At 63.1% G+C, this 56,203-nt stretch carries 52 protein-coding genes and 1 other RNA gene (1 of these 53 cut by a window edge); 13 read left to right on the plus strand and 40 right to left on the minus strand.

Going from position 1 to position 56,203, the window contains the following annotated elements; all coding sequences use genetic code 11:
- Together R9B85_RS07915 and R9B85_RS07920 are read left to right on the plus strand one after the other, a co-directional pair.
- Window positions 1–1,826 carry the 3' portion of a sensor histidine kinase gene (locus R9B85_RS07915; protein WP_112250327.1) on the plus strand. It extends 205 nt beyond the left edge of the window, so 1,826 of the gene's 2,031 nt are visible here — the last part of the coding sequence; the start codon falls outside the window, past its left edge; the stop codon is at window positions 1,824–1,826.
- Between the two features lies 1 nt (window position 1,827).
- On the plus strand, window positions 1,828–2,394 hold the full coding sequence (locus R9B85_RS07920) for a cob(I)yrinic acid a,c-diamide adenosyltransferase (RefSeq protein WP_112250326.1): 567 nt from the start codon (window positions 1,828–1,830) through the stop codon (window positions 2,392–2,394).
- 129 nt (window positions 2,395–2,523) lie between these two features.
- Here the strand turns inward: R9B85_RS07920 and R9B85_RS07925 are convergent, their stop codons facing one another.
- The 4 genes from R9B85_RS07925 to secA form a co-directional block, all read right to left on the minus strand.
- Complete coding sequence (locus tag R9B85_RS07925) at window positions 2,524–3,468, minus strand: Nudix family hydrolase (protein WP_423770958.1); 945 nt, start codon at window positions 3,466–3,468, stop codon at window positions 2,524–2,526.
- Window positions 3,465–4,097, minus strand: coding sequence for a glutathione S-transferase family protein (locus R9B85_RS07930; RefSeq protein WP_112250324.1), 633 nt, complete (start codon window positions 4,095–4,097; stop codon window positions 3,465–3,467). The genes R9B85_RS07925 and R9B85_RS07930 overlap by 4 nt, the downstream gene beginning before the upstream one ends.
- A 138-nt stretch (window positions 4,098–4,235) precedes the next feature.
- Window positions 4,236–5,453 (minus strand): bifunctional glutamate N-acetyltransferase/amino-acid acetyltransferase ArgJ, encoded by a 1,218-nt coding sequence (gene argJ, locus R9B85_RS07935; RefSeq protein ID WP_085626521.1) that lies wholly within the window; start codon window positions 5,451–5,453, stop codon window positions 4,236–4,238.
- 172 nt (window positions 5,454–5,625) lie between these two features.
- The gene (gene secA / locus R9B85_RS07940) at window positions 5,626–8,361 is read right to left on the minus strand and encodes a preprotein translocase subunit SecA (RefSeq protein WP_313856397.1); all 2,736 of its coding nucleotides are present in this window, start codon (window positions 8,359–8,361) and stop codon (window positions 5,626–5,628) included.
- A gap of 391 nt (window positions 8,362–8,752) precedes the next feature.
- Between secA and R9B85_RS07945 the strand changes: the two genes are divergently transcribed.
- On the plus strand, window positions 8,753–9,208 hold the full coding sequence (locus R9B85_RS07945) for a DUF721 domain-containing protein (protein WP_112250321.1): 456 nt from the start codon (window positions 8,753–8,755) through the stop codon (window positions 9,206–9,208).
- Window positions 9,209–9,398: 190 nt separating this feature from the next.
- On the opposite strand, the gene lpxC is transcribed toward R9B85_RS07945, so the two are convergent.
- The 18 genes from lpxC to rsmI form a co-directional block, all read right to left on the minus strand.
- Window positions 9,399–10,310 carry a UDP-3-O-acyl-N-acetylglucosamine deacetylase gene (lpxC, locus tag R9B85_RS07950; RefSeq protein WP_112250319.1) on the minus strand — a complete coding sequence of 304 codons (912 nt, stop codon included), beginning with the start codon at window positions 10,308–10,310 and terminating at the stop codon, window positions 9,399–9,401.
- 112 nt (window positions 10,311–10,422) lie between these two features.
- Window positions 10,423–11,619 (minus strand): cell division protein FtsZ, encoded by a 1,197-nt coding sequence (gene ftsZ, locus R9B85_RS07955; RefSeq protein ID WP_003251871.1) that lies wholly within the window; start codon window positions 11,617–11,619, stop codon window positions 10,423–10,425.
- 55 nt (window positions 11,620–11,674) lie between these two features.
- Window positions 11,675–12,931, minus strand: a complete 1,257-nt coding sequence (gene ftsA, locus R9B85_RS07960) for a cell division protein FtsA (RefSeq protein WP_015271706.1) — start codon at window positions 12,929–12,931, stop codon at window positions 11,675–11,677.
- Window positions 12,932–12,945: 14 nt separating this feature from the next.
- Window positions 12,946–13,815, minus strand: coding sequence for a cell division protein FtsQ/DivIB (locus R9B85_RS07965; protein ID WP_012274056.1), 870 nt, complete (start codon window positions 13,813–13,815; stop codon window positions 12,946–12,948).
- A 5-nt stretch (window positions 13,816–13,820) separates the two neighbouring features.
- The gene (locus tag R9B85_RS07970; protein ID WP_112250317.1) at window positions 13,821–14,777 is read right to left on the minus strand and encodes a D-alanine--D-alanine ligase; all 957 of its coding nucleotides are present in this window, start codon (window positions 14,775–14,777) and stop codon (window positions 13,821–13,823) included.
- On the minus strand, window positions 14,774–16,222 hold the full coding sequence (gene murC, locus R9B85_RS07975; protein ID WP_046616527.1) for a UDP-N-acetylmuramate--L-alanine ligase: 1,449 nt from the start codon (window positions 16,220–16,222) through the stop codon (window positions 14,774–14,776). Before murC ends, R9B85_RS07970 begins: the two co-directional genes overlap by 4 nt.
- Window positions 16,215–17,294, minus strand: a complete 1,080-nt coding sequence (gene murG / locus R9B85_RS07980) for an undecaprenyldiphospho-muramoylpentapeptide beta-N-acetylglucosaminyltransferase (RefSeq protein WP_112250315.1) — start codon at window positions 17,292–17,294, stop codon at window positions 16,215–16,217. Before murG ends, murC begins: the two co-directional genes overlap by 8 nt.
- Entirely contained in the window at window positions 17,284–18,498 is a 1,215-nt protein-coding gene (ftsW, locus tag R9B85_RS07985) for a putative lipid II flippase FtsW (protein WP_112250313.1), read from the minus strand. Before ftsW ends, murG begins: the two co-directional genes overlap by 11 nt.
- Window positions 18,495–19,841, minus strand: coding sequence for a UDP-N-acetylmuramoyl-L-alanine--D-glutamate ligase (gene murD / locus R9B85_RS07990; protein WP_112250687.1), 1,347 nt, complete (start codon window positions 19,839–19,841; stop codon window positions 18,495–18,497). Before murD ends, ftsW begins: the two co-directional genes overlap by 4 nt.
- A 6-nt stretch (window positions 19,842–19,847) precedes the next feature.
- Window positions 19,848–20,930 carry a phospho-N-acetylmuramoyl-pentapeptide-transferase gene (mraY, locus tag R9B85_RS07995; RefSeq protein WP_112250311.1) on the minus strand — a complete coding sequence of 361 codons (1,083 nt, stop codon included), beginning with the start codon at window positions 20,928–20,930 and terminating at the stop codon, window positions 19,848–19,850.
- Window positions 20,930–22,297 (minus strand): UDP-N-acetylmuramoyl-tripeptide--D-alanyl-D-alanine ligase, encoded by a 1,368-nt coding sequence (locus R9B85_RS08000; protein WP_207877968.1) that lies wholly within the window; start codon window positions 22,295–22,297, stop codon window positions 20,930–20,932. The genes mraY and R9B85_RS08000 overlap by 1 nt, the downstream gene beginning before the upstream one ends.
- A complete protein-coding gene (locus R9B85_RS08005; protein WP_423771058.1) occupies window positions 22,290–23,777 on the minus strand; it encodes a UDP-N-acetylmuramoyl-L-alanyl-D-glutamate--2,6-diaminopimelate ligase in 1,488 nt (495 codons plus the stop codon). The genes R9B85_RS08000 and R9B85_RS08005 overlap by 8 nt, the downstream gene beginning before the upstream one ends.
- A complete protein-coding gene (locus R9B85_RS08010) occupies window positions 23,777–25,525 on the minus strand; it encodes a peptidoglycan D,D-transpeptidase FtsI family protein (protein WP_181457306.1) in 1,749 nt (582 codons plus the stop codon). The genes R9B85_RS08005 and R9B85_RS08010 overlap by 1 nt, the downstream gene beginning before the upstream one ends.
- On the minus strand, window positions 25,525–25,818 hold the full coding sequence (ftsL, locus tag R9B85_RS08015) for a cell division protein FtsL (protein WP_056801817.1): 294 nt from the start codon (window positions 25,816–25,818) through the stop codon (window positions 25,525–25,527). The genes R9B85_RS08010 and ftsL overlap by 1 nt, the downstream gene beginning before the upstream one ends.
- Window positions 25,815–26,762 (minus strand): 16S rRNA (cytosine(1402)-N(4))-methyltransferase RsmH, encoded by a 948-nt coding sequence (gene rsmH, locus R9B85_RS08020; protein WP_112250305.1) that lies wholly within the window; start codon window positions 26,760–26,762, stop codon window positions 25,815–25,817. Before rsmH ends, ftsL begins: the two co-directional genes overlap by 4 nt.
- Window positions 26,759–27,214: a division/cell wall cluster transcriptional repressor MraZ gene (gene mraZ / locus R9B85_RS08025; RefSeq protein WP_004575120.1), complete on the minus strand. Its 456-nt coding sequence runs from the start codon at window positions 27,212–27,214 to the stop codon at window positions 26,759–26,761. The genes rsmH and mraZ overlap by 4 nt, the downstream gene beginning before the upstream one ends.
- A 307-nt stretch (window positions 27,215–27,521) precedes the next feature.
- An RNA gene (gene rnpB / locus R9B85_RS08030) (RNase P RNA component class A) lies at window positions 27,522–27,881 on the minus strand.
- Window positions 27,882–27,948: 67 nt separating this feature from the next.
- Entirely contained in the window at window positions 27,949–28,824 is an 876-nt protein-coding gene (gene rsmI, locus R9B85_RS08035) for a 16S rRNA (cytidine(1402)-2'-O)-methyltransferase (RefSeq protein ID WP_112250303.1), read from the minus strand.
- A 186-nt stretch (window positions 28,825–29,010) separates the two neighbouring features.
- Between rsmI and R9B85_RS08040 the strand changes: the two genes are divergently transcribed.
- The 5 genes from R9B85_RS08040 (at window position 29,011) to R9B85_RS08060 (ending at window position 32,836) form a co-directional block, all read left to right on the plus strand.
- Window positions 29,011–30,828 carry a penicillin-binding protein activator gene (locus R9B85_RS08040; protein ID WP_215520819.1) on the plus strand — a complete coding sequence of 606 codons (1,818 nt, stop codon included), beginning with the start codon at window positions 29,011–29,013 and terminating at the stop codon, window positions 30,826–30,828.
- Window positions 30,828–31,199 (plus strand): YraN family protein, encoded by a 372-nt coding sequence (locus R9B85_RS08045; RefSeq protein WP_112250299.1) that lies wholly within the window; start codon window positions 30,828–30,830, stop codon window positions 31,197–31,199. Before R9B85_RS08040 ends, R9B85_RS08045 begins: the two co-directional genes overlap by 1 nt.
- Before the next feature lie 86 nt (window positions 31,200–31,285).
- On the plus strand, window positions 31,286–31,879 hold the full coding sequence (locus R9B85_RS08050) for a phosphoheptose isomerase (RefSeq protein ID WP_056801807.1): 594 nt from the start codon (window positions 31,286–31,288) through the stop codon (window positions 31,877–31,879).
- Window positions 31,876–32,454 carry a BON domain-containing protein gene (locus R9B85_RS08055; protein ID WP_112250297.1) on the plus strand — a complete coding sequence of 193 codons (579 nt, stop codon included), beginning with the start codon at window positions 31,876–31,878 and terminating at the stop codon, window positions 32,452–32,454. Before R9B85_RS08050 ends, R9B85_RS08055 begins: the two co-directional genes overlap by 4 nt.
- Window positions 32,455–32,617: 163 nt before the next feature.
- A complete protein-coding gene (locus R9B85_RS08060; protein ID WP_112250295.1) occupies window positions 32,618–32,836 on the plus strand; it encodes a YgdI/YgdR family lipoprotein in 219 nt (72 codons plus the stop codon).
- Window positions 32,837–32,887: 51 nt separating this feature from the next.
- On the opposite strand, the gene R9B85_RS08065 is transcribed toward R9B85_RS08060, so the two are convergent.
- From R9B85_RS08065 to rplM, 7 genes are all read right to left on the minus strand, one after another.
- Entirely contained in the window at window positions 32,888–33,319 is a 432-nt protein-coding gene (locus R9B85_RS08065) for a ClpXP protease specificity-enhancing factor (protein WP_112250293.1), read from the minus strand.
- Window positions 33,320–33,329: 10 nt separating this feature from the next.
- Window positions 33,330–33,953: a glutathione S-transferase N-terminal domain-containing protein gene (locus R9B85_RS08070; protein WP_112250291.1), complete on the minus strand. Its 624-nt coding sequence runs from the start codon at window positions 33,951–33,953 to the stop codon at window positions 33,330–33,332.
- Window positions 33,954–34,071: 118 nt separating this feature from the next.
- Complete coding sequence (locus R9B85_RS08075) at window positions 34,072–34,851, minus strand: cytochrome c1 (protein ID WP_112250289.1); 780 nt, start codon at window positions 34,849–34,851, stop codon at window positions 34,072–34,074.
- A complete protein-coding gene (locus tag R9B85_RS08080; protein WP_024717460.1) occupies window positions 34,851–36,062 on the minus strand; it encodes a cytochrome b in 1,212 nt (403 codons plus the stop codon). Before R9B85_RS08080 ends, R9B85_RS08075 begins: the two co-directional genes overlap by 1 nt.
- On the minus strand, window positions 36,062–36,655 hold the full coding sequence (gene petA / locus R9B85_RS08085; protein ID WP_015271723.1) for a ubiquinol-cytochrome c reductase iron-sulfur subunit: 594 nt from the start codon (window positions 36,653–36,655) through the stop codon (window positions 36,062–36,064). The genes R9B85_RS08080 and petA overlap by 1 nt, the downstream gene beginning before the upstream one ends.
- Before the next feature lie 264 nt (window positions 36,656–36,919).
- Window positions 36,920–37,312 (minus strand): 30S ribosomal protein S9, encoded by a 393-nt coding sequence (rpsI, locus tag R9B85_RS08090; protein ID WP_003260797.1) that lies wholly within the window; start codon window positions 37,310–37,312, stop codon window positions 36,920–36,922.
- 14 nt (window positions 37,313–37,326) lie between these two features.
- Window positions 37,327–37,755: a 50S ribosomal protein L13 gene (rplM, locus tag R9B85_RS08095; protein ID WP_003260798.1), complete on the minus strand. Its 429-nt coding sequence runs from the start codon at window positions 37,753–37,755 to the stop codon at window positions 37,327–37,329.
- A 256-nt stretch (window positions 37,756–38,011) separates the two neighbouring features.
- Here rplM and R9B85_RS08100 point away from each other — a divergent pair, with 256 nt between their 5' ends.
- Both R9B85_RS08100 and R9B85_RS08105 read left to right on the plus strand, forming a co-directional pair.
- Window positions 38,012–39,052 carry an NADP(H)-dependent aldo-keto reductase gene (locus R9B85_RS08100; protein WP_207877964.1) on the plus strand — a complete coding sequence of 347 codons (1,041 nt, stop codon included), beginning with the start codon at window positions 38,012–38,014 and terminating at the stop codon, window positions 39,050–39,052.
- A 279-nt stretch (window positions 39,053–39,331) separates the two neighbouring features.
- Window positions 39,332–40,252 (plus strand): GlxA family transcriptional regulator, encoded by a 921-nt coding sequence (locus tag R9B85_RS08105; protein ID WP_177421376.1) that lies wholly within the window; start codon window positions 39,332–39,334, stop codon window positions 40,250–40,252.
- A gap of 116 nt (window positions 40,253–40,368) precedes the next feature.
- Here R9B85_RS08105 and zapE read toward each other — a convergent pair whose 3' ends face one another.
- From zapE to R9B85_RS08120, 3 genes are all read right to left on the minus strand, one after another.
- Window positions 40,369–41,463: a cell division protein ZapE gene (zapE, locus tag R9B85_RS08110; RefSeq protein WP_112250287.1), complete on the minus strand. Its 1,095-nt coding sequence runs from the start codon at window positions 41,461–41,463 to the stop codon at window positions 40,369–40,371.
- 204 nt (window positions 41,464–41,667) lie between these two features.
- The gene (locus tag R9B85_RS08115) at window positions 41,668–43,017 is read right to left on the minus strand and encodes a tryptophan--tRNA ligase (RefSeq protein WP_112250285.1); all 1,350 of its coding nucleotides are present in this window, start codon (window positions 43,015–43,017) and stop codon (window positions 41,668–41,670) included.
- Between the two features lie 25 nt (window positions 43,018–43,042).
- Complete coding sequence (locus R9B85_RS08120; protein ID WP_423770959.1) at window positions 43,043–43,678, minus strand: alpha/beta hydrolase; 636 nt, start codon at window positions 43,676–43,678, stop codon at window positions 43,043–43,045.
- Between the two features lie 135 nt (window positions 43,679–43,813).
- Between R9B85_RS08120 and R9B85_RS08125 the strand changes: the two genes are divergently transcribed.
- Window positions 43,814–44,251: a YhcB family protein gene (locus R9B85_RS08125; protein ID WP_085626500.1), complete on the plus strand. Its 438-nt coding sequence runs from the start codon at window positions 43,814–43,816 to the stop codon at window positions 44,249–44,251.
- Between the two features lie 162 nt (window positions 44,252–44,413).
- Here the strand turns inward: R9B85_RS08125 and R9B85_RS08130 are convergent, their stop codons facing one another.
- Complete coding sequence (locus R9B85_RS08130) at window positions 44,414–45,610, minus strand: methionine gamma-lyase (protein ID WP_112250281.1); 1,197 nt, start codon at window positions 45,608–45,610, stop codon at window positions 44,414–44,416.
- Between the two features lie 127 nt (window positions 45,611–45,737).
- Between R9B85_RS08130 and R9B85_RS08135 the strand changes: the two genes are divergently transcribed.
- Window positions 45,738–46,217 (plus strand): Lrp/AsnC family transcriptional regulator, encoded by a 480-nt coding sequence (locus R9B85_RS08135; protein WP_016498026.1) that lies wholly within the window; start codon window positions 45,738–45,740, stop codon window positions 46,215–46,217.
- A gap of 241 nt (window positions 46,218–46,458) precedes the next feature.
- Here R9B85_RS08135 and cysN read toward each other — a convergent pair whose 3' ends face one another.
- From cysN to R9B85_RS08150, 3 genes are all read right to left on the minus strand, one after another.
- Window positions 46,459–48,360, minus strand: coding sequence for a sulfate adenylyltransferase subunit CysN (cysN, locus tag R9B85_RS08140; RefSeq protein ID WP_215520820.1), 1,902 nt, complete (start codon window positions 48,358–48,360; stop codon window positions 46,459–46,461).
- 16 nt (window positions 48,361–48,376) lie between these two features.
- The gene (cysD, locus tag R9B85_RS08145) at window positions 48,377–49,294 is read right to left on the minus strand and encodes a sulfate adenylyltransferase subunit CysD (RefSeq protein ID WP_003251799.1); all 918 of its coding nucleotides are present in this window, start codon (window positions 49,292–49,294) and stop codon (window positions 48,377–48,379) included.
- Window positions 49,295–49,541: 247 nt separating this feature from the next.
- A complete protein-coding gene (locus tag R9B85_RS08150) occupies window positions 49,542–50,300 on the minus strand; it encodes a Nif3-like dinuclear metal center hexameric protein (protein ID WP_112250275.1) in 759 nt (252 codons plus the stop codon).
- Between the two features lie 168 nt (window positions 50,301–50,468).
- On the opposite strand from R9B85_RS08150, the gene algW reads away from it, so the two are divergent.
- The gene (algW, locus tag R9B85_RS08155) at window positions 50,469–51,629 is read left to right on the plus strand and encodes a Do family serine endopeptidase AlgW (protein ID WP_112250273.1); all 1,161 of its coding nucleotides are present in this window, start codon (window positions 50,469–50,471) and stop codon (window positions 51,627–51,629) included.
- A gap of 120 nt (window positions 51,630–51,749) precedes the next feature.
- On the opposite strand, the gene R9B85_RS08160 is transcribed toward algW, so the two are convergent.
- The 4 genes from R9B85_RS08160 to R9B85_RS08175 all read right to left on the minus strand — a co-directional run bounded on the left by R9B85_RS08160 (window position 51,750) and on the right by R9B85_RS08175 (window position 55,907).
- Window positions 51,750–52,514 carry an amino acid ABC transporter ATP-binding protein gene (locus tag R9B85_RS08160; protein WP_003251792.1) on the minus strand — a complete coding sequence of 255 codons (765 nt, stop codon included), beginning with the start codon at window positions 52,512–52,514 and terminating at the stop codon, window positions 51,750–51,752.
- Between the two features lie 10 nt (window positions 52,515–52,524).
- Window positions 52,525–53,622, minus strand: coding sequence for an amino acid ABC transporter permease (locus R9B85_RS08165; RefSeq protein WP_046616500.1), 1,098 nt, complete (start codon window positions 53,620–53,622; stop codon window positions 52,525–52,527).
- Between the two features lie 10 nt (window positions 53,623–53,632).
- The gene (locus tag R9B85_RS08170) at window positions 53,633–54,811 is read right to left on the minus strand and encodes an amino acid ABC transporter permease (RefSeq protein ID WP_112250271.1); all 1,179 of its coding nucleotides are present in this window, start codon (window positions 54,809–54,811) and stop codon (window positions 53,633–53,635) included.
- 67 nt (window positions 54,812–54,878) lie between these two features.
- A complete protein-coding gene (locus R9B85_RS08175) occupies window positions 54,879–55,907 on the minus strand; it encodes an amino acid ABC transporter substrate-binding protein (RefSeq protein ID WP_085614304.1) in 1,029 nt (342 codons plus the stop codon).
- Window positions 55,908–56,203: the final 296 nt, after the last annotated feature.

Below are 56,203 nucleotides of genomic sequence, written 5' to 3' on the forward strand. Positions count from 1 at the left end.
GCGATGCACCGGACACCGCCAGCGCCCTGCTCAAGGAACTGGACAGCTACACACCGCTGCGCGCCGCCGCCGTCTACGGTGGCGATGGCCGCATACTGGCGCAGCTTCAGCACGGCGAGCCGCTGGCCCTGCCCAGGCGTTTTCGCGACATCGACGGCTGGCGCCTGATGGAGTTTCGCAGTACCCAGCTGATCCGCATGCCACGTGACGCCAACCCACCGGCGCACCTGCTGCTGGTGGCCAGCAGCGAACTGCCCACGGCCTTCTACACCGGCACCCTCAGCGCCAGCCTGGGCATCCTGGTGTTCAGCATCCTGCTGTGGATCGTTATCGCCCGGCAGATCAAACGCCTGATCACCCAGCCGATCAACCAGCTCGAAGAACTCAGCCGCCAGGTCACCCGCGAAGAGAGCTATGCCCTGCGTGCGCAGCGCGGCAACGACGATGAAATCGGTAGCCTGGCCGAAGCGTTCAACACCATGCTCTCGCGCATCGAGGCCCGCGAACAGCAGCTCAAGCGCACCCGCGACGAGTTCCAGGAGGCCTATGACCAGGCCCAGGGCCTGGCCGAGGAAACCCGCCACACCAACCGCAAGCTGGAGTTGGAAGTCCAGGTGCGCAGCAAGATCGAGAAAAAACTGACCGGTTTCCAGAATTACCTGAACAGCATCATCGACTCGATGCCCTCGGCGCTTATCGCCCTCGATGAACAGCTCTACGTGACCCAGTGGAACCACGAAGCCACGGTGCTTTCCGGCACGCCACTGGACGAAGCGCTGAACCAGCCGATCTTCATTGCCTTCGAACCACTCAAGCCGTTCCTGCCGCAGCTGAAGGAAACCGTGGAAAAGCACCGCGTGGCGAAGATCGAGCGGGTCACCTGGCCCAAGGGCGACGACCTGCGCCACTACGCCCTGACCTTCTACCCACTGACCGGTGGCGGCGGCCGTGGCGTGGTCATCCGTATAGACGACATCACCCAGCGCCTGTCGCTGGAAGAAATGATGGTGCAATCGGAGAAGATGCTTTCGGTCGGCGGCCTGGCCGCCGGCATGGCCCACGAGATCAACAACCCGCTGGGCGCGATCCTGCATAACGTGCAGAACATCCGCCGACGCCTGTCACCAGAGCTGCCGCGCAATCAGGAACAGGCAGAGGAACTGGGCATCGACCTGCCCACGGTCAACCGCTACCTGGAGAGCCGCGAAGTGCCGCAATTGCTCGACGGCATCCAGCAGGCTGGTGCCCGGGCTGCGAAAATCGTCACCCACATGCTCAGCTTCAGCCGCCGCAGCAACCGCCAACTGGCGCCATGCGACCTGCCGGCGCTGATCGACCAGGCGGTGGAGATCGCCGGCAACGACTTCGACCTGGCCATCGGCTTCGACTTCAAGGGCCAGGCCATCGTGCGGCAGTTCGACCCCGAACTGGGGCCGGTGCCATGCACCGCCAACGAATTGGAGCAGGTGCTGCTCAACCTGCTGAAAAACGCCGCCCAGGCCATTCATCAACGGCCGCAGCCAAGCGAGCCCGGGCGCATCACCCTGCGCACCCGCTTGAACCCGCCATGGGCAGAAATCCAGGTCGAGGACAATGGCGTCGGCATGCCCGAGGGGGTGCGCAAGCGCACTTTCGAGCCGTTCTTCACCACCAAGGAAATCGGCCAGGGTACCGGGCTGGGCCTGTCGGTCTCGTACTTCATCATCACCAACAACCACAAGGGGCAGATGGAAGTACAGTCCACGCCCGGCCAGGGCACCTGCTTCACCCTGCGCCTGCCCCTCGGCCAGCCGGCAGCGGTGACGCCGGCCAAAACGGAGAAATGACATGGGCTACCGCCTGTCGAAGATCTACACCCGCACCGGCGACAAAGGCGAAACCGGCCTGGGCGACGGGCGCCGGGTACCCAAGGACCACCCACGGATCGAGGCGATCGGCGAAGTGGACAGCCTGAACAGCCAGCTGGGTCTGCTGCTGGCGGGGCTGGCCGAACAAGGCCTGGATGAAGTGAGCGCGGTATTGGCGCCGTGTCAGCACCGCTTGTTCGACCTGGGCGGTGAGCTGGCGATGCCCAGCTATCAGGCGCTGAACCTGGCAGAGGTGGAACGCCTGGAAGCGACGATCGATGTTTGGAATGAAGAGCTGGGGCCGTTGAAGAACTTCATCTTGCCCAGTGGCTCGGCGTTGGTGGCTCAGGCGCATGTGTGCCGCAGCCTGGCGCGCAGTGCGGAGCGGCGGTGCCAGCAGCTGAATGCGCTGGAGCCGTTGGCGGGGGTTGGGTTGGCGTATATCAACCGGCTTTCCGATCTGCTGTTTGTGGCGGCGCGGATCATCGGGCGGCGGCAGGGGGTGGCTGAGGTTTTGTGGCAGCCTGCTGAGAAACCAAAAGGCTGATATTTCTGGGGCTGCTTTGCAGCCCGTCGCGACACAAGGCCGCTCCTACAGGAGAACCGTGTCGCATACCCCTGTAGGAGCGGCCTTGTGTCGCGATCGGGCCGCAAAGCGGCCCCAATTACAGGCAACTCAGATCTCAGGCCAGAACGCCCGGATCCCGGCCACACCCTGTGCCCCCGCTTCCCAGGCCTGCTCGCGCTCACCCGGGCCTACCCCACCCAGCAGGTAGACCGGCTTGTTGAACCCGGCAATCAACCGCTGTGCCTCGTTCCACCCCAGCGGCACCGCCTCAGGGTGAGTCCGGGTCGCCTGCACCGGCGACAAGGTAACGAAATCCACGCCCATCTGCTCTGCCAGCGCCAGCTCTTCGGCACTGTGGCAGGACGCCGCCAGCCAGCGCTCCCTGGGGAACGGCCGGCCGTTGGCGGCATACTTGCGCAGTTGTGCGGCCGTCAGGTGCCAACCTGCGGCAGGGAAGTCACCCAGCCACTCCAGCGGGCCCTTGAGCATCAGCTGCGCCTTGCCAGCGCACAGGCCGACCGCATCTACCGCCACATCGCGGTACTTGGGGTCGTACATGTCCGGGGCACGCAACTGGATCAGGCGAATGCCGCTGGCCACTGCTTTCTGGATGCCCTTGAGCATCTGCGGCACTTCCAGGCCATCGGGGGTGATCAGGTACTGATCCGGCAGGCGCGCGGCCGCAACGATCGGCTTGTTGGCCTCGGGAAATTCGTACAGGGGCAAATCGCGCAGGGCAACCCATTCCAGCGGCTGGCCTTCGGCGCCATGCGGCTCGCCGGTGAACGCCTCGACTTCGCGCACATCCAGCAGCACCTGCTTGTCCGGGTAATCGTGGCTGACCTTGATCAGCGCGCGCGAACGGATTACCTCGATGCCCAGTTCCTCGCGCAGCTCGCGGGCCAGCGCCGCCTCGACACCCTCACCCTCTTCCACCTTGCCGCCCGGGAATTCCCACAGGCCGCCCTGGTGCTGGGTATCGGCACGCCGTGCGATCAGAACGCGGCCGTCGGTACCGCGAATGACAGCAGCTACAACATGAATCCGTTTCACCCTTCACGCTCCGCCAGGCCAGCCTGCTGCCAGGCCTGGAAGGCCGGCCACTGGTAAATGGTTTCGATATAGGTCGCCGCCTCGGCAGGCACTTCCACGCGATAGGTGCGCAGGCGCACGGCTACCGGGGCGAAGAAGGCATCGGCCAGGCTCGGCTTGCCGAACAGGAACGGGCCACTGTCCTTCGCCGCCAGGCGGCATTCCGACCACAGCGCAACGATACGGTCGATATCGATTTGAACCTCCAGCGGCACGCTGTCCAGCGCCTGGTCACGCGACAGATCGAACGGCATGGCGCCGCGCAGGGCGAAGAAGCCGCTGTGCATCTGCGCGCAGGCCGAACGGGCCTGGGCCCGGGCAGCCACATCGGCCGGCCAAAGCTGGGCGTCGGGGTGGCGTTCGTTGAGGTATTCGGCAATGGCCAGCGAGTCGGCGATCACACCGTGCTCGGTCTTGAGCAGCGGTACCTTGCCGGTTGCGGAGAAAGCGAGGAGGCGCTGACGGGTGTCAGGCTGGTTGAGTTTGATCAGTGTTTCTTCGTAAGGCACGCCAGCCAGTTCGAGGGCCAGGGCGCCACGCAGCGACCAGGAGGAATACAGCTTGTCGCCGATGATCAGGTGATAGCTCATGGTTCGGCTCCATCGGTTTGGGAATTTTGGGGCTGCTCTGCAGCCCATCGCGACACAAGGCCGCTCCTACAGGGGTTCGCGAGCTCTTGTAGGAGCGGCCTTGTGTCGCGAAAGGGCCGCAAAGCGGCCCCATATGAATCAGGTACGGTACTCGGCGTTGATCTTCACGTACTCGTGGGACAGGTCGGTGGTCCAGATGGTTTCGCTGCACTGGCCACGGCCCAGCTCGATACGGATGGTGATCTCTTCCTGGGCCATTACCTTGGCGCCCTGGTCTTCGGTGTAGCTCGGGCTGCGGCCACCTTTGCTGGCAATGCACACGTTGTCCAGGTACACATCGATCAGGCTCACATCCAGCTCCGGTACGCCGGCACGACCAACGGCGGCGAGGATACGGCCCCAGTTGGGGTCGGAGGCGAACAGCGCAGTCTTGATCAGCGGCGAGTGGGCCACGGCGTAGCCGACGTCCAGGCACTCCTGGTGGTTGCCACCGCCGTTGACCTGCACGGTAACGAACTTGGTGGCGCCTTCGCCGTCACGGACGATGGCCTGGGCCACTTCCATGCACACTTCGAACACCGCCTTCTTCAACGCTTCGAACAGCGCGCCGCTGGCTTCGGTGACTTCCGGCAGGTTGGCCTTGCCGGTGGCGATCAGCATGCAGCAGTCATTGGTCGAGGTGTCGCCATCGATGGTAATGCGGTTGAACGACTTGTTGGCGCCATCCAGCATCAGGTCCTTGAGCACCGCCGGGGCAACCTTGGCGTCGGTAGCGATGTAGCCGAGCATGGTGGCCATGTTCGGGCGGATCATGCCTGCACCTTTGCTGATGCCGGTGACGGTAACGGTCACGCCATCATGCTGGAACTGGCGGCTGGCACCCTTGGGCAAGGTGTCGGTGGTCATGATGCCGGTAGCAGCCTCGGCCCAGTGGTTTTCCGACAGGTTGTCGAGGGCGGCCTGCAGCGCGCCTTCGATCTTCTCGACCGGCAGCGGCTCGCCGATCACGCCAGTGGAGAACGGCAGTACCGACTCGGCCGGTACGCCGGCCAGTTCGGCCAGCTTGGCGCAGGTACGCTCGGCGGCGGCCAGGCCTGGCGCGCCGGTGCCGGCGTTGGCGTTACCGGTGTTGGTCAGCAGGTAGCGCACGGTGCCCTGCACGCGCTGCTTGGACAGGATCACCGGCGCTGCGCAGAAGGCGTTGAGGGTGAACACGCCAGCCACGCTGGAGCCTTCGGCGCAGCGCATGACCACCACATCCTTGCGCCCAGGGCGCTTGATGCCGGCAGAAGCGATGCCGAGTTCAAAACCCGGGACCGGGTGCAGGGTGGGCAAAGGACCAAGACCAACAGCCATTAGAGCGCTCCTAGAAAATACGGTTGATATCGAAAAGCGGGGCCGCTTCGCGCCCCATCGCGACACAAGGCCGCTCCCACATAGGACGGCGCAGCGTTGCGGCTGTGCGCTATCCCTGTGGGAGCGGCCTTGTGTCGCGATAGGGCCGCAACGCGGCCCCATTCAGGTCAGATCACTCGATCTGCCCGTGGCAATGCTTGAACTTCTTGCCCGAACCACACCAGCACGGCTCGTTGCGGCCCAGCTTCTGCTCGTTGCGCACCGGTGCCGAGGCGACGGCCACTTCGGCGCCCTCCTCGTTCAGTTGCTCGCTTTCCAGGCCCGGCGCAGCGGCGTGCTGGAACTGCATGCGGCTGGCCAGTTCCTCGGCCTCGCGGCGCAGGCGGGCTTCCTCTTCGACCGGGTCTTCGCGGCGTACCTGAACGTGCGACAGCACGCGGATGGTGTCGCGCTTGATCGACTCGAGCAGCTCCTGGAACAGGCTGAAGGATTCGCGCTTGTACTCCTGCTTCGGGTTCTTTTGCGCATAACCACGCAGGTGAATACCGTGACGCAGGTGGTCCATGGTCGACAGGTGGTCTTTCCACAGGTCGTCCAGCACGCGCAGCAGAATCTGCTTCTCGAAGGTACGCAGGGCTTCGATACCGGCCTGGTCTTCCTTCTCGGTGTACGCGGTGGTGATTTCGTTCAGCAGCTTCTCGCGCAGGGTCTCTTCGTAGAGGTGATCGTCCTCGTCGAGCCACTGCTGGATCGGCAGTTTCATGGCGAAATCGCTGGCCAGCGAAGCCTCCAGGCCGGCCACGTCCCACTGCTCGGGCAGCGACTGCGGCGGAATGTGCTGGCTGATGGTAGCGTCCAGCACTTCCTTGCGGAATTCGACGATGGTGTCGCCGATGTTCTCGGCGGCCAGCAGGCTGTTGCGCATGTGGTAGATCACCTTGCGCTGCTCGTTGGCCACGTCGTCGTATTCCAGCAACTGCTTGCGGATGTCGAAGTTGCGGCCTTCGACCTTGCGCTGGGCCTTCTCGATGGCGTTGGTGACCATGCGGTGCTCGATGGCCTCGCCAGACTGCATGCCCAGCGCCTTCATGAAGTTCTTCACCCGGTCAGAGGCGAAGATACGCATCAGGCTGTCTTCCAGCGACAGGTAGAAGCGGCTGGAGCCCGGGTCGCCCTGACGGCCGGAACGGCCACGCAGCTGGTTGTCGATACGGCGCGATTCGTGGCGCTCGGAGGCGATCACGTGCAGGCCACCCGACTCGATCACTTGCTGGTGACGCTTCTGCCAGTCGGCCTTGATCTGGGCAATCTGCTCGGCAGTCGGGTTTTCCAGGGCGGCCACTTCGGCTTCCCAGTTACCGCCCAGCAGGATGTCGGTACCGCGGCCGGCCATGTTGGTGGCGATGGTAAGGGCACCTGGCGCACCGGCTTGCGCGATGATCTCGGCTTCTTTCTCGTGGTACTTGGCGTTGAGCACCTTGTGGTCGATACCTTCCTTCTTCAGGAGGTTGGACATGTGCTCGGACGTTTCGATGGTCGCCGTACCTACCAGCACCGGGCGGCCATGGGTCATGCTTTCCTTGATGTCGGCGATGATCGCGGCGTACTTCTCGTCGGCAGTCAGGTACACCAGGTCGTTGAAGTCTTTACGCGCCAACGGCTTGTTCGGCGGAATGACCATCACGTTGAGCCCGTAGATCGACTGGAACTCGAACGCTTCGGTGTCGGCGGTACCGGTCATGCCGGACAGCTTGGTGTACAGGCGGAAGTAGTTCTGGAAGGTGGTCGAAGCCAGGGTCTGGCTCTCGGCCTGGATGTTCAGGTTCTCTTTGGCTTCGATGGCCTGGTGCAGGCCTTCGGACAGACGACGGCCTGGCATGGTACGGCCGGTGTGCTCGTCGATCAGCAGGACCTGGCCGTCCTGGACGATGTATTCGATGTTGCGGTGGAACAGCTTGTGCGCGCGCAGGCCGGCATAGACGTGGGTCAGCAGGCTCAGGTTATGCGCCGAGTACAGGCTCTCGCCCTCGGCCAGCAGGCCGGACTGGGTGAGCATCTCTTCGATGAACTGGTGACCGGCTTCGTTCAGCTCGACCTGACGGCTCTTCTCGTCGATGGTGAAGTGGCCTTCCTGGGTGACCTGGCCTTCGACCTCTTCGATGTGCTGGGTAAGGCGCGGAATCAGGCGGTTGATCTCGATGTACAGCTTGGAGCTGTCCTCGGCCTGGCCGGAGATGATCAACGGGGTACGCGCCTCGTCGATGAGAATGGAGTCGACTTCGTCGATCACGGCGAAGTTGAGTTCACGCTGGAACTTCTCTTCCTGGCTGAACGCCATGTTGTCGCGCAGGTAGTCGAAACCGAATTCGTTGTTGGTGCCGTAGGTGATGTCGGACGCGTAGGCGGCGCGCTTTTCTTCCGGCGGCTGGAAGGCCGAGACGATGCCGACCGACAGGCCGAGGAACTCGTACAGCGGGCGCATCCAGTTGGCGTCGCGGCGGGCCAGGTAGTCGTTGACGGTGACCACGTGCACGCCCTTGCCGGACAGTGCGTTGAGGTACACGGCCAGGGTACCGACCAAGGTCTTGCCTTCACCGGTACGCATTTCTGCGATCATGCCCTCGTGCAGGGTCATGCCGCCGATCAGCTGCACGTCGAAGTGGCGCATGCCCATCACGCGCTTGCCGGCCTCACGGGCCACGGCGAAGGCTTCAGGCAGCAACTGGTCCAGTGTCTCGCCTTTGGCCAGGCGCTCCTTGAACTCTGCGGTCTTGCCCCGCAGTTGCTCGTCGGAGAGGGCCACCATCTTCTCTTCGAGAGCATTGACGATGTTCACCGTCTTGAGCATGCGTTTTACTTCACGCTCGTTCTTGCTTCCAAAAAGTTTCTTTAACAAAGGCGCAAACATATCGGCAGGATCTTCCACACGTAGGGATGGAGGGCGGCCCCATGAGTCGCCCGTGCAGCCCTGAGGCCGCATGCGAACGAGCATTCTACCCGGAAACGATGGTGAGGAAAGTGGTGGATTGCCACGATGCTTGTACAGCGTTTTGGCGGGGGCTTGTCTTAGATAGGGGCATTTTCCCTGAGTTCAAGGTTCGGGAAGATGAAACGTATCGAGAATGAGTCTTGTCTTTTGTTATCTGCGCCGGCCTCTTCGCGGGTAAACCCGCTCCCACAGGATCACCTACACATCAAGGGCAGTGCCGTACCCTGTGGGAGCGGGTTCACCCGCGAAGAGGCCAGTGCAGGCTATAGAGATGTTAGACTGCGGACCATGTAACCTCATGCGTACCCCCATGGCCTACAAACCCTCCCCCGCCCAGCCGCCCTCGGCCCTGCTCCGCCAGGTCCGCCCGTTGCGCCTGCTGCTGAACCAGGCCGAACGCCTGGAGCACCTGCAGCGCCTGCTGGAAAGCCAGCTGCAACCGGCCGCCCGCGAGCACTGCCATGTGGCGTCGTGGCGCGATGGCACCTTGTTGCTGGTGGTAACCGACGGCCACTGGGCAACCCGCCTGCGTTATCAGCAGAAACGCTTGCTGGCGGCATTGCAGGGCATGGAAGCCTTTGGCAACCTCAGGCGCATCCTGTACAAGGTCCAACCCCCGCTGGTGCCGGCCAAGCGTGGTGGCCATGCGGCAGAGCTTTCCAGCAACGCAGCCGAGAGCCTGCGCGATACCGCCGGGGGCATCACCGACCCCAAGCTGCGCGCAGCGCTGGAAAGGCTGGCAGCTCACGCCCAGGACAAGCGCTGACACCTTCGGGACTGCTGCGCAGTCCATTCGCGGGCACGCCCGCTCCCACAGGGTGCCCACTGCCTCTGGAGCGGCGCAGGACCTGTGGGAGCGGGCGTGCCCGCGAATGGCCGGACCTGCCGGGCAAAATGTGTCAGCAATAAAAAAGGCCACCCGAAGGTGGCCTCAATGAACTAGAGAGTGTTCGAACTTACACGGCCGCAACAGGGCGCATGTACGAGATCGGTGCCGTGCTGGCATCTTCGAAAGTGACCACTTCCCAGGCATCGGTTTCGGCAATCAGCTTGCGCAACAGCTGGTTGTTCAGCGCGTGGCCGGACTTGAAGCCCTTGAACTCGCCGATCAGGCTGTTGCCCAGCAGGTAGAGGTCGCCGATGGCGTCGAGGATCTTGTGCTTGACGAATTCGTCTTCGTAACGAAGGCCGTCTTCGTTCAGCACGCCGTCCTCATCGACCACGATGGCGTTCTCGACACTGCCACCCAGCGCAAGGTTGTGCTTGCGCAGGTACTCGATGTCACGCATGAAACCAAAGGTGCGCGCGCGGCTGACTTCCTTCACGAACGAGGTGCTGGAAAAGTCGACGCTGGCGCTCTGGGTCCGGTTGCGAAGCACCGGGTGATCGAAGTCGATCTCGAAGCTCACCTTGAAGCCGTCGAAAGGCAGGAAAGTGGCGCGCTTGTCGCCCTCTTCCACGGTTACCTCACGCAGGATGCGGATGAACTTCTTGGCTGCGTCCTGTTCTTCCAGGCCTGCAGACTGAATCAGGAATACAAAGGGTCCGGCGCTGCCATCCATGATCGGCACTTCCGAGGCGGAGAGCTCGACGTAGGCGTTATCGATGCCCAGGCCCGCCATGGCGGAGAGCAGGTGCTCGACCGTATCGACCTTGACGTCACCGTTGACCAGCGTCGTCGACATGGTTGTCTCGCCGACGTTGGCCGCGCGCGCCGGTATTTCGACCACAGGGTCGAGGTCGGCGCGGCGGAAGACGATGCCGGTGTCAACAGGTGCAGGCTTGAGGGTCAGGTAAACCTTCTCCCCGGAGTGCAGACCGACACCTGTGGCACGGATGGTATTCTTCAGGGTGCGTTGTTTAATCATGGCATTGGCCGCTTCAGCGCAAATTGCGAACAGGTATCAACAAAGGCTGGGGATGATAACAGACCCAACCTTTGATGAATACCAATCACCTTTATACCCCTGATAAATTCCATTAATCAGCCTGACGACGCAGGAATGCCGGGATATCGAGGTAGTCCAGGTCATCCTGAGGGTTCAGTTTAGCGGCTGCCGCAGCACCTGCATGGGCCTGGTTGCGCATTACGGTCGGGCGCTCCAGGTCACGGTAGTTGACCGCAGGCTGCTCCTGGCGAACCGGCGCCGGGTTGGAAGCCTCGTACGCCTGCTGGGCAGTCTGCAGGGTGTTGTCGACCACCTTCACAGGCTTCTCGATGCGCGCGCCCAGGCCAGTAGCCACTACGGTCACGTGCAGCTCGTCACGCATGTCCGGGTCGATCACGGTGCCGACCTTGACCATGGCGTGGTCGGAGGCGAAGGCTTCGATGATGCTACCCACGTCGGAGTACTCGCCCAGCGACAGGTCAGGGCCTGCGGTGATGTTCACCAGGATGCCGCGGGCGCCCTGCAGGTTGACGTCTTCCAGCAGCGGGTTGCGGATCGCTGCCTCGGTGGCTTCACGCGCACGGTTCGGGCCGCTGGCGCAGCCAGTACCCATCATGGCCATGCCCATTTCACCCATCACGGTACGCACGTCGGCGAAGTCGACGTTGATCATGCCCGGGCGCTTGATGATATCGGAGATACCGCGCACGGCACCGGCCAGTACGTCGTCGGCCTTGGCGAAGGCAGACAGCAGGCTGGCATCCTTGCCCAGGATGGTCAGCAGCTTCTCGTTGGGGATGGTGATCAATGAGTCGACGCTTTCGGCCAGCATGCGGATGCCTTCATCGGCGATCTGCATGCGCTTGCGGCCTTCGAACGGGAACGGACGGGTCACCACGGCAACGGTGAGAATGCCCATTTCCTTGGCCACTTCGGCGATGATCGGCGCTGCACCGGTACCGGTACCGCCACCCATGCCAGTGGTGATGAACACCATGTTGGTGCCCTGCAGCACTTCAGCGATGCGCTCACGGTCTTCCAGCGCGGCCTGGCGGCCGACTTCCGGATTGGCACCGGCACCCAAGCCCTTGGTCACGCCAGTGCCCAATTGCAGGATGGTGCGCGCGCCGATGTTCTTCAGCGCTTGAGCATCGGTGTTGGCGCAGATGAATTCCACGCCTTCGATGCTGCTCTTGACCATGTGGTTGACGGCGTTGCCGCCACCACCGCCAACACCGATCACTTTGATGACCGGGCTTTGCGGGACGTTGTCTACGAGCTCGAACATTTTCCCTCTCCTTACAGTTCTCTAGTTGTCGCGCCTACCACTACTGCTTTGAAACTTAGAAGTTGCCCTGGACCCAGCGCTTGAAGCGTTCAAGCACTGGAGCCTTCGGTTCATCGCCATAGCTGTTGTTGCTGCTGTTACCGGTCAGGGGCAAGTCTTCGGTCTGCTTCTGCAGGCCGTAGGTGAGCAAGCCCACGCCGGTGGAATAGATCGGGTTGCGCACCACGTCGCTGAGCCCCCGAACGCTGTGCGGCACGCCCAGGCGTACCGGCATGTGGAAGATTTCCTCGGCCAGTTCCACGGCGCCTTCCATCTTCGCGGTGCCGCCGGTGAGTACGATGCCGGCCGGCACCAGGTCCTCGTAGCCGCTGCGGCGCAGTTCGGCCTGGATCAGGGTGAAGAGCTCGTCGTAACGTGGCTCCACCACCTCGGCCAGAGCCTGGCGCGACAGCTCGCGCGGTGGGCGATCACCCACGCTCGGCACCTTGATGGTCTCGCCGGCGCCAGCCAGTTTGGCCAGGGCGCAGGCGTAGCGGATCTTGATTTCTTCGGCGTACTGGGTCGGGGTACGCAGGGCCATGGCGATGTCGTTGGTCACTTGGTCGCCGGCAATCGGGATTACCGCGGTGTGACGGATCGCGCCCTCGGTGAAGATGGCGATGTCGGTGGTGCCACCACCGATGTCGACCAGGCACACGCCCAGCTCCTTTTCATCGTCGGTCAGCACCGAGTAGGCCGAGGCCAGCTGCTCGAGGATGATGTCGTCGATTTCCAGGCCGCAGCGGCGTACGCACTTCTCGATGTTCTGTGCCGCGTTGACGGCGCAGGTGACCACGTGGACCTTGGCTTCCAGACGTACGCCAGACATGCCCAGCGGCTCGCGCACGCCTTCCTGGTTGTCGATCACGTAGTCCTGCGGCAGGGTGTGCAGCACGCGCTGGTCGGCCGGGATGGCCACGGCCTGGGCGGCGTCGAGTACGCGCTCCAGGTCGGCCAGGCTGACTTCGCGGTCGCGGATGGCGACGATGCCGTGGGAGTTCAGGCTGCGGATGTGGTTGCCGGCCACGCCGACGAAGGCCGAGTGGATGCGGCAGCCGGCCATCAGCTGCGCTTCTTCCACCGCGCGCTGGATCGACTGCACGGTGGACTCGATGTTCACCACCACGCCTTTTTTCAGGCCGCGGGACGGATGGGTACCGATCCCGACGATTTCCAGGGTGCCGTCCTCGCCCACTTCACCCACCAGCGCCACCACCTTGGAGGTGCCGATGTCCAGCCCGACGATCATTTTGCCGCTATGCGCGTTTGCCATGGTCCTGCCTCTCTCTAATTCTTCGCAACGGCGGGTTGGGCCGTCGTCGGTGCAATCGGTTCCCGCCAACCAACGGCAAGTCCGTTGGAATAACGCAGATCAATGCGGGCGATAGTGGTGATCTGGTCTTTGAGTGTCTTGTCGTAAATGGCAATGAAACGGCGCATTTTCTCCACCAGATGGTCGCGCCCCAGCAGCAGCTCGATGCCCGGCCCGGCGCTGCTCGCGCCCGTGGTCAGGAACCAGCTGCCTCGCTCGCGCAGCTCCAGGCGAGCGATGGAAAAGCCCAGGGGGCGCAGCATCTGGCTCAATACCTGATACTGCTGCATCACTTGTTGCTGAGCACGCTGCGGCCCGGCCAGCTGTGGCAGGTGCTCGTAGTTGGCCAGTTCGCGCGGGGTAAAGGCCTGGCCCTGGTTGTTGAGCAAGGCTTCGTCACCCCAGCGTGCCACCGGCAACTGTTCTTCCAGGCGGATCACCACTTCGTCGGGCCACACCCGACGCACTTCGGCATGGGCAATCCACGGCATCTGCTCGAGCTCTGCGCGCATCGCCGGCAGGTCGACACTGAAGAAGCTCGCTGCCACGTAGGGCGCGATACGCTGCTGCACCGACTGCTGGCTGATGTAGCTGAGGTCACCCTGAACGTCGATCTTGGTAATCGGCCGGTCAGCGTAAGGCATCAGGCGAATGGCGCCCTCGTAGGCGCCAAACCCGGCCGCCACCAGCAGCACCGGCCACAGCAGGCGCTTGAGCCCTCCCAGGCTTGGCCGCGGCAGGCGCGCCGATACGGGCTCGTCGGCCACCAGCCGGCTGGCACCACGCGGCACCGGCTTGCTGCGGCCGGTAACGGGTTGCTGCTGACGTATCATCGCGCCTTGCATGGTTGTTAACCTCGCGTCGCCACGCTCTCGGCCAGGATTGCCAGCACCAGTTGCTGGAAGTCCAGGCCGGCCGCGCGGGCCGCCATGGGCACCAGGCTATGGTCGGTCATGCCGGGTGCGGTGTTGACTTCGAGCAGCCAGAACCGGCCCTGCTCGTCCTGCATCACGTCCAGCCGCCCCCAGCCTTCGATGCCGATGGCATCGCAGGCACGCGCGGTCAGGTCGATCAGTTCCTGTTCCTTGACGCTGTCCAGGCCGCACGGAATGCGGTACTGGGTATCGTTGGCGATGTACTTGGCGTCGTAGTCGTAGAACACGTGCGGCGTACCCAGGGCGATCGGCGGCAGCACCTGGCCGCGCAATACCGCGACGGTGAACTCCGGCCCGTGGATCCACTGTTCCACCAGTACCTGGGAATCGTATCGGGCGGCATCCTGCCAGGCGGCGACCAGTTCCTGGGCGCTGTTCACCTTGGCCATGCCGATGCTGGAACCTTCATGGGCGGGTTTGACGATAAGCGGGAAGCCCAGTTCCGTGCTGGCCTGCAAACAATCGCTTTCGCTCGCCAGTACCGCATGACGCGGGGTCGGAATGCCCAGGCTCTGCCACACCTGCTTGGTGCGCAGCTTGTCCATGGCCAATGCCGAGGCAAGGATGCCACTGCCGGTGTAGGGGATGCCCAGGCACTCGAGCAGGCCTTGCATACTGCCGTCTTCACCGCCACGGCCGTGGAGGATGATGAAGGCGCGGTCGATCTTCTCGTTTTGCAGGCGGTCGAGCAGGTCGTCACCCACGTCGATGGCGACCACGTCGACACCGGCGGTGGTCAGCGCGTCGATCACCGCGGCGCCGGACTTGAGCGACACTTCGCGCTCGGCGCTCTTGCCGCCGTACAGCACCGCGACGCGGCCGAACGCCTTGGCGTCCAGGGTCGAGTGCAGCTTGTCGTAGGCGCTGGTCATTTCGACTTCTCCTGCTTGGCGCCAGCGAACAGCGGGCTTTTCATCAATTGAGGGGCCAGGCCGCCGACATCACCGGCACCTTGGCAGATCAGGATGTCGCCAGCGCGCAGCAGTGGCTTGACCACCGGCGCCAGGTCGACGCCACGTTCGATGTAGATCGGGTCCAGCTTGCCGCGCTGGCGGATGCTGTGGCACAGCTGGCGGCTGTCGGCGCCGGGGATCGGCTCCTCGCCGGCCGGGTAGACTTCCATCAGCAGCAGCACGTTGGCATCGCCCAGCACCTGGACGAAATCGTCGTACAGGTCGCGGGTACGGCTGTAGCGGTGCGGCTGGTAGACGATCACCAGGCGACGGCTTGGCCAACCGCCGCGCACGGCCTGGATCACTGCGGCCACTTCGGTCGGGTGGTGGCCGTAGTCGTCGACCAGCATCACGCTGCCGCCTTCGACCGGCAGTTCACCGTACACCTGGAAGCGGCGGCCGACGCCCTGGAAGCCGGACAGGCCCTGGACGATGGCTTCGTCAGTGATGCCTTCGTCGGTGGCAATGGCGATGGTGGCCAAGGCATTGAGCACGTTGTGGTTGCCGGGCATGTTCACCGACACCTCCAGCGGCTCGCGGTCGCGACGCAGGACGGTAAAGTGGGTCTGCATGCCCATCTGGCGCACATTGATGGCGCGGATGTCGGCCTCGTCGCTGAAGCCATAGGTCACGGTCGGGCGCTTGACCTGAGGCAGGATCTCGCGCACTACCGGGTCGTCCAGGCACATCACGGCCAGGCCGTAGAACGGCAGGTTGTGCAGGAACTCGACGAAGGTTTTCTTCAGTTTGTTGAAGTCACCTTCGTAGGTCGCCATGTGGTCGGCGTCGATGTTGGTGACCACGGCCACCATCGGCTGCAGGTGCAGGAAGCTGGCATCGCTCTCGTCTGCTTCGGCAATCAGGTAGCGGCTGGTACCCAGCTGGGCATTGGTGCCGGCAGCGGTCAGGCGGCCACCGATGACGAAGGTCGGGTCCAGGCCGCCAGCGGCGAACACCGAGGCCAGCAGGCTGGTGGTGGTGGTCTTGCCGTGGGTGCCGGCAACGGCCACGCCATGGCGATAGCGCATCAGCTCGGCGAGCATTTCGGCACGCGGCACCACCGGAATGCGCCGCTCGAGGGCGGTGGCGACTTCCGGGTTGGCCGGGTTGATGGCGCTGGACACCACCAGCACATCGGCGGTGGCGGCGTTCTCGGCGCGGTGGCCGACGAAGATCTCGGCGCCGAACGACTCCAGGCGCTCGGTGACCGGCGAGGCCTTCAGGTCGGAACCGGACACTTCATAGCCCAGGTTCAGCAACACTTCGGCAATGCCGCACATGCCCACGCCGCCGATACCGACGAAGTGGATACGGCGGATACGGCCCATCTTCGGCTGGGGCATGGCTTTCTGGCTCTCAACCATGGGCCACCTCCAGGCAGATATCGACCACGGTGCTGGTTGCGGCAGGTTTGGCCAGGCGCCGTGCGGTGCCTGCCATGACGTTGAGTTTCTCGGGTTGCATCAGCACCTCGTTCAGGCGTTCAGCGAGCTGCGCTGCGCCAGTTGTCGCTTGTGGCATCAGGAAGGCAGCGCCTTCCCGGGCCAGATATTGGGCGTTGTGGGTCTGGTGGTCGTCGATCGCATGGGGCAATGGCACCAGCATCGAAGGCAGGCCCGCTGCCGCCAGCTCGCTGACAGTCAGGGCGCCGGCCCGGCACACCACAATGTCGGCCCAGCCATAGGCTTGGGCCATGTCCTTGATGAAGGGCTCTACCTGAGCCTCGACGCCCGCCTCGCGATAACGCTCGGCGGTGACCGGCGCGTGTTGCTTGCCGGCCTGGTGGAATACCTCTGGCCGCAGTGCGGCGGGCACTTCGGACAGGGCCTTAGGCAACAATTTGTTCAATGGTTCCGCACCCAGGCTGCCGCCCATCACCAGCAGGCGCGCACGGCGCTCGGCCAGGGGCGCGCGCAGGGCGTCCATGAACAGTTCCGGGCGCACCGGGTTGCCAGTGGTGCGCAATTTGTCGCTGGCGGCGAAGGTGGCCGGGAAGGCTTCGCACACGCGTGCAGCCAGCGGCAGCAGCAGGCGGTTGGTGGTGCCGGCACGGGCGTTCTGCTCGTGGATCACCAGCGGTACGCCGCACAGGCGTGCGGCCACGCCGCCAGGGCCAGTCACGTAGCCACCGAAACCGACCACGCATACCGGCTTGAGCTCACGCACGATACGCCGCGCCTGCAGCACGGCCTTGACCAGGGTGAACGGCGCCTTGAGCAACGACAGCTTGCCCTTGCCGCGCAGCCCGCTGACCTGGATCAGGTGCAACGGCAGGCCGGCCTGGGGCACCAGTTCGTTCTCGATGCCACGCGGGGTGCCCAGCCAGTGCACGCTGTAACCGCGCGTCTGGAATTCACGGGCGCAAGCCAGGGCCGGGAACACGTGGCCCCCGGTGCCGCCCGCCATGATCAGTACGTTCTTGCCGTCAGCGGCCATGATTGGTCTCCTCGGCAAAATCGCTTTCGCTGAATTCGTGTTCCTCACTGCCCAGGTGCGTGCGGCTTTCCCACTCGATACGCAGCAACAGGCCCACGCAGGCACAGCAGATCACCAGCGAGCTGCCCCCGTAGCTGAGGAACGGCAGGGTCAGGCCCTTGGTCGGCAGCAGGCCGACGTTCACTCCAATGTTGATCAGGAACTGGCCGATCCACAGGAAGGCCAGGCCGAACGCAACATAAGCGGCAAAGAACTGCTTGGCTTTTTCCGCCCACAGGCCGATGTACAGGGCACGCACAGTCACGAACACGAACAGCGCGATCGTCAGCAGCGAGCCGACCACGCCAAGTTCTTCGGCCAGTACCGAGAACACGAAGTCGGTGTGCGCTTCAGGCAGGTAGAACTGCTTCTGCACGCTGTTGCCCAGGCCAACGCCCAGCCACTCGCCACGGCCGAAGGCAATCAGCGCCTGGGTCAGCTGGTAGCCCGAGCCGAACTGATCGGACCACGGGTCGGTAAAGGTAATCAGACGCGCCATACGGTAGGGTTGCGCCTGTACCAGGACGAACACCGCAACCACCGCCAACACCACCATCAGGCTGAAGCGGAACAGCCCCACCCCGCCGAGGAACAGCATGGCTGCCGCCGCGCCCATCATCACCACGGTGGCACCGAAGTCCGGCTCCATCAGCAGCAGTGCAGCCATGGGCAGCAGCACGATGAACGGCTTGAAGAAGCCCATCCAGGTTTCGCGGACCTCGGTCTGCCGGCGTACCAGATAGCCGGCCAGGTAGACGACCACGAACACCTTGGCGATTTCCGAAGGCTGGACGTTGAAGAAGCTGAAGCCGATCCAGCGCATGGAACCGTTCACTTCGCGGCCGATACCGGGCACCAGCACCAGCACCAGCAGGCCGAAGGCGCCCAGCAGCATCAGGAAGCCCATGCGCTGCCAGGTGGCGATCGGTATCAGCATGGTGGCGCCACAGGCGACCAGGCCGAGGAACACGTACACCAGGTGGCGGAACATGTGGTAAAGCGGGTTGCCCGACTGCACCGCAGCCACTTCCGAGGACGCCGAGGTGATCATCACCAGGCCCAGGCCCAGCAGTGCCAGGCAGCCGGCGAGCATGGCGAAGTCCAGGTCGATGCCACGACCGCTGATCAGCGGCGACGGATAGGGCTTGAGGATGCCGAAGATCATGCAAGGCCTCCCGCTGCCTGGGCGAACAGGCGCCCGCGTTCTTCGAAGTTCTTGAACATGTCGAGGCTGGCGCACGCTGGCGACAGCAGCACGGCATCACCCGCCTGGGCCAGTTCGGCGCATTGCTGTACGGCGTCGTCGAGCGTCTTGACGCGGACCAGTTGCACGCCATCGCCCAGGGCTTCGGCCAGGCGCTCGGCATCACGGCCAAGCAGCACCACGGCGCGGCAGAAGCGCTGGACCGGCTCGCGCAGCGCGGCGAAGTCGGCGCCCTTGCCATCGCCACCGGCGATCAGCACCAGCTTGCCTTCGATGTCGGCACCCAGGCCTTCGATGGCCGCCAGGGCAGCACCGACGTTGGTGGCCTTGGAATCGTCATACCAGTTCACGCCATTGCGCTCGCGCACCCACTGGCAACGGTGGGCCAGGCCGCCGAACTCGCGCAGCGCCTCGAGCATCGGTTCGAACGGCAGGCCGGCAGCATGCCCCAGGGCCAGCGCCGCCAGGGCGTTGCTCTGGTTGTGGGCGCCGCGAACCTTCAGCTCACGTGCCGGCATCAGCGCCTGGAACTCGAACGCCAGGTATTTTTCGCCGTTCACTTCGCGCAGGCCGAAAGCCTTGAAGTCCGGCTGGTTGAGGCCGAAGGTCCAGCATGCGCGGCCTTCCACCGGCAGCGGCCGGCTCAGGGCGTCCTGGCGGTTGACCACGACCTGGCGGGCGCCACGGAAGATCCGGTGCTTGGCCAGGTGATAGGCCGGCAGGCCGCTGTAGCGGTCCATGTGGTCTTCGCTGATGTTCAGCACGGTGGCCACTTCAGCGTTGAGCTGGTCGGTGGTTTCCAGCTGGAAGCTGGACAGTTCCAGCACGTAGAGCTCGACGTCATCAGCCAGCAGATCCAGCGCCGGGGTACCGAGGTTGCCGCCCACCGCCACGCGCTTGCCCGCCTTGGCGGCCATTTCGCCGACCAGGGTGGTGACGGTGCTCTTGGCGTTGGAACCGCTGATGGCAATGATCGGGGCCTTGGCGTTGCGGGCGAACAGCTCGATGTCGCCGGACAGCTTCACGCCACGCGCGGCCGCCTGCTGCAGGGCCGGGGTGGCCAGGGCCAGGCCGGGGCTCACGTACAGCTCGCTGGCGCGGCACAGGAAGTCCACATCCAGTTCACCACAGCGCACTTCCACCTGCGGATAATCACGGCGCAGGGTGTCCAGTTCCGGCGGTTGCTCGCGGGTGTCGGCGACCGCAAAGGCAATGCCCCGGCTCGCCAGGAAGCGAACCAGGGACATGCCGCTCTTGCCGAGGCCGACAACGATGCGGAATTGGTCGGAAGCGATCAATGACACGCTCATCTACCTCAGTTTCAGGGTTGCAAGGCCGATCAGCACCAGGATCACGGTGATGATCCAGAAGCGGACGATCACCCGTGGCTCTGGCCAGCCCTTGAGTTCAAAGTGGTGGTGGATCGGCGCCATGCGGAACACGCGCTTGCCGGTCAGCTTGAAGGAGGCGACCTGGATCACCACCGACAGGGTTTCCATGACGAACACGCCACCCATGATGAACAGCACGATTTCCTGGCGGACGATCACGGCGATGGTGCCCAGCGCGGCGCCCAGCGCCAGCGCGCCGACGTCACCCATGAATACCTGCGCCGGGTAGGTGTTGAACCACAGGAAGCCCAGGCCGGCACCGATCAGCGCGCCGCAGAACACGATCAGCTCGCCCGAGCCCGGCACGTATGGGATCAGCAGGTATTCGGCGAACTTCACGTTACCCGACAGGTAGCAGAAGATGCCCAGGGCACCGCCGACCATCACCGTCGGCATGATCGCCAGGCCGTCGAGGCCATCGGTGAGGTTGACCGCATTGCTCGAACCGACAATGACGAAGTAGGTCAGCACGACGAAGCCGATGCCCAGCGGAATGGTGACATCCTTGATGAACGGCAGGATCAGCGTGGTTTCGACGCTGGTCGGCGCGGTCTTGTACAGGAAGATGGCGGCAGCCAGGCCGAACACCGACTGCCAGAAGTACTTCCAGCGGCTTGGCAGACCGCGCGAGTTCTTTTCGATCACCTTGCGGTAGTCGTCGACCCAGCCGATGGCACCGAATGCCAGGGTAACGATCAGCACCACCCACACATAGCGGTTGGTCAGGTCGGCCCACAGCAGGGTACTGATGGCGATGGCGGACAGGATCAGCGCCCCGCCCATGGTCGGGGTGCCGGACTTGGACAGGTGCGATTGCGGGCCGTCGTTACGCACGGCCTGGCCGATCTGGCGGATTTGCAGGGTACGAATCATCCACGGCCCCAGCCACAGCGCCAGGGACAACGCGGTCAGCACACCCAGAATCCCGCGCAGGGACAGGTACTGGAAGACCGCGAAGCCTTTGTGGAACTGTTGCAGATACTCGGCCAACAGCAGCAGCATTAATGTTTCTCCCCGCTGGCACCGCACAAAGCCGCCACGACGTTTTCCATCGCAGCGCTGCGCGAGCCCTTGATCAAGATAGTGGTGTCGCTGGCATTCTCGGCGCCAACCGCGTCGATCAGCTCAGCTTGAGTAGCGAAATGGCGGCCATTGGCGCCGAACGCCTTGACCGCATGTGTCATGTTGGAACCCACTGCGTACAGGGCGTCGACCTTGCCACGCGCGTAGTCACCCACCTGACGGTGGCCTTCTTCCGCCCATTGCCCCAGTTCGCCGATATCCCCAAGCACCAGAACGGTGCGCCCGGAAAAGCCGGCGAGTATATCAATGGCCGCGCACATGGAGGTGGGATTTGCGTTGTAACTGTCGTCGATCACCCGCACACCGTTCGGCGCGATCTGCGCCACGGTACGGCCCTTGACCGGTTGCATGGCAGCCAGGCCAGCGGCGATGCCGCTCAGGCTCAGACCAACGGCATGGGCGGCGGCGGCGGCAGCCAGGGCGTTGCTGACGTTGTGCTCACCGAGCACATTGAGCTGCACGTTTACCGCTTCACCGCCGCCATGCAGCTTGAACGATGGGCAACCACGGGCATCGCGACCGATATCGGTGGCGTAGAAGTCGGCACTGGCGTTGCTACGGGCGAAGCTGATGACCTGATGCGCACCGGCACGGGCCTTCCAGACAGCAAAGGCCTTGTCGTCCAGGTTGAGGATGGCGATGCCGCCCTCGCCCAGGCCTTCGAGAATCTCGCCCTTGGCTTCGACGATCTTTTCCGGGCCACCGAACTCGCCAACATGGGCGGTACCGGCATTGTTGATGATGACCACCTGCGGTTGGGTCAGGCCGACGGTGTAGCGGATCTCGCCAATGCGCGAAGCGCCCAGCTCGATCACCGCGGCGCTGTGCTCCGGGGCGATTTCCAGCAGGGTCAGCGGCGCGCCGAGGTCGTTGTTCAGGTTGCCGCGGGTGGCGTGCACCAGGCCACGGGTGCGCAGGATGCTGGCGAGCATTTCCTTGACCGTGGTCTTGCCGCTGGAACCGGTGATGGCCACCACTGGCTTGTCGAAGGCAGCACGGTTCAGCGCGCCAAGCTGGCCGAGGGCCAGGCGGCAATCGGCAACCAGCAGCTGCGGCAGGTCGACATCGGCTACTTCACGCTCGACCAGGGCCGCGACAGCGCCCTTGGCCTTCACATCGGCCAAGTAGTCGTGGCCATCGAAGCGCGGGCCGGCCAGGGCGACGAACAGTTGCCCTGCGCCAACACTGCGGCTGTCGATGCTGACACCAGTAAAGGTGGCGTCGGCACCGATCTGGCGACCACTCAGTGCCGTGGTCAGCTGGCTGAGTGAAAGCGGCTTAAGCATGTGGAGCCTCCCAGGCTGCAAGTGCCTTCTCGGCTTCGATCAGGTCGGAGAAGCCATGGCGCTCGCCATTGATCTCCTGGTAATCCTCGTGCCCCTTGCCGGCCAGCACGACCACATCGTCGGCAGCGGCAGTGGCGATCAGGTGCGCGATGGCTTCGCCACGACCGGCAACGAACTCGACCCCGGCAGGCTTGGCGAAACCCGGGCGGATGTCATCAAAGATGCGCAGCGGGTCTTCAGTACGCGGGTTGTCGTCGGTGACCAGCACGCGGTCGGCCAGGCGCTCGGCAACTTCGGCCATCAGCGGGCGCTTGCCGCGATCACGGTCACCGCCGCAGCCGAACAGGCACAGCAGCTTGCCGTGCGCGTGCGGGCGCAGGGCTTCGAGCACTTTCTCCAGGGCGTCCGGTGTGTGTGCGTAATCGACCACCACCAACGGCTTGTCGCCGCCACCCAGGCGCTGCATGCGGCCGATCGGGCCCTGCAGCTGCGGGGTGACCTCAAGGATTTCGTCCAGCGCATAGTCCAGCGCCAACAGGGTCGCTACGGCGGCGAGCATGTTGCTCAGGTTGAAGCGGCCCAGCAACTGGCTGCGCAAGGTACGTTCGCCCTGGGCGGTGACCAGGGTGGCGCGCACGCCATCATCATTGAACACGGCTTCGCGGCAGAACAGCGAGGCCTCCGGGTTCTCCAGGCTGTAGCTGAGCAACCGGGTTTCGATAAGGTCGACACTCGGGCGACGGGCAAAGTCGGCGGCCAGACGGCGGCCGAAAGCGTCATCCAGGTTGACCACCTGGCAGCGCAGGCTCGGCCAGGCGAACAGCTTGGCCTTGGCGGCCTCGTAGGCCTCCATGCTGCCGTGGTAGTCGAGGTGGTCGCGGGACAGGTTGGTCATGACCGCGATGTCGAATTCCAGCGCGGCGACCCGGCCCTGCTCCAGGGCGTGGGAGGAAACCTCCATGGCCACGGCCCTGGCGCCACCCTTCTTGAGGTCGTTGAGGGTCGACTGCACGGCGATCGGGTCGGGCGTGGTCAGGCGGCCACTCTGCAGCTCGCCATAGAAGCCGGTACCCAGGGTACCGATCAGGCCGCAGCGCTGGCCAAGCAGGTCCAGCGCCTGGGCCACCAACTGGGTGACGCTGGTCTTGCCGTTGGTACCGGTCACGCCCACCAGGTTCAGCTGGCGGCTCGGTTCACCATAGAAGCGCCCGGCGATATCCGATAGCTGCGCGATCAGGCCCTTGACCGGGATGAGCGGCACATCGGTGATTGGCAGGACCGTGGCGCCCTGTTCTTCATAGGCCACGGCAGCGGCGCCGCGAGCCAAGGCATCGGCGATATGCTCGCGGCCATCGACCTTGGCGCCCGGCACAGCCAGGAACAGGTCACCCGGGCGCACGTTGCGGCTGTCCAGGGTCAGTTCACGGATCAGCGGGTCACGGCTGGCGTGGGCGAAAAGCTTGCTCAATGGCATTGTCATCATCCACGCCCTCCCTTGGCGGTTGCTGCTGCATTGACTTGCGACTGTTCGACGGGTGCGGGTGCGGGTGGCGGCAGGTTGTCTGGCGGCACGTTCATCAAACGCAGGGTGCCGGACATGACCTTGCTGAACACCGGCGCCGAAACCAGGCCACCGAAGTAGCCGCCCTTGCCCGGCTCGTCGATGACCACGACGATGGCGTAGCGCGGGTCGCTCATCGGCCCGAAGCCGGCGAACAGCGAGCGGTAGGCGTTTTCGGTGTAGCCCTTGGAGCCCACGGTGGCTTTACGCGCGGTACCGGACTTGCCGGCCACGTGATAGAACGGCACCTGGGCGCGGAACACCCCGCGCGGTGCTTCGATCACCTGTTGCAGCATGCCCTGGACGGTTTCGGCGGTTTCCTTCGGAATGGCCTGCACGGCTTCCGGGGCCTTGTCGACCTTGAGGATCGACAGCGGCACCATCTTGCCGTCGTTGGCCAGCGCCGCGTAGGCATGCACCAGCTGCAGGGCGGTCACCGACACACCATAGCCATAGGACAGGGTCGCGGTCTCGGCCTTGCGCCACTCGCGGTGGTTGGGCAGGTTGCCGACGCGCTCGCCGGGGAAACCAAGGCCGGTGTACTGGCCCAGGCCGACCTGGGACATGACCCGGTAGATAGCCTCGCCGCCGATGTCGAAGGCGATCTTGCTCATGCCGACGTTACTGGAGTTGATCAGGATGCCGGTCAGGTCGAGGACCGGGCCCTCGCTCCTGGATACGTCCTTGATGGTGTAGCGGCCGATCTGCAGGCTGCCCGGGTACACCTCGACCTTGTCGGTGGGCTTCCAGCGGCCACTTTCCAGTGCCGCGCTCATCGAGATCGGCTTGACCGTGGAGCCCGGCTCGAACACGTCGATGATCGCGCGGTTACGCATGGCGGCCGGGAACATGCTGCGGCGGTTGTTGGGGTTGTAGGTCGGCTGGTTGACCATCGCCAGGACCTCACCGGTCTTGACGTCCATGATCACCAGGCTGCCGGCCTTGGCGTCCTGCTCGGCAATTGCGTTGCGCAGCTCGCGGGTGGCCAGGTACTGCAGGCGCAGGTCAATCGACAACGCCAAGGTCTTCCCGGCCTTGGCGTTCTTGGTTACCTGGATGTCCTTGATCAGCCGGCCGCGCCGGTCCTTGATCACCTGCCGCTTGCCGGGTACGCCGGCCAGCCACTCGTCATAGGCCAGTTCCACCCCTTCGCGACCGTGGTCATCGAGGTCGGTGAAGCCGACCATGTGCGCGGTGACATCACCGGCCGGGTAGAAGCGGCGGAATTCTTCCAGGCCATACACGCCCGGCACTTTCAGGTCGAGCACATGCTGGCCCTGCTCCGGGGTCAGGCCACGGACCAGGTAGATGAATTCCTTGTTGGCCTGCTGGGTCAGGCGGTCGATCAGTTGCTGCGGGTTCTGCCCAAGCGCCGCGGCCAGTTGCGGCCAGCGCTCCTTGGAGGCCTGCATTTCCTTGGGGTTGGCCCACAGGGTGGTGACCGGGGTACTGACCGCCAGCGGTTCACCGTTACGGTCGGTGATCAGGCCGCGGTGAGCCGGGATAGGGATGTGACGCAGGCTGCGCGCATCACCCTGCCCCTTGAGGAAGTCACGGTCGACCACCTGCAGGTCGATGATACGCCAGCAGATGGCACCGACCATCAGCGCCAGCAAGCCGATCACCACGCGGAAGCGCCACGGGTAGAGTGCGCCTTCGAGCTTCATCATGGCGCCACCATCCGCACTTCGTCAGCCGAAGGCACGCGCATCTTCAGTTGCTCGGAAGCCAGGCTTTCGATGCGGCTGGCAGCGGTCCAGGTGCTTTGCTCGAGGATCAGCCGGCCCCACTCGGCCTGGGCCTTGTCGCGCTCGTTCAATTCGCCGTACAGGGTGTTGAGCAGCTGGCGGTTCCAGTGCGCGCTGTAGGACACGGCGATGGCCGAAACCAGCACGGCAACGAACAGCAGAAGCATCAGGAAGCTTCCGCCTGGCAAGGGTTTGGCAAACAGCCTGCTCACCGCAGCTTCTCCGCCACACGCATCACGGCGCTGCGCGAACGTGGGTTGGCCTTGAGCTCGGCTTCGGAGGCGAACTGGGCCTTGCCGATGAGCTTGATTTTCGGCTCGAAGACCTTGTGCTGTACCGGCAGGTTGCGCGGCAGGTTGTCCGCCTCACCTTTCACCAGCTTGCGCATGAACAGTTTGACGATGCGGTCTTCCAGCGAATGGAAGCTGATGACCGCCAGGCGACCGCCGACTTCGAGCGCATCGAGTGCAGCCTCAAGACCGGTTTCAAGGTCGCCCAGCTCATTGTTGACGTGGATGCGCAGGCCCTGGAAGGCGCGGGTAGCCGGGTTCTTGCCCTTTTCCCAGGCCGGGTTGGCCACCTTGAGCACTTCTGCCAGGTCGGCAGTGCGGGTGAACGGCTGCTTTTCGCGGCGCTCGACGACGGCACGCGCCATGCGCCCGGCAAAACGCTCTTCGCCGTATTCCTTGAATACGCGGGCGATTTCTTCCACCGGTGCCATGGCAATGAACTCGGCGGCACTGATGCCCTGGTCCGGGTTCATGCGCATGTCCAGCGGGCCGTCATTGAGGAAGCTGAAACCACGCTCGGGGTCATCCAGCTGCGGCGAGGACACGCCCAGGTCCAGCAGCACGCCGCTGACCTTGCCGTGCAGGCCACGCTCGGCCACTTCCGCGCCCAGCTCGGCAAAGCTGCGCTGCACAATGACAAAGCGGCCGTCTTCGGCCGCCAGCGCTTGCCCCGTGGCAATCGCCTGTGGATCTTTGTCGAAACCCAGCAGCCGCCCTTGCGGCCCGAGCTTGCTGAGAATCAGCCGGCTGTGCCCGCCACGGCCGAAAGTGCCGTCCAGATAGCAACCGTCGGCGCGCAGGGCCAATGCCTCGACAGCTTCGTCGAGCAGGACGGTAATGTGGTTGAAGCCGCTATCTATGGTCACAGGATCAGGTCACGCAATTCGTCGGGCATGGCGCCCGGTTGTTGAATAGCTGCAAGGTCGGCTGCCGAAACCGCGTTCCAGGCATCTTCATCCCACAGCTGGAATTTGTTCAGTTGCCCCACCAGCATCGCCTTCTTGTCGAGCTTGGCGTACTCACGCAGACGGGGCGGCACCAGGAAACGCCCACTGCCATCGAGCTCCAGGTCAACCGCATTACCGATCAGCAAGCGCTGCAGGCGGCGGTTTTCCTCACGCAACGATGGCAAGGCACGCAACTTGGCTTCTATCTGTTCCCACTCATCGAGGGGATAAACACACAAGCAGGGGTCAACGGCGTCGATGGTCACGATCAGCTGACCATTGCAACGCGAATCGAGCTCGTCACGGTACCGGCTCGGCATGGCGAGACGACCCTTGGCATCGAGGCTGACGGCGTTGGCTCCGCGGAACACGGCTGCGATTCCCCACAATGTTAGCTTTTTTGTGTCAGAAAACCCACTTCATCCCACTTTCTGCCACTTGCGCACACTATAGGAATCCGCCCGCAGCACCGTCAAGGCACGTTCGGAAGGAAAAGCCTTACAGGACCGAGATTTAGCGCAATAAAGGAATGCGGAAGGACTACCGAGGAGAAAAAAACGCGAGAAAAATCAAACCCACGCAGGCGAATGGAGTTCGAAGTTAAAGTGATTTATCAAGAGTAAGATTTTTTCGGTATTACCAGAGGGCATCTGCTATCGAATAAGCAGGGAAGGAAAGGTGGAGAGTCGATCTGTAAGCCGGGTTTTGTCGAGGACAGTCATTCCTCTACGACGGCCATCACTGGACGCCTCTAGCAACCTACCCGGTTCCGACGCGGGCCACGCCTGATGGAACCCTATTTGGTCTTGCTCCGAGTGGGGTTTACCTAGCCACGAACTGTTGCCAGCCGTGCGGTGCGCTCTTACCGCACCTTTTCACCCTTACCGGCACCGAAGTGCTTAGGCGGTTATTTTCTGTGGCACTTTCCGTAGGCTCGCGCCTCCCAGGCGTTACCTGGCACTCTGCCCTATGGAGCCCGGACTTTCCTCCCCCTGCTGTTGCGGAACAAAAGCAGGCAGCGACTGTCCGATCGACTCTCCGCCGCCAAGATTAACGGCACGCGCGCCCGAGAACAAGCAATACCGGCATTTATATCAATATGCCACTACTGGGCTTTCTGCTTTTCCAGGGCAAGTTGATACAGCAGGTTCTTGCGCACCCCGGTAATTTCCGCAGCCAGCGCCGCCGCCCGCTTGAGTGGCAGCTCGGCCAGCAGCAGGTCGAGCACCCGCTGCGCCTCGGTACTGATCGCCTGCTCGCCCTCCGGCGCGCTCCAGCCACCCACCAACACCACGCACTCACCACGCTGCTGGTTGCTGTCACCGGCAACGAACGCACGCAACTCGGCCAGGGGCAGGCCCTTGAGGGTCTCGAAGGTCTTGGTCAGCTCGCGCGCCAAAAGCGCCGGGCGCTCGCCACCGAATACCGCCTCCATGTCTTCAAGGCATTCCAGGATACGGTGCGGGGCTTCGTAGAAGATCAGCGTGCGCGGCTCTTCCTTTACCTGCTCCAGGCGTGCCCGGCGCCCCGCCGCCTTGGCTGGCAGGAAGCCTTCGAAGATGAAGCGGTCCGACGGCAGGCCAGCTGCCGACAGCGCGGCGATCAGAGCGCAGGCGCCCGGCACCGGCACCACGTTCACCCCGGCAGCCCGCGCCTGGCGCACCAGGTGGTACCCCGGGTCGGAAATCAGCGGCGTGCCGGCATCGGAAACCAACGCCACATTCTCGCCCGCCAGCAGCTTGGTGAGAAAACGCCCGCCCTCGTCACGCTCGTTGTGCTCATGGCAGGCCGCCAGTGGTGTGTCGATACCGAAGTGCTGCAGCAGGCGGATCGAATGACGGGTATCTTCCGCCGCGATCAGGGCCACGTCCGCCAGCACCTTCAGCGCCCGGGCGCTCATGTCGTCGAGGTTGCCGATAGGGGTTGCGACCACATACAGCGTCCCCACCGTGGATTTCGAAGCCCCTGCCACATCAGTCACTGCGCACACCTGTCGTTCGGATCAAAGGCGCCATTGTAGCCCGAGCGCCTGCAACAGGGCGCAAAGAACTTCGCCGACGACCGATGGCAGGCCACCTATAGTGAAGGATCGACACGGCAACATCGCGCCCCGGCCACTGCTTGGGTACAATTGCCGGCCACCTTGATCGAGTAACAGGACCTTTACATGATCGCTTGCCTGCGGCTGTTCACAGCCCTCTGCCTTGCTGCCTTGCTGGCAGCCTGCGCCAGCTCGCCCTCATCCAGCCTGGGCGAACTGCCACGCACCCCGGACGCCAGCATCGAGCAACTGCTCGAAAAGGCTGCTTCCAGCAAGTCCGCGGAAGACGCCGCGCTGCTGCGCCTGAGCGCAGCCGACCTGGCCTACAGGCAGAAGGACTTCCCACGCGCCGCACGCATCCTCGAGCAGGTGCCGCTGGACACGCTCAAGCCGGCCCAGCAAGTGTTCGCCAGCACCCTGGGTGCCGAGTTGGCCATGAGCCGCAACCAGCCCAAGGCTGCCTTGACCGCACTGGCCCACCCTAGCCTGCAGCGCGTCGCCGAACTGCCGGAAGAACAGCAAGCGCGCACCTACAGCGTGCACGCCGCCGCCCTCGAAGCCGATGGCCAGGCCCTGGCCGCCGCGCAACAGCGCGTGCTGCTGGCCCCGCTGCTCAGCGGCCAGGCCGCCAGCACCAACAATGACGCCATCTGGGCCCTGGTCGCCTCGCTGCCGGCGGAGCAACTGCAGCAGCCGGGCAACGACCAGACCCTGGCCGGCTGGACCAGCCTTGCCTTCGCAGTAAAAAGCGCCGGCACCCTGGAGCAGCAGCAAGCGGCGATCGACGCCTGGGTCAAGCAGCACCCGGACCACCCGGCCGCCCAGCAACTGCCGCTGGCGCTGACCAAGCTCAAGGAGCTGGCCAGCCAGCCGCTGACCAAGATTGCCCTGCTGCTGCCTCAGGAAGGCCCGCTTGCCGGTGTTGCCCGCGCCCTGCGTGACGGCTTCATGGCTGCACACTTCCAGGCCCAGCAAGCCGGCCAGCAGGCGCCAGCCGTGCAGGTATTCGACAGCTCGCGCATCGGCTCGCTCGACGACTTCTATCGCCAGGCCCAGGCCGCAGGCGTACAGCTGGTCATCGGCCCACTGGAAAAACCGCTGGTCAAGCAACTGGCTGCCAAGCCACAACTGCCGATCACCACCCTGGCCCTCAACTACGCCGACGCCGGCCAGAAGGCTCCGCCGCAGCTGTTCCAGTTCGGCCTGGCTGCCGAAGACGAAGCCCGTGAAGTGGCCCGCCGCGCCCGCGCCGATGGCATGGTCCGCGCCGTGGCCCTGGTACCGAGCGGCGAATGGGGCGACCGCGTGCTTGCCGCCTTCCGCCAGGACTGGGAAGGCAACGGTGGCACCCTGCTTGCCGCAGAGCGCATCGCCCAGCCGGTCGCCCTGGCCCAGCAGATTGCCGACCTGTTCCAGCTGCGCCAGAGCGAAGGCCGCGCCAAGAGCCTGCAGAGCACGGTAGGCGGCAGCATCGCCGCGCAGCCGTCGCGCCGCCAGGACATCGACTTCATCTTCCTCGCCTCGACCCCGCAACAGGCCCAACAGATCAAGCCGACCCTGAACTTCCAGTACGCCGGTGACGTACCGGTCTACGCCACCTCGAACCTGTACAGCGCCAGTGGTGACGTCAACCAGTACAAGGACATGAACGGTATCCGCTTCTGCGAAACCCCATGGCTGCTCGACACCAGCAACAGCCTGCGCCAGCAGGTCGTGCAGCAGTGGCCACAAGCCGCCGGCAGCCTGGGCCGCCTGTATGCCATGGGCGTTGACGCCTACAGCCTGGCGCCGCGCCTGGGCCAGCTGAAAGCGCTGCCGGACAACCGCGTACTGGGCCTTTCGGGCAGCCTGAGCATGAACGCCAACCAGCGTGTCGAGCGTCAGCTGCCTTGGGCCGAGTTCGTTGGCGGCCAGGTCCAGCGCCTGCCTGACACCACTCGCTGATGGCAGCAGCGTCGCCCACCAGCGCCGGGCAGGCAGCAGAAACCCAGGCCCTCGAGTACCTCCAGGGGAAGGGCCTGCAACTGCTGGCGCGCAACTGGCGATGCAAAGGCGGTGAGCTTGATCTGGTCATGCTCGACGCCGATACAGTAGTATTCGTCGAAGTCCGCTACCGGTTGCACGCGGGCTTCGGTGGCGCTCTCGGCAGTATCGACGGGCGCAAGCAGAAACGGCTGGTGCTCGCCGCCAGCCTGTTCCTGCAGAAGGAGCCCCACTGGGGCAACCACCCCTGCCGCTTCGACGTAGTCGCCCTGCAGGGCAGCCACCATGCAGGCAGACCGCTTCAATGGCTGAAAAACGCCTTCGAATGCTGAACCCACTCCGATTTTTTTGCTCTATGTTTCGCGGGCTGGTCGTTGTTGCGCGTAGCAAAGACCACCGCCCCACTTAAGGTCACCAGATGGACATGCAATCCCGAATTCGCCGGCTGTTCCAGGCCAGCATCGATACCAAGCAACAGGCAATGGACATCCTGGCACCGCACATCGAGCAGGCCAGCCTGGTCATGGTCAACGCACTGCTCAACGAGGGCAAGATGCTCGCCTGTGGCAACGGCGGCTCGGCCGGCGATGCCCAGCATTTTTCCTCGGAGCTGCTCAACCGCTTCGAGCGCGAACGCCCGAGCCTGCCGGCCATCGCGCTGACCACCGACAGCTCGACCCTGACCTCGATCGCCAACGACTACAGCTACAACGAAGTCTTTTCCAAGCAGATCCGCGCACTGGGCCAGCCCGGTGACGTTCTGCTGGCGATCTCCACCAGCGGCAACTCGGCCAACATCATCCAGGCGATCCAGGCCGCACATGACCGCGAAATGATTGTCGTAGCATTGACTGGTCGCGATGGCGGCGGCATGGCTTCGTTGCTGCTGCCCGAAGACGTGGAAATCCGCGTGCCTTCGACGGTTACCGCGCGCATCCAGGAAGTCCACCTGCTGGCGATCCACTGCCTGTGTGATCTGATCGACAGCCAACTGTTCGGGAGTGAAGAATGAACCCTATGCGCCTCGGCCTTATGGCCCTGACCCTGTGCCTGAGCGTCACTGGTTGCAGCTCGGTATTGACATCTACCCGCAATTCGCCGATCGAAGACGATCGGGGCACGCGCACCATCGGCAGCAAGATCGACGACTCGCTGATCGAAACCAAGGCCTCGGTCAACATCGCCAAGGCCAGCCCTGATCTGGACAAAGGTTCGCACATCGTTGTCAGCAGCTACAACGGCATCGTCCTGCTGGCCGGGCAGACCCCGCGCGCCGACCTCAAGAGCCTCGCCGAGCAGACCGCCAGCCAGGTACAGAGGGTCAAGAAAGTGCACAACGAGCTGCAGGTGATGCAGCCTTCCTCGATCCTGGCGCGCAACAACGACGCCTGGCTGACCACCAAGATCAAGACCCAGATGCTGACCGACAATGCCGTGCCAAGCTCGCGCATCAAGGTGATTACCGAGAACGGCATCGTCTACCTGCTCGGCCTGGTGACGCAGCAGGAGGCCAACTCGGCCACTGCCGTGGTACAGGGCGTGTCGGGCGTGCAGAAAATCGTCAAGCTGTTCGAGTACATCGACTGATTCATTGGTTGCCTGAGCCGGCCTCTTCGCGGGTAAACCCGCTCCCACAGTGATCTCACGGCTTTCGAGCTTGTGGTATTCCTGTGGGAGCGGGTTTACCCGCGAAGAGGCCAGCACAGGCTACAACCCTGTTCCATCCTTTCAGATACCCAGGAAACACCGCATGAAAAAGCTTCTGCTGCCTGCCCTGCTGTTCGGCACCTTCGCCACCCTGGCCGGCTGCTCCACCCCTAGCCAGATCATCCTCAACGACGGCCGTGAAATCCAGACGGTCGACGTACCGCAGTACGACGCCGATTCCGGCTTCTACGAGTTCCAGCAACTCGACGGCAAACGTACTCGCATCAACAAGGACCAGGTACGCACCATCAGCGACCTGTGAGCCCGGCTTGGCGGTAAAGAAAAAGGCGATCCGGTTGGATCGCCTTTTTTGTTACTTGACCACTTTCAGGCTTGGTCGGCCAGTCGGGCGTGGCGGCTGGCCACCACCCCCTGGCGGGCCATCGTCATCCGGCTGCACATCATCATCTTCCTGCTCATCGTCATCCATCAGTGGCGGCTCCAGCTCGAAGACCATACCCTGGCCATTTTCGCGAGCGTAGATACCCAGGATCGCGCCAACCGGCACGAACAGCGAATGGGCCACACCACTGAAACGGCCCTCGAAGCTGACCGCATCGTTGTCCATGTGCAAACTGCGCACGGCGCTTGGCGAGATGTTCAGGACGATCTGGCCATCACTGGCGAAACCGTCCGGGACCTGAACCTTGGGAAATTCGGCGTTGACCAGCATATGGGGCGTGCAATCGTTGTCGACGATCCACTCGTACAGTGCTCGAACCAGATAGGGGCGACTGGAGTTCATCAACGGCTCCTTAAAGCTTGCGCATTTCACGTTCTACGGAGGACAGGCTCGCCTGGAAAGGCTCGCGGGCGAACTGCCGCTCCATGTAATCCAGCAGCGGCTTGGCTTGCCGCGGCAACTCGATGCCCAACACCGGCAAACGCCAGAGTATGGGCAGTAGACAACAATCGACCAGGCTTTGCTCATCGCTCATGAAACAGGCGAATTCATTGAACAGGGGCGAAACGCCGGTCAGGCTTTCACGCAGGGCCTTGCGCGCCTCGGTGCGGGCAGCCTCGCTGCTGCGCGAATCGAGTACGGTATCGGCCAGAACACACCAGTCGCGCTGAATGCGGTGCATCAGCAGACGGCTGTTGCCACGCGCAACCGGGTAGACCGGCATCAGCGGCGGGTGTGGGTAACGCTCTTCGAGGTATTCCATCACCACGGTCGACTCATACAACGCCAGGTCACGGTCGACCAGAGTCGGCAGGCTGCCGTAAGGGTTGACCTCGGCCAGCCTGGGCGGCAGGCGGGCGGGGTCGACATCGATGACCTGCACGCTGACGCCCTTCTCCGCCAGCACCAGGCGTACCCGATGGGAATAGTGGTCAGCGGGATCGGAATAGCAGGCTAACCTGTTGGTTGCGCCCATGTAGCGGCTCCTCGCACGAGATGCTTGTGCAACTGTAAATGAAAACGCGCCCGGGGCGCGCCCCGCATTTCTGCGGGGGCGCCCCGGGCGCGTTCAACAACCAGAAACTACTGCGTGATCAGTGCACGTCCTTCCAGTATTCACGCTTGAGCAAGTAGGCGAATACGAAGAAGAAAGCCAGGTACAGCAACACATAGGTACCGATGCGCTGGCTTTCCAGTTTGACCGGGTTGGCCGAATAGGCCAGGAAGGTCACCAGGTTCTTGACCTTCTCGTCGAACTGCTCGGTCGTCAGGGTACCGGATTTCGGCGTAATGGTCAGCTGGTCGCAGGCTTCATGGGTGATGGGGCTACCGGTCAACGGGTCGAATTGCTTCTTGCCATCGATCACGGTCTGCACCTGTTTGCAGCCAACCACCTGGTTGCCTTGCAGGCCGACCAGTACGTTAGGCATGCCGACGTTCGGGAACACCTTGTTGTTCACCCCGTAAGGCCGCGATGGGTCCTCGTAGAAGCTGCGCAGATAGGTGTACAGCCAGTCGGTGCCACGCACCCGGGCTACCAGGGTCAGGTCGGGCGGTGCGGCGCCGAACCAGGTCTTGGCATCGCTGGGCTTCATGCCGATCTGCATGTGGTCACCGATCTTGGCACCGGTGAACACCAGCTTCTCGAGCATCAGCTCGTGGGGGATGCCGAGGTCATCGGCCACCCGCTCGTAACGCTGGAACTTGGCGCTGTGGCAACCCATGCAATAGTTGGCAAAGGTACGCGCACCGTCCTGCATGGCGGCCTTGTCGCTCAGGTCGATGTCGACCTTGTCCAGCTCCAGGCCATGTTCGGCCGCGAAGGAAAAGGCAGGCATCACTGCCAGCAAAAATACTGCAATCAACTTTTTCATCAGCCAGTCACCCTTTCCGGAACCGGTTTGGTCTTCTCGAGCCTTGTGTAGAACGGCATCAGCAGGAAGTAGGCGAAGTACAACACCGTGCACACTTGGGACAGCAAGGTACGCCCGGGTGTCGGCGCCAGTACGCCGAGCACGCCGAGGATGACGAAGGCCACACAGAACACCAGCAGGAAGAGCTTGCTGATCCAGCCCTTGTAGCGCATGGAGCGCACCGGGCTGCGGTCGAGCCAGGGCAGCACGAACAGCACGGCAATGGCCGCACCCATGGCGATGACGCCCATCAGCTTGTCAGGCACCGCACGCAGGATCGCGTAGAACGGCGTGAAGTACCACACAGGCGCAATGTGCTCGGGGGTCTTGAAGGCGTTGGCCTGCTCGAAGTTCGGTTTCTCCAGGAAGTAGCCGCCCATTTCCGGGAAGAAGAACACTACGGCGCAGAACACGAACAGGAACACCACCACACCGACAATGTCCTTCACGGTGTAGTAAGGGTGGAACGGGATGCCGTCCAGCGGGATGCCGTTTTCGTCCTTTTTCTTCTTGATGTCGACGCCGTCAGGGTTGTTCGAACCCACTTCGTGCAGGGCGAGGATGTGCAGTACCACCAGGCCGAGGATGACGATCGGCAAGGCCACCACGTGCAGGGCGAAGAAGCGGTTCAGGGTGATGCCCGAGATCAGGTAGTCACCACGGATCCACTGGGTGAGGTCGTCACCGATCACCGGGATGGCACCAAACAGCGAAATGATCACCTGGGCGCCCCAGTAGGACATCTGCCCCCACGGCAGCAGGTAACCCATGAAGGCTTCGGCCATCAGCGCCAGGTAGATCAGCATGCCGAACAGCCACACCAGCTCGCGAGGCTTCTGATACGAGCCGTAGAGCAAGCCGCGGAACATGTGCAGGTAGACCACGATGAAGAACGCCGACGCACCGGTGGAGTGCAGGTAGCGCAGGATCCAGCCGTATTCCACGTCACGCATGATGTACTCGACCGAGGCGAACGCCTCTTCTGCCGAGGGCGTGAAGCTCATGGTCAGCCACACACCGGTGACGATCTGGTTGACCAGCACCAGCAGCGCCAGGGAGCCGAAGAAGTACAGGAAGTTGAAGTTCTTGGGCGCGTAATACTTGCTCAGGTGGTCTTCCCACATCTTGGTGGCGGGGAAGCGAGCATCAATCCAGTCCATGAACTTGCTCATCATGCGTTCTCCTGGTCAACGCCGATGACGACGATCTCGTCCGACTCGTAAGAGTGCGGTGGCACGGGCAGGTTGAGGGGCGCCGGCTGCGACTTGTAGACACGGCCGGCCAGGTCGTAGTGGGAGCCGTGGCACGGGCAGAAATAGCCACCGACCCATTTCGGCCCAAGGTCGGCGGGTGCGACTTCCGGGCGGAAGGTGGGCGAGCAGCCCAGGTGCGTGCACAGACCGACGAGGATGAGGATTTCCGGCTTGATCGAACGGACCTGCGGGTCGACATAGGTGGGCTGTACCGAGGCCTTGGACTCGGGGTCAGCCAGATCACCAACGACCTTTTTCAGGTTACCGAGAATCTCGTCCGTTCGCCGCACGATGAACACCGGCTGGCCACGCCACTCGGCCACCATCTGCTGCCCGGCCTCGACCTTGGCGATATTGACCTTCACCGGTGCACCTGCGGCTTTCGCCTTGGCACTGGGAAACCATGACCCCACGAACGGTACCGCAGCCCCCACTGCCCCCGCTGCCCCGACTACAGATGTCGCGGCTACGAGGAAGCGGCGCCGGCCTGCGTTGACGCCGTCATTGCTCATTCAGTCCTCTCCCATCAGCTTGCTTGGCCTGTTGAACCAGACCCTGTACTTAGGTTGTGTCAGTGGCGCTAAAAATTGGTCGCCATGGTAAGAAACAAATCCACACACTGACAAGGTGAATACCCCAGCCAGGGGGCACTACCCGCGCTTTGCTTGATCTGCGTCTATGCGACAAGTGGTCACTGACATGCTGACAGGTTAGTTCAAGACATAAAAAAAGCCCGGTTCCAAGGAACCGGGCTTTTTTCGACTGCCGAAGCGGTATTAACGCTTGGAGTACTGAGGACGCTTACGCGCTTTACGCAGACCCACTTTCTTACGCTCGACTTCACGAGCGTCGCGGGTGACGTAGCCAGCACGACGCAGAGCGCCACGCAGGGTTTCGTCGTATTCCATCAGAGCGCGGGTGATACCGTGACGGATCGCACCGGCTTGACCGCTGACACCACCACCGGAAACGGTGACGTAGATGTCGAACTTCTCGACGGTTTCGGTCAGCTCGAGTGGCTGACGAACAACCATGCGAGCGGTTTCGCGACCGAAGAACACGTCCAGAGAACGGTTGTTGATGGAAATGTTACCAGTACCCGGACGCAGGAATACGCGAGCGGTTGCGGTCTTGCGACGGCCAGTGCCGTAGTTTTGAGTCGCCGACATAATGAACTATCCCGTTAGATCTTCAGTTCTTGAGGCTGCTGAGCAGTGTGTGGGTGAGCAGCACCCGCGTACACTTTCAGCTTGCGGTACATGTCGCGACCCAGCGGGTTCTTCGGCAGCATGCCTTTGACCGCAGTTTCGATAACACGCTCAGGGGCCTTGGCGATCAACTTCTCGAAGTTGATTTCCTTGATACCGCCTGGGAAACCGGAGTGGGAGTAGTACATCTTGTCGGAAGACTTGGCACCAGTCACACGAACCTGCTCGGCGTTGATAACGACGATGTAGTCGCCGGTGTCAACGTGAGGGGTGTATTCTGGTTTGTGTTTGCCACGCAGACGGCTAGCGATTTCGGTAGCCAGACGACCCAGGGTCTGGCCAGCGGCGTCGACTACGAACCACTCGCGCTTTACTGTTTCCGGTTTAGCAGTAAAAGTTTTCATTCTCTAAAGCCTCAGAGGCCGCCCAGCGAAAAATAGACGGCGAATCTTACTGGATAGTGCACAGCTTGCCAAGGGCAAGCGCGCAGCCGAACGCTGACGCTTTGGGGGCTCGGGTCAGGCACGCCAATGTTCGACGGGGTTCTTCCTGCGTGGTGGTGCATCACTTCCGCCACACGGAGAGCTGCCGAATTATCCAGATTGCGCGAAAAATTTCAACCTGCTTTGATGTTTTCATTTGCCAAGGAGTGTCTATCCGATGGAATACCGCCAGCTCGGCCGTACCGACCTCAACGTCAGCGCCCTGTGCCTGGGCACCATGACCTGGGGCGAACAGAATGACCAGGCCGAGGCCTTCGCGCAGATTGCCCGGGCCAAGGCCGCAGGGGTCAACTTCATCGATACCGCCGAGATGTACCCGGTACCGCCCCGCCCCGAAACCTACGCCGCCACCGAGCGCATCATCGGCAACTGGTTCAAGGCCAATGGTGATCGCGACGAGTGGGTGCTGGCGAGCAAGGTCGCAGGCCCCGGCAACGGTATCAGCCACATTCGCGACGGCCAGCTCAAGCACAACCGCCAGCACATCGTCGCGGCGCTGGACGAGAGCCTCAAGCGCCTGCAGACCGACCGCATCGACCTGTACCAGTTGCACTGGCCGGAGCGCAACACCAACTTCTTCGGCAAGCTGGGCTACCAGCACCTGCCACAGGACCACTTCACCCCGCTGGAAGAAACCCTCGAAGCGCTGGACGAGCAGGTACGCGCGGGCAAGATCCGCCACATCGGCCTGTCCAACGAAACGCCGTGGGGCACCATGAAGTTCCTGCAACTGGCCGAAAGCCGTGGCTGGCCGCGGGCGGTGTCGATCCAGAACCCGTACAACCTGCTCAACCGCAGCTTCGAGGTGGGCCTGGCGGAAGTCGCCATCCGCGAGCAATGCGGCCTGCTGGCCTACTCGCCGTTGGCGTTCGGCATGCTTTCGGGCAAGTACGAGAACGGCGCACGGCCGGAGAAAGCGCGCCTGACGTTGTTCAGCCGCTTTGCCCGCTATTCCAACCCACAGACCGTGGCGGCGTGCAGCCGCTATGTGCAGCTGGCTCGCGAGCACGGCCTGGACCCGGCGCAGATGGCCCTGGCGTTCGTCACCCGGCAGCCGTTCGTGACCAGCAACATCATTGGCGCGACCAGCCTGGAGCAGCTGGACAGCAACCTGGCCAGCCTCGAGCTGAGCCTGAGTGATGAACTGCTGGCGGCGATCGAGTCGATTCACCAGGAGCAGCCGAACCCGGCGCCTTGAGCGCAATAATATTGTACCGCCCTCTTCGCGGGTAAACCCGCTCCCACAGGGTCCCCCGCAGCCCTCAAGACCTGCGCGACACTTGTGGGAGCGGGTTTACCCGCGAAGAAGGCCACGCGGTGCAGCAGGCTAGACACAATCACCAAAAAATAAGACGATCCAGCCGGTGATTGACCACTCTACCCTATAAGAACAATGACAATGATGTTTACCCAACCCTCGACGTCGCTGCGGCGTGTCAGCATCCTGGCCATTGACAAGGTGTTCGCTTCGACCTTGATGCAGGCCAAGGATTTCTTCCACCTCGCCAGCTTGCGCTACAGCAAACAGCTGGGCCTGGGCCTGCAACCCATGTTCGAGATCCGCCTGGTGAGCCCGGACGGCCAGCCCGTTGACAGCTTCAGCAATGTGCAGTTGCCGGTCGAAGGTGGCCTTGACGACGCCGATGTGATCATCCTCCCGGCCTTCTGGGACGACTTCGACAACCTGCTGCAACGTTATCCACAGGTGCTGCCGTGGCTGCGTGAACAGCATGCGCGTGGCGCGGTGCTGTGCGCCGAGGCCAGTGGCGTGTTCTGGCTGGCCGAGTCCGGCCTGCTCGACGGCAAGGAGGCGACTACCTACTGGCGCTTCTTCACCAGCTTTGCCGAACGTTTCCCGAAGATCCGGCTGAATCAGGACAAGCACCTGACCGACGCCGACAATATCTATTGTGCTGGCGGCGCCACTTCAGCCTGCGATCTGTACATCTACCTGATCGAACGCTTCTGTGGCGCCAACGTGGCCCGCGCCGTGTCCCGCGACATCCTCTACGAAGTGCAGCGCAACTACACCCCGGGGCGCATGGGCTTTGGCGGGCAGAAGTTGCACCAGGACCTGATCATCCTGCAGATCCAGCATTGGCTGGAGGAACACTTCGCCGACAAGTTCCGCTTCGAGGACGTGGCTCGCAACCACGGCATGAGCATTCGCAATTTCATGCGCCGCTTCCAGGGCGCCACGGGTGACAAGCCGCTGCATTACCTGCAACGGTTGAGGATCGAGACGGCCAAGGGGCTGCTATCGAGCACGCGCAAGAGCATCAAGACCATCAGCTATGAGGTCGGCTATGACGATGCCAGTTTCTTTGCGCGGCTGTTCCGCCAGCATACCGAGTTGTCGCCGAACCAGTATCGGCAGCAGTTCATGCAGGAGGCTTGAGGACAATGGGGCTGCTTTGCAGCCCATCGCGACACAAGGCCGCTCCTACAGGGGATCGCGTATCCCCTGTAGGAGCGGCCTTGTGTCGCGATGGGCCGCAAAGCGGCCCCAGAATGTTACGGCTTGTGAGCGCGCGCCAGGAACTCGTGCGACTGCATCTCCAGCAACCGGCTCAGGGTGCGCTGGAACTCGAAGGCCAGGCGCCCACCGGTATACAGGTCCTTCAGCTCCACCTCGGCCGAGATGATCAGCTTGACGTTGCGGTCGTAGAACTCGTCCACCATGTTGATGAAGCGGCGGGCGATGTCATCGGTGGTGACGCCCATCTGCTCCACGTTGCTCAACAGCACGGCATGGAAGATCTTGCCCAGTTCGATGTAATCGTTCTGGCTGCGAGGGCCGTCGCACAGGGCGCGGAAGTCGAACCAGGCCACGTCGTCACAGGTAAGCAGGGCATTGATCGGTCGATTCTCGATCATCAGCACATCGTTCTCGACCGCCTGGGTGCACTCGGGGGTCAGTGCCTTGAAGCTTGCGCGCAGGCTCTGGTGCGCTGCTTCATCGAGCGGGTAGTGGTAAAGCTCGGCCTGCTCCAGGTGGCGCAGGCGGTAGTCGACCCCGCTGTCGACGTTCACCACCTCGGTGTACTGCTTGATCATGGCGATGGCCGGCAGGAAGCGCGCGCGCTGCAGGCCGTCCTTGTACAGGCCGTCCGGCACGATGTTGGAGGTGGCCACCAGCGATACGCCGTTCTTGAACAACTCTTCCATCAGGGTGCCGAGGATCATCGCGTCGGTAATGTCCGACACGAAGAATTCGTCGAAACAGATCACCTTGGCTTCTTCGCTGAAGCGCTTGGCGATGATGGTCAGCGGGTTCTTCTCGCCCTTGAGGGTTTTCATTTCCTCGTGCACACGCTTCATGAAGCGGTGGAAGTGCGTGCGCATCTTCTGCTTGAACGGCAGCGCCTCGAAGAAGGTATCGACCAGGTAGGTCTTGCCGCGCCCTACCCCACCCCAGAAGTACAGGCCCTTGATCGGGGTCTGCTCCTTCTTGCCGAACAGCTTGCCGAACACACCCGGCTTGTTGTTCTGCGCATGTACCAGGTCGTCGTACAGGCGCTGCAGGTGACGCACAGCAGTTTCCTGCGCCGCGTCATGGAAGAAGTCGGGACGTTTCAGATCTGCTTGATATCGTTCTAGGGGCGTCATGATTCGTTAGCGAGGCAACAAAAAACGGGCCGTCACTGTAGCGACAGGCCCGCTTAATGGCAATGCGACTTGCGTCAATATGCCTCATTTACGCTGTATGGCACCGGCGTTGCCGGTGTTCGCGGGTGAACCCGCTCCCACAGGAGAAATACCTGTAGGAGCGGGTTCACCCGCGAATAGGCCAGTACAGGCGGGTGCGATATTTCAGTCCTGCTGTGGTGCCAGGGCTACACGCAGGCTTTCGATGGCCGCATCACGGGCCTCGGCGCTGTCGAACTGCGGCCCGTCGGCAACCTGCTCGCCGTTCAGCCACAGGCCGAAGCCCAGGCCTTCGACGCGCACATCCGCCTCGCCACCCTGCTGCAGCTGCTTGCTCACGGCGCCGGCGCTCTTGCCGTCGGCGAAGCTGCGCGACAGCAGCAGTTGTTCGCCATCAGCGGCCAGCAGACGGAAGCGGAAGCTGCCGTCTTCATCACGGAAGCTGACGAAACGCGCGCTCTTGGCGGCCTTCTTCTTCACTTCGGTGCTGGCCTGCACGCTGCTGCGGAATGACCGCAGGCCAACAGCCTCGCGCAGCTGCTCGAGGAACGGCGTGGCGATCTTGCGGGCCTTGGCGGCGCCAGCCAGCAGGATGTCTTCCAGGTCCGCCGGGCGGGCGATCAACTGGTGGTAGTACTCGCGCTTCTCGGCCAACTGGCCGTCCAGCAGCTGGAACAGGCGCTGCTTGGCCTCGCCCCAACCCAGGCCCTGCAGCAGCTCTTCACGGAACTCGGCGCACTGCGCCGGCGTCGAGAAGGCCTGGAACAGGGTGAACAGGTGCGCGTTGTCCGGGTCTTTCGCTTCGCCAGGCGCACGCGAGTCGGTGACGATGCGCGAGATCGCGTCTTTCATCTCCTTGGCGCTGGTGAACAGCGGGATGGTGTTGTCGTAGCTCTTGGACATCTTGCGCCCGTCCAGGCCCGGCAGGGTCGCCACGCTCTCTTCGATCACCGCTTCCGGCAGGGCGAAGAAGTCCTTGCCCTGGCCGAACAGGTGGTTGAAGCGCTGGCCGATGTCGCGGGCCATTTCCACGTGCTGGATCTGGTCACGGCCGACCGGCACCTTGTTGGCATTGAACATCAGGATGTCCGCAGCCATCAGCACCGGGTAGCTGTACAGGCCCATGGTCACGCCGGCATCCGGGTCTTCGCCGTTTTCCAGGTTCTTGTCCACCGAGGCCTTGTAGGCGTGTGCGCGGTTGAGCAGGCCCTTGGCGCTGACGCAGGTCAGCAGCCAGGTCAGCTCGGGGATTTCCGGGATGTCGGACTGGCGATAGAAAGTCACCTTGTCCGGATCGAGGCCACCGGCCAGCCAGGTAGCGGCGATTTCCAGGCGCGAACGCTGGATGCGCAGCGGGTCGTCGCACTTGATCAGGGCGTGGTAGTCGGCCAGGAAGTAGAACGAGTCGACACCGGGCTGCTGGCTGGCACGGATCGCCGGGCGGATGGCGCCGGCGTAGTTGCCCAGGTGCGGAGTGCCGGTGGTGGTGATACCGGTGAGAATGCGCGTGGTCATGGGTGTTCGCTTATTCAGGCTTGGCTCAGTTCGAAAGGCGCGGCAGCAGCAGATCCTTCAGATCGGTCAGCTTGCCATGGAAGAAGTGTCCGCATTCTGCCACTTTCAGCAGCTCATGGGGGCGCGACAGGCTGTCGGACCATTCGTAAACCAGCTGCGGCGCAACCACTTCGTCAGCGTCCGGCTGCACCACGGTGATCGGGCAGCGCTGTGGCAGCGGGTATTCCGGCGTCAGGCGCATCACCGCCGGGGCGATCATGAACAGCTGCTGCAGCTCTACTCCAGCGGCCTCCAGGCGGCCGGCCAGGCTGGTGGCGACGAAGCCGCCGAACGAGAAGCCCATCAGTACCAGCGGCAGGCCCAGATGTTTTTCGCGCAGCCAGGCCGCAGCGGCCTCGGCATCGGCCACCTCGCCGGCGCCCATGTCATGGCTGCCGGCGCTCTGGCCGACGCCACGGTAGTTGAACCGCAGGGTCACGTAGCCTGCGTCGCGGGCGGTGCGTTGCAGGGTCGAGACTACCTTGTTGAGCATGGTGCCACCATGGACCGGGTTGGGGTGGCAGATCAGCACCGCGCCACGTGCATTGGCCACGTCCAGGTACAAGGCTTCCAGCTGGCCGCTGGGGCCATCGATGAACAAGGGGGTTTCGCGGACAAGCAAGGCACTACTCCGTGACCTCGGGAGGGGTCGATTCGTCTAGGTGAGGAATTCTGTTCTGATTTGCGATCGCTCGCGGTATACAGCGCAGGTCTGAGCCGTTAACGTAAAGCAAAGCCGTTTATAGAGGAAGGACTCGTGGAACTCTCGCTCCTTGTTTGGTTGTTGCCGACCCTGGCCCTGGTCATCGGCGTCGTGGTCGGTTTCGTCGTCGCTCGCCTGCTGCCCAATGCTGCGCCGAGCAGCACCCAGCGCCAGCTGGATGACATCCAGAAGCGCTTCGACAGCTACCAGAACGAAGTGGTCACCCACTTCAACAGCACCGCCGTGCTGGTCAAGAAACTGACCCAGAGCTACCAGGACGTCCAGGATCACCTGGCCGAAGGCGCCAACAGCCTGGCCCTTGATGACGTTACTCGCCAACGCCTGCTGGCTGCCCTGCACTCCGAGGGCGCGCAAGGCCCGCGCGACCGCCTGACCCCGCCGAAGGATACCGCCGAAGTGCCACGCGACTATGCGCCGAAAGCGCCGAACTCGCCGGGCATGCTCGACGAGAGCTACGGGCTCAAGCGCTGATCTGCCGAACATGAAAAAGGCCTCGCTAGAGGCCTTTTTTGTGGGCTGAATTCACTGGCCTCTTCGCGGGCACGCCCGCTCCCACAGGTATTCCACAGATTTCAAATGCTGTGGTGTACCTGTGGGAGCGGGCGTGCCCGCGAAGAGGCCAGCCCAGGCCACCTAGCTGCAAGCCTGCAATGCCTGCTCGACATCCGCCAGCAGGTCCTCCACATCCTCGAGCCCCACCGACAGGCGCACCAGCCCTTCCGAGATCCCGTGATGCGCCCGCTCCTGCGGGGTATAGCTGGAATGGGTCATGCTCGCCGGGTGCTGCGCCAGCGACTCGGCATCGCCCAGGCTCACCGCGCGGGCGAACAGCTGTAGCGCGTTCATGAAACGCCGGCCAGCCTCGATACCGCCCTTGAGCTCGAAGCCAATCATCCCGCCCGGCAAACGCATCTGCCGCTGCGCCAGCTCGTACTGGGCAAACGACGGCAACCCCGGGTAGTGAATCAGCTCCACCTGCGGCTGCCGAGCCAGGAACTCAGCCACCTGCAGGGCATTGGCACAATGCCGGTCCATGCGCAGGGCCAGGGTCTTGATCCCGCGCATCAGCAGTGATGCGTCATGCGGCGATAGCACCGCCCCGGTCATGTCCTTCAGCCCTTCCAGGCGAATGCGGTCGACCAGCGCCTTGCGCCCCACCACCAGGCCGGCAGTGATATCACCGTGGCCACTTAGGTACTTGGTCGCCGAATGCACCACCAGGTCCGCCCCCAGCTCCAGCGGCCGCTGCAGGTAAGGCGTGCAATAGGTGTTGTCGACCACCACATGTACATCATGCCCGCGCACCGCCTCGGCCACGGCGGCGATATCCACCAGTTGCATGTTGGGATTGGCCGGCGTTTCAAAGTAGATCATCCGCGTTTTGCTGTTGATCGCCGCTTTCAAGGCCTTGGCATCGTTCAGGTCGACATGGCGAATCTTCACGCCGAACTCGCCAATGCCATGGTGCAGGAAGGCAAAGGTGCAGCCGTACAGTGTGCGCCCGACGATCAACTCATCGCCGGGGCGCAGCAAGGTCCAGATCGTCGAGGTGATGGCGCCCATGCCCGACGCTAATGCCAACCCCGCCTCGCCCCCCTCCAGCGAGGCCATGCGCTGTTCCAGCAAAGCCAGGGTAGGGTTGGAGATACGGCTGTAGAAATGCCCCGGTTCTTCTCCGGCGAAGCATGCAGCGCCATATTCCACAGTTGGGAAGGCGTAGGTGGCGGTCTGGTACACCGGCGGCACCAGGGCGCCACCGTGAGAAAGCGGGTCGTAGCCATGGTGAATGGCCCGCGTGGAAAAACCGGTGTTGTTATGGGAGTCGCGCATGGCAACAGCCTCTTGTGGTTTGCTATAAGCTTATGCCACCGAGCTGCCCGATTTTTTCCAAAATGGCCCACGCATCCGCGTGCTTGTTGGAACAAAAACAATAATTACCGGATCAGGAGGGCAAAACATGCCTTCGAGCCTCGACCGCACCGACCGCGCCCTGCTCGCTGCCCTGCAGGACAACGCCCGCCTTACCGTTGCCGAACTCGCCGACCAGGTGGCACTGACCACCTCGCCGTGCTGGCGGCGGGTCAAGTTGCTGGAGGACAACGGCTACATCACCGGCTACCAGGCCATCCTCTCGCCCAAGTCGCTGGGGTTTGGCGTGACCGCGTTCGTCAGCATCATGATGGACTCGCACACCAAGGACATGGCGCTGGCATTCGAGCAGCGGCTGATGGAGATTCCCGAGATTGTTGCCTGCCACAATATTTCCGGGCGCTATGACTTCCTGCTGGAGATCCTCGCGCGGGACCTGGAGTCGTTCGGCGAGTTCACCCGGGAGGTGCTGCAGCGATTGCCAGGAGTGAAGGAGATCTATTCGAGTTTTTCCTACAAGGCGGTGAAGGAACGGCGGGTGATACCGGTGTCAGAAAAACACATCTGAACAACTTGCGCGCTCCGTTTGGGAGCAACTGTCTTGCTAAAAAATCCACAAGTTTGCGCAGTCCCTGTGGGAGCGGCTTTAGCCGCGAACACCGGCACAGCCGTTGCCATCCATCGCGCCGCCTGCTTCGCGGGTGAACCCGCTCCCACAGGTACAGTGTGAGCCCGAAGCATGCGCTCTATCTGCGGGAACGAGAAACAAAAAACCCCGCCGAAGCGGGGTTTTTCTTGCAGGCTAACGCTTAGATCGCGCCGCGCTGACGCAGCACATCCAGCACCTGTTTCACGCCTTCTTCCACGCTGGTGGCCTGGGTGTCGATCACAAGGTCGGCGTCCAGCGGCACATCGTACGGGAAGCTTTCGCCCGGGATGTTGTCGCCACCGGCAGCGTACAGGCCTTGCGGGTCGCGCTCACGGCAAGCCAGCGGCGAGGCCTGGACGTAAACGGTCACCAGGCGCTCCTTGCCGATCAACGCCTTGGCCTGTTCGCGGCCTTCGGCATCCGGGGCCACGAACGCGGCCAGGGTCAGCAGGCCGGCTTCGTTGAACTGGCGCGCCACATGGGCGGCGCGGCGCCAGTTCTCGGTGCGGCCGGCGCGGTCCTGTGGCAGGCCCTTGTTCAGGTCGTGGCGCAGGTTCTGGCCGTCGAGCACGTACACCGCACGGCCCATGTCGAACAGCTTGCGCTCCACGGCATAGGCCAGGGTGCTCTTGCCAGCGCCGGACAGGCCGCTGAACAGCACGGTGGCTGGCTGCTGGCCGAAGCGCAGGGCACGCTCTTCGGTGGCCACATGGCACAGCTTGCCATGATGGCCGGTGCTGCCGTGCGGCAGGACTGGCGGGGCGATGATCATGCCGGCACCGACAGTGCCGTTGGTCAGGCGGTCGATGACGATGAACGCACCGGTGGTGCGGTTGCTGTCGTAACCGTCCAGGGCGATCGAGGCGTCCAGGGACACCTTCACGCGGCCGATCTCGTTCAGTTGCAGCGCGCTCGCGGCGCCCTGCTCCAAGGTGTTCACATCGACCTTGTGGGTGATGCTGGCAATCGAGCCCGGCACGTAGCTGGTGGCGCGCTTGATGTCGTATTTCTTGCCCGGGAGCATCGGCTCTTCGGCCATCCACACCAGCATGGCGTCGAACTGGTCGGTGACAGGCGGGACGTTGTCGGCATGCACCAGCAGGTCGCCACGGGAGATGTCGATCTCGTCTTCCATGGTCAGGGTCACGGCCTGGCCAGGGCCTGCGTTTTCCAGCTCGCCTTCGTAGGTGACGATGGACTTGACGCGGCTGCTCTTGCCCGACGGCAGCACGACGATTTCGTCTCCCTTGTGCACCACGCCGCTGGCGATGGTGCCGGCGAAGCCACGGAAGTTCAGGTTCGGACGGTTGACGTACTGCACCGGGAAGCGCAGGTCGGTGAAGTTGCGGTCGGCCGACACTTCGACGGTTTCGAGGATTTCCATCAGCGTCGGGCCGGCGTACCACGGCGAACGCTCGCTGTGGTTGACCACGTTGTCACCCTTGAGCGCCGACATCGGCACGAAGTGCAGGCTGCTCGGGGTCAGGTTGATGGCTTCGGCGAACTTCAGGTAGTCGGCCTTGATCGACTCGAAGACGTCCTGATCGAAGCCCTTGAGGTCCATCTTGTTGACCGCGACCACGATGTGCTTGATGCCCAGCAACGAGGCAATGTAGCTGTGGCGGCGGGTCTGGGTCTGCACGCCGTAGCGGGCGTCGACCAGGATGATCGCCAGGTCGCAGGTGGACGCGCCAGTGGCCATGTTGCGGGTGTACTGCTCGTGGCCCGGGGTGTCGGCAATGATGAACTTGCGCTTGGCGGTGGAGAAATAGCGGTAGGCGACATCGATGGTGATGCCCTGCTCGCGCTCGGCCTGCAGGCCGTCGACCAGCAGCGCCAGGTCGACTTCCTCGCCGGTGGTGCCGACTTTCTTCGAATCACGGGTGATGGCCTCGAGGTGGTCCTCGTAGATCATCTTCGAGTCATGCAGCAGGCGCCCGATCAGGGTGCTCTTGCCGTCATCCACGTTACCGCAGGTGAGGAAACGCAGCAGTTCTTTACGCTCGTGCTGAGCCAGATAAGCGAGGATGTCTTCGCTGATCAAATCGGATTGGTGCGACATGGAGTAGCCCTGAAAATTAGAAGTAGCCCTGACGTTTCTTGTCTTCCATGGAACCGGCGCCATCGTGGTCGATGACCCGGCCCTGGCGCTCGGAAGTGCGCGTCAGGAGCATTTCCTGAATGATGTCGGTGAGCGTTTCGGCTTCCGACTCGACAGCACCCGTCAACGGGTAGCAGCCGAGGGTACGGAAACGCACCTTCTTCTTGACGATGCGCGCTTTCTCTTCCTCGGAGAGGTGCTCGAGAATACGCTCGTCGTCGATCATGATCAGGGTGCCATTCTTCTCGATCACTTCACGCTCGGCGGCGAAGTACAGCGGCACGATCGGGATGCCTTCGAGGTAGATGTACTGCCAGATGTCCAGCTCGGTCCAGTTCGACAGCGGGAAGACGCGGATCGACTCGCCTTTGTTGACCTTGCCGTTGTACACGTTCCACAGCTCGGGGCGCTGGTTCTTCGGGTCCCAGCGGTGCTTGCTGTCACGGAACGAATACACGCGCTCCTTGGCCCGCGACTTCTCTTCGTCGCGGCGCGCACCACCGAAGGCAGCATCGAAACCGTGCTTGTCCAGCGCCTGCTTCAGGCCCTGGGTCTTCATGATGTCGGTGTGCTTGGAGCTGCCATGGGTGAACGGGTTGATGCCCTGCGCCACACCCTCGGGGTTGACGTGGGTGATCAGCTCCAGGCCCATTTCCTCGACCATCTTGTCGCGGAAGCTGTACATCTCCTGGAATTTCCACTGGGTGTCGACATGCATCACCGGGAACGGCAGCTTGCCCGGGAAGAAGGCCTTGCGCGCCAGGTGCAGCATCACGGCGGAATCCTTGCCGATCGAGTACAGCATCACCGGGTTGTCGAACTCGGCGGCCACCTCGCGGATGATGTGGATGCTCTCCGCCTCCAGCTGTTTCAAGTGCGTCAGTTTGTCGACCATGGCTACTCACGAAAAACGATCTTATGGACGGCCTGCGGGCCGTGTTCGAGCGAGCCACTTTATCACAGCGGCTTCTTCTATTTAGGAGGCTGGCTAGATCGAAAAAGTCTAACGATATGACTGCGGGTTTGGGCCAGCAGGCCTGGCCTCTTCGCGGGTAAACCCGCTCCCACAGGGATCCCGCAGGCCTGGGATCAACACTGTCCCTGTGGGAGCGGGTTTACCCGCGAAGAAGGCGACGCCGATGTCAGATCGGGTTCGGGCAATCGATGAACAGGTGCTCCACGGCAAACCGCCGTGCAAGGTAATCACCCAGCGCCTGCACCCCATAGCGCTCGGTGGCATGGTGCCCGGCGGCAATGAAGCTGACGCCATTCTCGCGGGCGCTGTGGTAGGTCTGCTCCGATGCCTCGCCCGTCAGGTACAGGTCCACTCCGGCCGCGATCGCCGTGTCGATGTAGCCTTGCCCGCCCCCGGTGCACCAGCCGACCCGACGGATCATCTGCTCACCCTCGACCAACAGGGGCTCACGCCCCAGCACCTCACGCACCCGCCGGGCGAAGTCGCGGGCGGTCATCGGCTCGGCCAGCGAGCCGACCAGCCCGACCACCTTGGGGTTCTCCGGATCCAGCGGACCTTCGACGGTGATGTCCAGCTGCCGCGCCAGTTGCACGTTGTTGCCCACATCCGGGTGCACATCCAGCGGCAGGTGGAACGCCAGCAGGCTGATGTCGTTGTTCAACAGGGTCTTCAGCCGGCGCTGCCGGATGCCGGTGACGCACGGGTTCTCACCCTTCCAGAAGTAGCCATGGTGCACCAGCACCAGGTCGGCCTCGGCCTCGACTGCCGCATCCAGCAACGCCTGGCTGGCGGTAACGCCGCTGACGATGCGGCTGACCTGCGGCCGGCCTTCGACCTGCAAGCCATTGGGGCAATAATCCTGGATCTTCGCGCTGCCCAGGTAACGCTCGGCTTCCTCGACCAGGGTGTTCAGAGCGACAGCCATGAAAATCTCCTCGAAATCTGCGTTCTTCTCGGGCACAACGCCCATGCAACGCCCGTATAATGCCGGCCATTATGGGCCGTCGCCGGCACTGGGGGAACCGGTGTATGATCGCGCGCGCTCATGCCCCACCGCACGGTCACCGTCCCCGGCTCTTTCCAGGATTCATTCATGTTCAAGGCTTTGCGTTATTTTGGCTGGCCCCTGCTTACCGGCGTACTGATCGCCATGCTGATCATCCAGCGCTTCCCGGAATGGGTCGGCCTGCCCAGCCAGGACGTCAACCTGCAGCAGGCGCCGCAGACCTCGCGGATCATGCAGGGCCCGGTATCCTACGCCGACGCCGTGACCCTGGCCGCCCCGGCGGTGGTCAACCTGTACACCACCAAGGTGGTGAACAAGAGCGCCCACCCGCTGTTCGAAGACCCGCAGTTCCGCCGCTTTTTCGGTGACAACCTGCCCAAGCAGCGCCGCTGGGAGTCGAGCCTGGGCTCGGCGGTGATCATGAGCCCCGAGGGCTACCTGCTGACCAACAACCACGTCACCAGCGGCGCCGACCAGATCGTCGTGGCTCTGAAGGATGGCCGCGAGACCTTGGCCCGGGTCATCGGCAGCGACCCGGAAACCGACCTGGCGGTGCTGAAGATCGACCTGAAGAGCCTGCCGGCGATCACCATCGGCCGCTCCGACACCATTCACATCGGCGACGTGTCGCTGGCCATCGGCAACCCGTTCGGGGTCGGCCAGACCGTGACCATGGGCATCATCAGCGCCACTGGCCGCAACCAGCTGGGCCTGAACAACTACGAGGATTTCATCCAGACCGATGCGGCGATCAACCCGGGTAACTCCGGCGGTGCGCTGGTGGATGCCAACGGCAACCTGATCGGCATCAACACGGCGATCTTCTCCAAGTCCGGCGGTTCGCAGGGCATCGGTTTCGCCATCCCGGTGAAACTGGCACTGGAGGTGATGAAGTCGATCATCGAGCACGGCCAGGTGATCCGTGGCTGGCTGGGCATCGAAGTACAGCCGCTGAGCCAGGAACTGGCCGAATCGTTCGGCATGAAGGACCGCCCGGGCATCGTGGTGGCGGGTATCTTCCGCGAAGGGCCGGCGGCAAAGGCCGGGTTGCAGCTGGGTGACGTGATCCTGAGCATCAACGGCGAGCCGGCCGGTGACGGGCGCAAGTCGATGAACCAGGTGGCGCGGATCAAGCCCAACGAGAAGATCACCATCGAGGTGATGCGCAATGGGCAGCAGTTGAAGCTGATCGCCGAAGTGGGGCTGCGGCCGCCACCGGCGCCGGCAGTCGCCAAGGAAGAGAAGTAAAAAACGGGGCCGCTTTGCGGCCCTTCGCGGGCACGCCCGCTCCCACAGTGATAACACCGGCCTCAAGCCCTGTGCAGTACCTGTGGGAGCGGGCGTGCCCGCGAAGGGGCCCCTACAGCATCAATGCAGGATCTGACTCAGGAACAACTTGGTCCGGTCACTGCGTGGCCGGTCGAAGAAGTCATCCGGCGCCGCCTGCTCGACGATCTCACCCTTGTCCATGAAGATCACCCGGTTCGCCACGGTCCGGGCAAAGCCCATCTCGTGGGTCACGCAGAGCATGGTCATGCCATCCTCGGCCAGGCCCACCATGGTATCGAGCACTTCCTTGACCATTTCCGGGTCCAGCGCCGAGGTCGGTTCGTCGAACAGCATGATCTTCGGCTTCATGCACAACGCGCGGGCAATCGCCACACGCTGCTGCTGGCCACCGGACAACTGCCCCGGGTACTTGTGCGCCTGCTCAGGGATACGCACCCGCTCCAGGTAGTGCATGGCAATTTCCTCGGCTTTGCGCCGTGGCATCTTGCGCACCCACATCGGCGCCAAGGTGCAGTTCTCCAGAATGCTCAGGTGCGGGAACAGGTTGAAGTGCTGGAACACCATGCCCACTTCGCGGCGAATGGCCTCGATCTGCTTGAGGTCGTTGGTAAGCTCCACGCCATCGACCACTATGCGCCCCTGCTGGTGCTCTTCCAGGCGGTTGAGGCAACGGATGGTGGTGGACTTGCCCGAGCCGGATGGCCCACACAGCACGATGCGCTCGCCCTGGCGCACATTCAGGTTGATATCCTTGAGCACATGGAACTGGCCATACCACTTGTTCACGCCCTGCATCTGGATGATGCCTTCGGGGCCGGCAGGCTGCTTGATCGCTTCACTCATTTCGAAACTCCTAACGCTTGTGGCCAGTGTCCAGCTTGCGCTCCAGGTGCATGGAGTAGCGGGACATACCGAAACAGAAAATCCAGAACACCAGGGCGGCGAACACGTAGCCCTCGGTAGCCATGCCCAGCCAGGCCGGGTCGGCGGCGGCTTGCTTGACGCTGTTCAGCAGGTCGAACAGGCCGATGATGATCACCAGGCTGGTGTCCTTGAACAGGGCAATGAAGGTGTTGACGATGCCGGGGATCACCAGCTTCAGCGCCTGCGGCAGAATCACCAGGCCCATCGCACGCCAGTAGCCCAGGCCCATGGCCGCGGCGGCTTCGTACTGGCCCTTGGGGATGGCCTGCAGGCCGCCGCGCACCACCTCGGCGATGTATGCCGACTGGAACAGGATCACACCGATCATGGCCCGCAGCAGCTTGTCGAAGCTCATGCCCTCAGGCAGGAACAACGGCAGCATCACCGACGACATGAACAGCACGGTGATCAGCGGTACGCCGCGCCAGAACTCGATGAAGGTCACGCACACCACCTTCACCGCCGGCATCTTCGAGCGCCGGCCCAGGGCCAGCAGGATGCCCAGCGGCAACGCGCCGACAATGCCCACGGTGGCGATCACCAGGGTCAGCATCAGCCCGCCCCACTGGCTGGTCGGTACGTTTTCCAGGCCCAGTACGCCCCCGTGCAGCAGGGTGTAGGCCAGCAGCGGGTACAGCACCAGGAAGCCCAGGCCGTAGAAGGCCTTGCGCGGGAAACGCTTGATGAACAGCGGCGCGGCGCCAAGCACGGCAAGCCACACGGTCAGGTCCACGCGCCAGCGCAACTCGGCCGGGTAGTAGCCGTACATGAACTGGCCGAAGCGCTGCTGCACGAACACCCAGCAGGCGCCTTCCTTTGTGCAGTCGGCGCGGGTGGTGCCGACCCAGTTGGCGTCAAGCAACGCCCACTGCAGCAACGGTGGCACGATCAGCCACACCAGGTAGATGGCGAACAGGGTCAGCAGGGTATTGAGCCAGCTGGAGAACAGATTGGCACGCATCCATGCGAGCACGCCGACGGTTTTCACCGGTGGCGGCATGTCGGGTTTGAAAACATGGGCATTCACAGGCGTATCCTCACCGCTCGATCAGCGCAATGCGCTTGTTGTACCAGTTCATCAGCAGCGAAATGCTGATGCTGATGGCGAGATAGACACTCATGGTGATGGCGATCACCTCGATGGCCTGACCGGTCTGGTTGAGCACGGTACCGGCGAACAGCGAGACCATCTCCGGGTAGCCGATACCGGCTGCCAGCGACGAGTTCTTCGCCAGGTTCAGGTACTGGCTGGTCAGCGGCGGAATGATCACCCGCAGTGCCTGGGGAATGATCACCTTGCGCAGGGTCGGGCCCTCGCGCAGGCCCAGCGAGCGCGCGGCCTCGGTCTGGCCATGGCTGACCGAACGGATACCGGAGCGCACGATCTCGGCGATGAATGCAGCGGTGTAGATGGTCAACGCCAGGGTCAGCGCCAGCAGCTCGGGGATCAGTACCCAGCCACCGACGAAGTTGAATCCTTTCAATTGCGGCACTTCCCAGTGCACCGGGCTGCCGAACAGCAGTGCGCAAACGCCCGGAATGGCGATGAACAGCGCCAGCCCCACCCAGAACTTGTGAAATGGCACGCCGGTCTCGTCGAAGCGCTTGTTGGCAAAGCGCACCATCGCCACGATGGCCAGCAGCGCCAGGGCCAGGGCCACGACGAACGGCCAGAAGCCTTCGGCCATGGACGCGCCGGGCATGTTCAGGCCACGGTTGCTGATGAAGAAGGTGTCGTCGATATTGATGCTGCCCCGCGGTCCCGGCAGGGTCAGGAACACGGCGAAGTACCAGAACAGGATCTGCAACAACGGCGGGATGTTGCGGAAGGTTTCCACATACACGGTCGCCAGCTTGTTGATCATCCAGTTCGGCGACAACCGCGCCACACCGATGATGAAGCCGAGGATTGTCGCCAGCACCACGCCGATGAAGGTCACCAGCAGGGTGTTGAGCAGGCCGATGACGAAAACCCGCGCATAACTGTCGGATTCCACGTAGGGGATCAGATGCTGGGCGATGCCGAAGCCGGCACTGCGGTCGAGGAAGTCGAAGCCCGAGGTGATGCCCCGGTGTTGCAGGTTGGTTTGCGTGTTGTGGAACAGATACCAGCCCAGACCCACCACGAAGACTATCGTGAGAATCTGGAACAGCCACGCGCGCACACGTGGATCGCTCAGGGATAAACCCTTTTGTGCGCCGATTCGATTTTGCATGAAGTGCCCCGGAAAGTAGGGTTCCGAACAGCCTGCGGCGGCGGGATGCCGCCGCAGGGTGCAACCATCAGCGCACTGGTGGCGCGTACTGGATGCCGCCGTTGTTCCACAGGGCGTTCATGCCACGGTCGATCTTCAGGTCGGTGCCCTGGCCCAGGTTCTTCTCGAACACTTCGCCGTAGTTGCCGACTTGCTTGACGATCTGCACTACCCAGTCCTTGGGCAGCTTGAGGTCCTTGCCGTACTCGCCGTCCGCACCCAGCAGGCGGGCGACGTCCGGGTTCTTGGTGCCTTTGGCCTCGGCCTCGACGTTCTTCGAGGTGATGCCTGCCTCTTCGGCGTTGAGCATGGCGAACAGGGTCCACTTGACGATGCTGAACCACTCCTCGTCGCCCTTGCGTACTACCGGGCCCAGCGGTTCCTTGGAGATGGTTTCCGGCAGTACCACGTAGTCGGTCGGCGCGGCCAGCTTGGAGCGCTGGGCGAACAGCTGCGACTTGTCCGAGGTCAGCACGTCGCAACGGCCGGACTCCAGCGACTTGGCGCTTTCGTCAGAGGTATCGAAGGTGATCGGGGTGTACTTCAGGCCATTGGCGCGGAAGAAGTCCGACACGTTCAGCTCGGTGGTGGTACCGGCCTGGATGCAGATGGTTGCGCCATCGAGCTCCTTGGCGCTGGAGACCCCCAGTTTCTTGTTGACCAGGAAGCCGACGCCGTCATAGTAGGTAACACCGGCGAATACCAGGCCCATGCCGGCATCACGCGAGCTGGTCCAGGTGGTGTTGCGCGACAGCACGTCGACTTCGCCCGACTGCAGCGCGGTGAAGCGTTCCTTGGCGTTGAGCTGGCTGAACTTGACCTTGCTGGCGTCGCCGAACACGGCGGCGGCCACGGCGCGGCACACGTCGGCATCGATACCCACGATCTTGCCCTGCGCATCAGGTACCGAGAAGCCTGGAAGACCATCGCTCACGCCACACTGGACGAAGCCCTTCTTCTTTACCGCATCGAGGGTGGCGCCGGCCTGGGCGTTGCTCACGGCGCCCAGCGCGGCGGCAGCGGTCAGGACTGCCAGGGTGGTTTTCAACATCTTCATTCACAACCTCCAAATCGCTCTTGTTGTATCGAGCCGGAATTGCACCGCACCCTTTTGAGGCGTATCCGACCCGTATTGGCTTGTTATTGGGTCAATTGGCGCAATGGACTGTTCTGTGACAGCCTTCGCGTGCAAAGGGTGTTACCGTCGCGGCCTGCCCTTTGCATCACAGGTTGGATTGCAAAGCGCGTACCAGCTTCGCTGGCTGTAGCGTTTAAGCGCTCGTCAAGTAGGGAAAGTTGTATCGTTGCGACATTCTTTTTCCGACAATCATTTGCAGCGCCTTCTTTTTACGC

This window comes from Pseudomonas sp. NLJ1 (assembly GCF_049486705.1).
GTDB classification, from domain to species: domain Bacteria; phylum Pseudomonadota; class Gammaproteobacteria; order Pseudomonadales; family Pseudomonadaceae; genus Aquipseudomonas; species Aquipseudomonas inefficax.

What these genes read in the sequence shown, in the direction of transcription:
- R9B85_RS07920 (WP_112250326.1), top strand. Translation starts at nt 1,828, where the DNA reads ATGGGCTACCGCCTGTCGAAGATCTACACCCGCACCGGCGACAAAGGC.
- R9B85_RS07930 (WP_112250324.1), bottom strand. Translation starts at nt 4,097, where the DNA reads ATGAGCTATCACCTGATCATCGGCGACAAGCTGTATTCCTCCTGGTCG.
- argJ (WP_085626521.1), bottom strand. Translation starts at nt 5,453, where the DNA reads ATGGCTGTTGGTCTTGGTCCTTTGCCCACCCTGCACCCGGTCCCGGGT.
- secA (WP_313856397.1), bottom strand. Translation starts at nt 8,361, where the DNA reads ATGTTTGCGCCTTTGTTAAAGAAACTTTTTGGAAGCAAGAACGAGCGT.
- R9B85_RS07945 (WP_112250321.1), top strand. Translation starts at nt 8,753, where the DNA reads ATGGCCTACAAACCCTCCCCCGCCCAGCCGCCCTCGGCCCTGCTCCGC.
- lpxC (WP_112250319.1), bottom strand. Translation starts at nt 10,310, where the DNA reads ATGATTAAACAACGCACCCTGAAGAATACCATCCGTGCCACAGGTGTC.
- ftsZ (WP_003251871.1), bottom strand. Translation starts at nt 11,619, where the DNA reads ATGTTCGAGCTCGTAGACAACGTCCCGCAAAGCCCGGTCATCAAAGTG.
- ftsA (WP_015271706.1), bottom strand. Translation starts at nt 12,931, where the DNA reads ATGGCAAACGCGCATAGCGGCAAAATGATCGTCGGGCTGGACATCGGC.
- R9B85_RS07965 (WP_012274056.1), bottom strand. Translation starts at nt 13,815, where the DNA reads ATGCAAGGCGCGATGATACGTCAGCAGCAACCCGTTACCGGCCGCAGC.
- R9B85_RS07970 (WP_112250317.1), bottom strand. Translation starts at nt 14,777, where the DNA reads ATGACCAGCGCCTACGACAAGCTGCACTCGACCCTGGACGCCAAGGCG.
- murC (WP_046616527.1), bottom strand. Translation starts at nt 16,222, where the DNA reads ATGGTTGAGAGCCAGAAAGCCATGCCCCAGCCGAAGATGGGCCGTATC.
- murG (WP_112250315.1), bottom strand. Translation starts at nt 17,294, where the DNA reads ATGGCCGCTGACGGCAAGAACGTACTGATCATGGCGGGCGGCACCGGG.
- ftsW (WP_112250313.1), bottom strand. Translation starts at nt 18,498, where the DNA reads ATGATCTTCGGCATCCTCAAGCCCTATCCGTCGCCGCTGATCAGCGGT.
- mraY (WP_112250311.1), bottom strand. Translation starts at nt 20,930, where the DNA reads ATGCTGCTGCTGTTGGCCGAGTATCTGCAACAGTTCCACAAAGGCTTC.
- R9B85_RS08000 (WP_207877968.1), bottom strand. Translation starts at nt 22,297, where the DNA reads ATGCTTAAGCCGCTTTCACTCAGCCAGCTGACCACGGCACTGAGTGGT.
- R9B85_RS08005 (WP_423771058.1), bottom strand. Translation starts at nt 23,777, where the DNA reads ATGACAATGCCATTGAGCAAGCTTTTCGCCCACGCCAGCCGTGACCCG.
- R9B85_RS08010 (WP_181457306.1), bottom strand. Translation starts at nt 25,525, where the DNA reads ATGAAGCTCGAAGGCGCACTCTACCCGTGGCGCTTCCGCGTGGTGATC.
- R9B85_RS08040 (WP_215520819.1), top strand. Translation starts at nt 29,011, where the DNA reads ATGATCGCTTGCCTGCGGCTGTTCACAGCCCTCTGCCTTGCTGCCTTG.
- R9B85_RS08045 (WP_112250299.1), top strand. Translation starts at nt 30,828, where the DNA reads ATGGCAGCAGCGTCGCCCACCAGCGCCGGGCAGGCAGCAGAAACCCAG.
- R9B85_RS08050 (WP_056801807.1), top strand. Translation starts at nt 31,286, where the DNA reads ATGGACATGCAATCCCGAATTCGCCGGCTGTTCCAGGCCAGCATCGAT.
- R9B85_RS08055 (WP_112250297.1), top strand. Translation starts at nt 31,876, where the DNA reads ATGAACCCTATGCGCCTCGGCCTTATGGCCCTGACCCTGTGCCTGAGC.
- R9B85_RS08060 (WP_112250295.1), top strand. Translation starts at nt 32,618, where the DNA reads ATGAAAAAGCTTCTGCTGCCTGCCCTGCTGTTCGGCACCTTCGCCACC.
- R9B85_RS08065 (WP_112250293.1), bottom strand. Translation starts at nt 33,319, where the DNA reads ATGAACTCCAGTCGCCCCTATCTGGTTCGAGCACTGTACGAGTGGATC.
- R9B85_RS08070 (WP_112250291.1), bottom strand. Translation starts at nt 33,953, where the DNA reads ATGGGCGCAACCAACAGGTTAGCCTGCTATTCCGATCCCGCTGACCAC.
- R9B85_RS08075 (WP_112250289.1), bottom strand. Translation starts at nt 34,851, where the DNA reads ATGAAAAAGTTGATTGCAGTATTTTTGCTGGCAGTGATGCCTGCCTTT.
- R9B85_RS08080 (WP_024717460.1), bottom strand. Translation starts at nt 36,062, where the DNA reads ATGAGCAAGTTCATGGACTGGATTGATGCTCGCTTCCCCGCCACCAAG.
- petA (WP_015271723.1), bottom strand. Translation starts at nt 36,655, where the DNA reads ATGAGCAATGACGGCGTCAACGCAGGCCGGCGCCGCTTCCTCGTAGCC.
- rpsI (WP_003260797.1), bottom strand. Translation starts at nt 37,312, where the DNA reads ATGTCGGCGACTCAAAACTACGGCACTGGCCGTCGCAAGACCGCAACC.
- rplM (WP_003260798.1), bottom strand. Translation starts at nt 37,755, where the DNA reads ATGAAAACTTTTACTGCTAAACCGGAAACAGTAAAGCGCGAGTGGTTC.
- R9B85_RS08100 (WP_207877964.1), top strand. Translation starts at nt 38,012, where the DNA reads ATGGAATACCGCCAGCTCGGCCGTACCGACCTCAACGTCAGCGCCCTG.
- R9B85_RS08105 (WP_177421376.1), top strand. Translation starts at nt 39,332, where the DNA reads ATGCAGGCCAAGGATTTCTTCCACCTCGCCAGCTTGCGCTACAGCAAA.
- zapE (WP_112250287.1), bottom strand. Translation starts at nt 41,463, where the DNA reads ATGACGCCCCTAGAACGATATCAAGCAGATCTGAAACGTCCCGACTTC.
- R9B85_RS08115 (WP_112250285.1), bottom strand. Translation starts at nt 43,017, where the DNA reads ATGACCACGCGCATTCTCACCGGTATCACCACCACCGGCACTCCGCAC.
- R9B85_RS08130 (WP_112250281.1), bottom strand. Translation starts at nt 45,610, where the DNA reads ATGCGCGACTCCCATAACAACACCGGTTTTTCCACGCGGGCCATTCAC.
- R9B85_RS08135 (WP_016498026.1), top strand. Translation starts at nt 45,738, where the DNA reads ATGCCTTCGAGCCTCGACCGCACCGACCGCGCCCTGCTCGCTGCCCTG.
- cysN (WP_215520820.1), bottom strand. Translation starts at nt 48,360, where the DNA reads ATGTCGCACCAATCCGATTTGATCAGCGAAGACATCCTCGCTTATCTG.
- cysD (WP_003251799.1), bottom strand. Translation starts at nt 49,294, where the DNA reads ATGGTCGACAAACTGACGCACTTGAAACAGCTGGAGGCGGAGAGCATC.
- R9B85_RS08150 (WP_112250275.1), bottom strand. Translation starts at nt 50,300, where the DNA reads ATGGCTGTCGCTCTGAACACCCTGGTCGAGGAAGCCGAGCGTTACCTG.
- algW (WP_112250273.1), top strand. Translation starts at nt 50,469, where the DNA reads ATGTTCAAGGCTTTGCGTTATTTTGGCTGGCCCCTGCTTACCGGCGTA.
- R9B85_RS08160 (WP_003251792.1), bottom strand. Translation starts at nt 52,514, where the DNA reads ATGAGTGAAGCGATCAAGCAGCCTGCCGGCCCCGAAGGCATCATCCAG.
- R9B85_RS08170 (WP_112250271.1), bottom strand. Translation starts at nt 54,811, where the DNA reads ATGCAAAATCGAATCGGCGCACAAAAGGGTTTATCCCTGAGCGATCCA.
- R9B85_RS08175 (WP_085614304.1), bottom strand. Translation starts at nt 55,907, where the DNA reads ATGAAGATGTTGAAAACCACCCTGGCAGTCCTGACCGCTGCCGCCGCG.